This is a genomic window from Catenulispora pinistramenti (assembly GCF_018274385.1).
In the GTDB taxonomy this organism is placed as follows: Bacteria; Actinomycetota; Actinomycetes; order Streptomycetales; family Catenulisporaceae; genus Catenulispora; species Catenulispora pinistramenti.
Genome location: NZ_JAAFYZ010000077.1, coordinates 1 through 40,935, shown reverse-complemented (window position 1 = coordinate 40,935; position 40,935 = coordinate 1). Strand labels below are relative to the sequence as shown.

At 69.9% G+C, this 40,935-nt stretch carries 41 protein-coding genes and 1 pseudogene; 23 read left to right on the top strand and 19 right to left on the bottom strand.

Annotated elements, in window-relative coordinates; genetic code table 11:
• Positions 1 to 127: 127 nt before the first annotated feature.
• The 7 genes and pseudogenes from KGQ19_RS52880 to KGQ19_RS22430 all read left to right on the top strand — a co-directional run.
• Positions 128 to 220: pseudogene (locus KGQ19_RS52880) on the top strand (hypothetical protein); the annotation flags it as partial.
• 277 nt (positions 221 to 497) lie between these two features.
• On the top strand, positions 498 to 875 hold the full coding sequence (locus tag KGQ19_RS22455; RefSeq protein WP_230419164.1) for a hypothetical protein: 378 nt from the start codon (positions 498 to 500) through the stop codon (positions 873 to 875).
• The gene (locus KGQ19_RS22450) at positions 872 to 1,051 is read left to right on the top strand and encodes a hypothetical protein (protein WP_212011187.1); all 180 of its coding nucleotides are present in this window, start codon (positions 872 to 874) and stop codon (positions 1,049 to 1,051) included. Before KGQ19_RS22455 ends, KGQ19_RS22450 begins: the two co-directional genes overlap by 4 nt.
• A 35-nt stretch (positions 1,052 to 1,086) precedes the next feature.
• A complete protein-coding gene (locus KGQ19_RS22445) occupies positions 1,087 to 2,340 on the top strand; it encodes an IS256 family transposase (protein ID WP_212011186.1) in 1,254 nt (417 codons plus the stop codon).
• Positions 2,337 to 2,945 carry a histidine phosphatase family protein gene (locus KGQ19_RS22440; protein ID WP_212011185.1) on the top strand — a complete coding sequence of 203 codons (609 nt, stop codon included), beginning with the start codon at positions 2,337 to 2,339 and terminating at the stop codon, positions 2,943 to 2,945. Before KGQ19_RS22445 ends, KGQ19_RS22440 begins: the two co-directional genes overlap by 4 nt.
• A 50-nt stretch (positions 2,946 to 2,995) precedes the next feature.
• Entirely contained in the window at positions 2,996 to 3,472 is a 477-nt protein-coding gene (locus KGQ19_RS22435; RefSeq protein WP_212011184.1) for a hypothetical protein, read from the top strand.
• Between the two features lie 116 nt (positions 3,473 to 3,588).
• Positions 3,589 to 4,164 carry an SMI1/KNR4 family protein gene (locus tag KGQ19_RS22430; RefSeq protein ID WP_212011183.1) on the top strand — a complete coding sequence of 192 codons (576 nt, stop codon included), beginning with the start codon at positions 3,589 to 3,591 and terminating at the stop codon, positions 4,162 to 4,164.
• Positions 4,165 to 4,513: 349 nt separating this feature from the next.
• Here the strand turns inward: KGQ19_RS22430 and KGQ19_RS22425 are convergent, their stop codons facing one another.
• The gene (locus KGQ19_RS22425; protein WP_212011182.1) at positions 4,514 to 5,458 is read right to left on the bottom strand and encodes a hypothetical protein; all 945 of its coding nucleotides are present in this window, start codon (positions 5,456 to 5,458) and stop codon (positions 4,514 to 4,516) included.
• Positions 5,459 to 5,758: 300 nt separating this feature from the next.
• Here KGQ19_RS22425 and KGQ19_RS22420 point away from each other — a divergent pair, with 300 nt between their 5' ends.
• The 4 genes from KGQ19_RS22420 to KGQ19_RS22405 all read left to right on the top strand — a co-directional run bounded on the left by KGQ19_RS22420 (position 5,759) and on the right by KGQ19_RS22405 (position 12,397).
• Positions 5,759 to 7,162 (top strand): AbiJ-related protein, encoded by a 1,404-nt coding sequence (locus KGQ19_RS22420; protein ID WP_212011181.1) that lies wholly within the window; start codon positions 5,759 to 5,761, stop codon positions 7,160 to 7,162.
• A gap of 418 nt (positions 7,163 to 7,580) precedes the next feature.
• Complete coding sequence (locus KGQ19_RS22415) at positions 7,581 to 9,257, top strand: ISL3 family transposase (protein ID WP_438801873.1); 1,677 nt, start codon at positions 7,581 to 7,583, stop codon at positions 9,255 to 9,257.
• The gene (locus KGQ19_RS22410; RefSeq protein ID WP_268907919.1) at positions 9,254 to 9,961 is read left to right on the top strand and encodes a Shedu anti-phage system protein SduA domain-containing protein; all 708 of its coding nucleotides are present in this window, start codon (positions 9,254 to 9,256) and stop codon (positions 9,959 to 9,961) included. Before KGQ19_RS22415 ends, KGQ19_RS22410 begins: the two co-directional genes overlap by 4 nt.
• A gap of 489 nt (positions 9,962 to 10,450) precedes the next feature.
• A complete protein-coding gene (locus tag KGQ19_RS22405; RefSeq protein WP_212011178.1) occupies positions 10,451 to 12,397 on the top strand; it encodes a zinc-ribbon domain-containing protein in 1,947 nt (648 codons plus the stop codon).
• 107 nt (positions 12,398 to 12,504) lie between these two features.
• Here the strand turns inward: KGQ19_RS22405 and KGQ19_RS22400 are convergent, their stop codons facing one another.
• Both KGQ19_RS22400 and KGQ19_RS22395 read right to left on the bottom strand, forming a co-directional pair.
• Positions 12,505 to 12,888, bottom strand: coding sequence for a hypothetical protein (locus tag KGQ19_RS22400; RefSeq protein ID WP_212011177.1), 384 nt, complete (start codon positions 12,886 to 12,888; stop codon positions 12,505 to 12,507).
• 177 nt (positions 12,889 to 13,065) lie between these two features.
• Complete coding sequence (locus KGQ19_RS22395; protein WP_212011176.1) at positions 13,066 to 13,209, bottom strand: SAM-dependent methyltransferase; 144 nt, start codon at positions 13,207 to 13,209, stop codon at positions 13,066 to 13,068.
• Between the two features lie 183 nt (positions 13,210 to 13,392).
• Between KGQ19_RS22395 and xylB the strand changes: the two genes are divergently transcribed.
• Positions 13,393 to 14,844, top strand: a complete 1,452-nt coding sequence (gene xylB / locus KGQ19_RS22390) for a xylulokinase (protein WP_212011175.1) — start codon at positions 13,393 to 13,395, stop codon at positions 14,842 to 14,844.
• A gap of 48 nt (positions 14,845 to 14,892) precedes the next feature.
• Here xylB and KGQ19_RS22385 read toward each other — a convergent pair whose 3' ends face one another.
• The gene (locus KGQ19_RS22385) at positions 14,893 to 15,300 is read right to left on the bottom strand and encodes a nuclear transport factor 2 family protein (RefSeq protein WP_212011174.1); all 408 of its coding nucleotides are present in this window, start codon (positions 15,298 to 15,300) and stop codon (positions 14,893 to 14,895) included.
• Positions 15,301 to 15,393: 93 nt separating this feature from the next.
• Between KGQ19_RS22385 and KGQ19_RS22380 the strand changes: the two genes are divergently transcribed.
• A complete protein-coding gene (locus tag KGQ19_RS22380; RefSeq protein WP_212011173.1) occupies positions 15,394 to 15,984 on the top strand; it encodes a TetR/AcrR family transcriptional regulator in 591 nt (196 codons plus the stop codon).
• On the opposite strand, the gene KGQ19_RS22375 is transcribed toward KGQ19_RS22380, so the two are convergent.
• A complete protein-coding gene (locus tag KGQ19_RS22375) occupies positions 15,958 to 17,583 on the bottom strand; it encodes an MFS transporter (RefSeq protein WP_212011172.1) in 1,626 nt (541 codons plus the stop codon). The two genes, KGQ19_RS22380 and KGQ19_RS22375, sit on opposite strands and share 27 nt — an antisense overlap.
• Complete coding sequence (locus KGQ19_RS22370; RefSeq protein WP_212011171.1) at positions 17,580 to 18,215, bottom strand: ArsR/SmtB family transcription factor; 636 nt, start codon at positions 18,213 to 18,215, stop codon at positions 17,580 to 17,582. The genes KGQ19_RS22375 and KGQ19_RS22370 overlap by 4 nt, the downstream gene beginning before the upstream one ends.
• Before the next feature lie 113 nt (positions 18,216 to 18,328).
• Here KGQ19_RS22370 and KGQ19_RS22365 point away from each other — a divergent pair, with 113 nt between their 5' ends.
• On the top strand, positions 18,329 to 19,318 hold the full coding sequence (locus KGQ19_RS22365; protein WP_212011170.1) for an NAD-dependent epimerase/dehydratase family protein: 990 nt from the start codon (positions 18,329 to 18,331) through the stop codon (positions 19,316 to 19,318).
• Between the two features lies 1 nt (position 19,319).
• On the opposite strand, the gene KGQ19_RS22360 is transcribed toward KGQ19_RS22365, so the two are convergent.
• A complete protein-coding gene (locus KGQ19_RS22360) occupies positions 19,320 to 19,814 on the bottom strand; it encodes a GNAT family N-acetyltransferase (RefSeq protein ID WP_212011169.1) in 495 nt (164 codons plus the stop codon).
• Positions 19,815 to 20,010: 196 nt separating this feature from the next.
• Between KGQ19_RS22360 and KGQ19_RS51150 the strand changes: the two genes are divergently transcribed.
• Together KGQ19_RS51150 and KGQ19_RS22355 are read left to right on the top strand one after the other, a co-directional pair.
• Positions 20,011 to 20,133 carry a hypothetical protein gene (locus KGQ19_RS51150; protein ID WP_268907918.1) on the top strand — a complete coding sequence of 41 codons (123 nt, stop codon included), beginning with the start codon at positions 20,011 to 20,013 and terminating at the stop codon, positions 20,131 to 20,133.
• Between the two features lie 240 nt (positions 20,134 to 20,373).
• Entirely contained in the window at positions 20,374 to 21,225 is an 852-nt protein-coding gene (locus KGQ19_RS22355) for an alpha/beta hydrolase (RefSeq protein WP_212011168.1), read from the top strand.
• 186 nt (positions 21,226 to 21,411) lie between these two features.
• Here KGQ19_RS22355 and KGQ19_RS22350 read toward each other — a convergent pair whose 3' ends face one another.
• The 7 genes from KGQ19_RS22350 to KGQ19_RS22320 form a co-directional block, all read right to left on the bottom strand.
• Positions 21,412 to 23,721, bottom strand: coding sequence for an ABC transporter permease (locus KGQ19_RS22350; RefSeq protein ID WP_212011167.1), 2,310 nt, complete (start codon positions 23,719 to 23,721; stop codon positions 21,412 to 21,414).
• 8 nt (positions 23,722 to 23,729) lie between these two features.
• The gene (locus tag KGQ19_RS22345) at positions 23,730 to 24,440 is read right to left on the bottom strand and encodes an ABC transporter ATP-binding protein (protein WP_212011166.1); all 711 of its coding nucleotides are present in this window, start codon (positions 24,438 to 24,440) and stop codon (positions 23,730 to 23,732) included.
• 238 nt (positions 24,441 to 24,678) lie between these two features.
• Positions 24,679 to 25,362 (bottom strand): SDR family NAD(P)-dependent oxidoreductase, encoded by a 684-nt coding sequence (locus tag KGQ19_RS22340; RefSeq protein ID WP_212011165.1) that lies wholly within the window; start codon positions 25,360 to 25,362, stop codon positions 24,679 to 24,681.
• 113 nt (positions 25,363 to 25,475) lie between these two features.
• Positions 25,476 to 26,261: a putative protein N(5)-glutamine methyltransferase gene (locus tag KGQ19_RS22335; protein WP_212011164.1), complete on the bottom strand. Its 786-nt coding sequence runs from the start codon at positions 26,259 to 26,261 to the stop codon at positions 25,476 to 25,478.
• Between the two features lie 10 nt (positions 26,262 to 26,271).
• Positions 26,272 to 27,246 (bottom strand): tyrosine-type recombinase/integrase, encoded by a 975-nt coding sequence (locus KGQ19_RS22330; RefSeq protein WP_212011163.1) that lies wholly within the window; start codon positions 27,244 to 27,246, stop codon positions 26,272 to 26,274.
• Positions 27,243 to 27,653, bottom strand: a complete 411-nt coding sequence (locus tag KGQ19_RS22325) for a DnaJ family domain-containing protein (RefSeq protein WP_212011162.1) — start codon at positions 27,651 to 27,653, stop codon at positions 27,243 to 27,245. Before KGQ19_RS22325 ends, KGQ19_RS22330 begins: the two co-directional genes overlap by 4 nt.
• A 28-nt stretch (positions 27,654 to 27,681) precedes the next feature.
• Positions 27,682 to 28,206, bottom strand: a complete 525-nt coding sequence (locus tag KGQ19_RS22320) for a MarR family winged helix-turn-helix transcriptional regulator (protein WP_230419162.1) — start codon at positions 28,204 to 28,206, stop codon at positions 27,682 to 27,684.
• Positions 28,207 to 28,329: 123 nt separating this feature from the next.
• Here KGQ19_RS22320 and KGQ19_RS22315 point away from each other — a divergent pair, with 123 nt between their 5' ends.
• Both KGQ19_RS22315 and KGQ19_RS22310 read left to right on the top strand, forming a co-directional pair.
• Positions 28,330 to 29,253 carry an EamA family transporter gene (locus tag KGQ19_RS22315; protein ID WP_212011161.1) on the top strand — a complete coding sequence of 308 codons (924 nt, stop codon included), beginning with the start codon at positions 28,330 to 28,332 and terminating at the stop codon, positions 29,251 to 29,253.
• A 162-nt stretch (positions 29,254 to 29,415) separates the two neighbouring features.
• Positions 29,416 to 30,645, top strand: coding sequence for a saccharopine dehydrogenase family protein (locus KGQ19_RS22310; protein WP_212011160.1), 1,230 nt, complete (start codon positions 29,416 to 29,418; stop codon positions 30,643 to 30,645).
• A gap of 211 nt (positions 30,646 to 30,856) precedes the next feature.
• On the opposite strand, the gene KGQ19_RS22305 is transcribed toward KGQ19_RS22310, so the two are convergent.
• Positions 30,857 to 31,402, bottom strand: a complete 546-nt coding sequence (locus KGQ19_RS22305) for a YbhB/YbcL family Raf kinase inhibitor-like protein (protein ID WP_212011159.1) — start codon at positions 31,400 to 31,402, stop codon at positions 30,857 to 30,859.
• A gap of 80 nt (positions 31,403 to 31,482) precedes the next feature.
• On the opposite strand from KGQ19_RS22305, the gene KGQ19_RS22300 reads away from it, so the two are divergent.
• The 3 genes from KGQ19_RS22300 to KGQ19_RS22290 all read left to right on the top strand — a co-directional run bounded on the left by KGQ19_RS22300 (position 31,483) and on the right by KGQ19_RS22290 (position 33,965).
• Positions 31,483 to 32,166, top strand: a complete 684-nt coding sequence (locus KGQ19_RS22300; protein ID WP_212011158.1) for a maleylpyruvate isomerase family mycothiol-dependent enzyme — start codon at positions 31,483 to 31,485, stop codon at positions 32,164 to 32,166.
• Positions 32,167 to 32,259: 93 nt separating this feature from the next.
• Complete coding sequence (locus tag KGQ19_RS22295) at positions 32,260 to 33,093, top strand: acyl-CoA thioesterase (RefSeq protein WP_212011157.1); 834 nt, start codon at positions 32,260 to 32,262, stop codon at positions 33,091 to 33,093.
• Positions 33,094 to 33,275: 182 nt separating this feature from the next.
• Positions 33,276 to 33,965: a lysophospholipid acyltransferase family protein gene (locus tag KGQ19_RS22290; RefSeq protein ID WP_212011156.1), complete on the top strand. Its 690-nt coding sequence runs from the start codon at positions 33,276 to 33,278 to the stop codon at positions 33,963 to 33,965.
• Between the two features lie 114 nt (positions 33,966 to 34,079).
• On the opposite strand, the gene KGQ19_RS22285 is transcribed toward KGQ19_RS22290, so the two are convergent.
• Positions 34,080 to 35,228 (bottom strand): SEL1-like repeat protein, encoded by a 1,149-nt coding sequence (locus KGQ19_RS22285; protein WP_212011155.1) that lies wholly within the window; start codon positions 35,226 to 35,228, stop codon positions 34,080 to 34,082.
• Positions 35,229 to 35,748: 520 nt separating this feature from the next.
• Between KGQ19_RS22285 and KGQ19_RS22280 the strand changes: the two genes are divergently transcribed.
• The gene (locus tag KGQ19_RS22280; protein ID WP_212011154.1) at positions 35,749 to 36,555 is read left to right on the top strand and encodes a GNAT family N-acetyltransferase; all 807 of its coding nucleotides are present in this window, start codon (positions 35,749 to 35,751) and stop codon (positions 36,553 to 36,555) included.
• A gap of 75 nt (positions 36,556 to 36,630) precedes the next feature.
• Here KGQ19_RS22280 and KGQ19_RS22275 read toward each other — a convergent pair whose 3' ends face one another.
• From KGQ19_RS22275 to KGQ19_RS22265, 3 genes are all read right to left on the bottom strand, one after another.
• Positions 36,631 to 37,011 (bottom strand): VOC family protein, encoded by a 381-nt coding sequence (locus KGQ19_RS22275; protein ID WP_212011153.1) that lies wholly within the window; start codon positions 37,009 to 37,011, stop codon positions 36,631 to 36,633.
• A 48-nt stretch (positions 37,012 to 37,059) separates the two neighbouring features.
• Positions 37,060 to 37,863, bottom strand: coding sequence for a CPBP family intramembrane glutamic endopeptidase (locus KGQ19_RS22270; protein WP_212011152.1), 804 nt, complete (start codon positions 37,861 to 37,863; stop codon positions 37,060 to 37,062).
• Positions 37,864 to 38,171: 308 nt separating this feature from the next.
• On the bottom strand, positions 38,172 to 39,659 hold the full coding sequence (locus tag KGQ19_RS22265; RefSeq protein ID WP_212011151.1) for a glutamate-cysteine ligase family protein: 1,488 nt from the start codon (positions 39,657 to 39,659) through the stop codon (positions 38,172 to 38,174).
• A gap of 123 nt (positions 39,660 to 39,782) precedes the next feature.
• On the opposite strand from KGQ19_RS22265, the gene KGQ19_RS22260 reads away from it, so the two are divergent.
• Positions 39,783 to 40,935: substrate-binding domain-containing protein (locus KGQ19_RS22260; RefSeq protein WP_212011150.1), on the top strand; the 1,153-nt coding region annotated here is incomplete at its 3' end.

Genomic DNA, 40,935 nt, shown 5'->3' with positions numbered 1-40,935 from the left:
ACGAACCTCGAAGTCGACCGGTGACGGACGATCAAGACCCCAGACAGCCGCGCACGACCAGCACAAGCACCAACGAACCCTGACACACCAGTATCCCGACCAAGCGATTCAGGATGGCAGCCTCTCAGTGATCCAGTACAGGTGGGTCAAGCAGCTACCGCTCCGGCACACCTTCGGCCAGGATCTGCATGATGCCGGCGTCCCGCTGGACACGATCCAGAAGTTGATGGGCCACGACAAGATTGCCAGCACACAGGTCTACTCGAAGCCCACCATGGCCGACCAGTGGGTCGGCCTCAAACATCTGGAACAAGCCCGCTCGGCGCGGATCACCGGCGACGGGAACGTCGTGCTGCTGCCGATTCCGACGACGCTGGCCGATCATCCGAGCCACGATGGACTGCGGCAGCTGCGCAGAGAAGGGCAACGTCGCACGGCACGGACGTGCCTGCCAGTTCGGGAACGAATGCCTGAACTGCTTCTTCTTCCGTGCCACCGTGAGCGATCTGCCGGACCTGCATCGGACCCGCCACCGAAAAGCACGGCTGCTCGCACAACAGCAGGCACGCCTCATGCCCCAAGGCCGACTCGCGAGCGCATCGGCGGTCAAAGTACAGCTAGAAGTCGAACGCCTTGACGACCTGATCGCCACGCTGGAGCAGGAGATCCGCTCCAGCGACCTGATCACCGAGGACGACCGGCAGATGATCTGGGAAACGCTCGACTCCATGGAACGCATCGACCGCGAACTGCTGGAGCCGATGGGCGCGAAGCGAGGGCCCGTACGAGCGCTCGTGGACGAGCGCACCTTCCACCCGCTCGCCGCGGCCGAATTGTCCATCACAAGTGCTGGCCAGGAGCTGATCCCATCATGAGTGGGAAGAAGTCGACCCGCACCGAGATCCTGACCAGCGGACGCATGAAAGCCATCGACCAGAACCGCGCCAGCAGCGGCCAGGCGCAGCGGCGGGTCGAGCAATGCTCAGAACCTGTGGATCGGCTCGGTGGGGGCGTACCCTCCCGAGTGATCGATTCGAAGGTCACTGAGTAGGCCGACGCGCCAACGTCGGCTGGGAGGGCACGCCCATGCTTACGGTAGTCAACGCCGACAGTACGACCGAATCCGGCTCCCTGATCGATGAGATCGTACGCGAGGGCGCCCGGCGGATGCTCGCCGCAGCGCTGGAAGCCGAGGTCAACGCCTATATCGCGGAGCTTGCCGGGCAGCGGGACGAGGCAGGACGGCGCCTGGTGGTGCGCAACGGCTACCACGCTCAGCGCGCGATCACCACGGCGGCCGGGCAGGTGGAGGTCAAGGCGCCGCGGGTGAACGACAAGCGCGTTGACGCCGAGACCGGCGAGCGGAAGCGGTTCTCCTCGGCGATCCTGTCGGCCTGGGCACGCAAGACCCCGAAGATCGCCGAGGTGCTGCCGCTGCTGTATCTGCACGGCATGTCCACCGGCGACTTCGTGCCCGCGTTGGAGCAGTTCCTAGGCTCGACGGCCGGGCTGTCGTCGGCGACCATGACACGCCTGACCGCGACCTGGACCGAGGACCACAAGGCTTTCCAGGCCCGCGACCTGTCGGAGCTGGACTTCGTCTACGTCTGGGCCGACGGCGTCCATCTGAAGGTCCGCCTGGACGAGGCCAAGGCCTGCGTGCTGGTGATGATCGGCGTGCGGATCGATGACAGCAAAGAGCTGATAGCCCTGGCAGAGGGCTATCGGGAATCCGGCGAGTCCTGGGCGAACCTGCTGCGCGACGCCGAACGCCGCGGCATGCGTGCCCCGGTGCTCGCCGTCGGTGACGGGGCGCTGGGATTCTGGAAGGCGCTGCGCGACGTCTTCCCCGACACCCGCGAACAGCGCTGTTGGGTTCACAAAACCGCGAACGTGGTCGACGCCCTGCCGAAGTCGGCGCAGCCCGCGGCCAAGGCGGCCATCGCAGACATCTACAACGCCGAGGACAAGGACCAGGCCAGGAAAGCTATCCGGGCCTTCGAGCGGCAGTACGGCGCGAAGTTCCCGAAGGCCGTCGAGAAGATCACCAAGGACGAGGACGTGCTGCTGGCGTTCTACGACTACCCCGCCGAGCACTGGATCCACCTGCGGACCACCAACCCGATCGAGTCCACCTTCGCTACCGTCCGGCTACGCACCCGGGTCACCCGCGGTGCCGGCTCCCGCACCGCCGCGCTGGCGATGACGTTCAAGCTCATCGAGTCCGCCCAAGCCCGCTGGCGCGCCGTCAACGCACCCCACCTGGTCGCCTTGGTACGCGCCGGAGCCCGCTTCGAGCGCGGCGTCCTGGTCGAGCGCCGGGAAGTTGGCGCGGCATGAACGACCACACCCGCATCTGGTGCCTGCGCCACGCCGAGTCCGAGAATGTCACCGCCGCCGTCGCCGGCACGGTCCCGGCCGCACCGCTGACCGAACGCGGCCACACACAGGCTGCTGCCGCGGCCCGGGCGCTGGCCGACGAGCCGATCAGCGCGATCTACACCAGCACCGCGCTGCGCACACAGCAGACCGCCGCCCCGCTCGCCGCAGCCCGCGGCATCCATGTCCATACCCTGCCTGACCTGGCAGAGGTCGGCATCGGCGGCGCCGAGGGCAGCACCGACCCAGCGATCGGCCGGCAGACCGCCGAGGTGCTGCGCGCCTGGATCCTCAACGAGGACTTGGCACAGCACGTCGCCGACGGCGAGACCGGGCACGACGTCATCGCCCGCATCACCGCCGCCTTCGGCCGCATCGCAGACCGGCACCCCGGCCAAACCGTCGCCGTCGTCGGCCACACCGCCAGCCTGACGGCCGGCCTCGGCCGGCTCTGCAACCTCGGCGGCCGGGTCTGGGGAACACCCCTACCGCACGCCGAGCCCTTCCTCATCGACCTGGACGGCCACACCTGGCACTGCCCGGCCTGGCCCGGGACGAACCAGTGATCCACAGGATTTGACAATTGCTCCGGCGGGTCGAAGCTGTGATCGGTGAGATGGAACGCAGCGGCCGACAACTGTCCAACGCTGCGATTCGCCTCCAAGCCGACGTCCACGAGAACTGGCTCTACGAACATCGCGACGTGAAGGCATACGCAGACCGGGTACGTGCCCAGATCCGACAGGACAAGATCAGTGCCGCAGCAGCCGGACAAACGGAACTGGCCGAGCAGCTGAAATCCGAAAACGCGCAACTGCTCGCGCGGAACAAGGCGCTGGCCGGCCAGCTCCACGTCGTTCAGCAAGCGTTCGCGGAAGCCCGCGCTGACCAGATGGATGGGACCATCGGCTGCGCCGAGCTGGACCGCATCGGAGCTATGCAAGATCGCATCTCTGATCTCGAGGCCGCTCACCGGAAAGTGACAATGGAGCGCGACACGGCAGTCATCGAAGGTCTACGACTCCGGCGTGACCTCTCGGCGACGCACGCCGCCCTGGTCATCGCCGAGCGGCGAAGCGCAGTTTCGGACTGAAGCAAGGGCACTCTGATCTTCGATCGGCTGGTCGTCGAGCACGGCGCGGACGACATACAGGCTTTCATGATCACCCGGCTGCCGAAACATTGCTCCACAACTGGGGCCAGCCTGTCATGCTCGACGACGTGTGGAACCAGGAACAGGTGCGCCGTCGGCTTCGCGAACTGGCCGACGCGGACCCACAACTCCGACAGTTCGGCGCCAGACAGCACCGATACCAGCTGGGTCGGACGACTTCGGCAGAAGACCTCACACGGTTCGAGCGGGACAACGGCATCGCGCTGCCTGATGCCTATCGGAAGTTCATCACCACGGTCGGCGACGGCGGCGCGGGCCCCTACTTAGGGATGTATCGCCACGACGGCACGGACTGGGACAACCCGAACTACCCCTCGGAAGAACGCCGACCCGGTTTCCTGGCCACCGCATTCCCACACACCGAGCGGTTCCAGCCCTACCGGCCAGGACTGAGCGACGAGGACATCCTCTACGATCCGTCCTGGCTATCCGGGTCACTCGTGCTCGCCGCATACGGCTGCGGCGCCTACTTCCGACTCGTGGTCACCGGCGACGCCCGAGGCCAGGTTTGGTTCGATGACTTCGCATCGGACGAAGGGCTGACCCCGGGCCCTGACTTCCACGACTGGTATCAGGCGTGGCTGGATGATCCAGAACTCGGAGCACAGTGACGTCACTTCTCACCGAACTTTCGGCGTCCTCAACCCTCCGAGCGACGCCCAAACTCACCGACACGCGACGTCAGATCCCAGATCTCAAATTCAGAGCCAGGCACTCCGGCCCACCAGTGACTTGGCCGACCATGTAGCTGGTCCGCTCGACCGATCTCCGCAGACAGAGACCACGACTCTGGTCCCACCACCGCAACTAATGCTCAAGGTGCAGTCCCTGGCCGTGGACACGATCCATCGCGCGGGCAGCGCCGGGCATCTGCAGTTCCGGCACCTGCTGACGGGCTGACGGGCTCGTTTCGGCGCCGGCCGCCGCAGGGCGGCCGACGCCGAAACGGTGCCGACGGGATCAGGAGAGAAGGGCGGAACGCACGTTGGTGATCTGCGGACGCAGATTGCTGCCTCGATCCCCGGCCGGGTACCAAGACCGAAGCGCAAGCACGGAGTTCCCCAGGGCGATGTCATAGCCGTTCGACACGTCGCGTGCCTGGCAGCCGGGCACCCCGATAATCGGGTGGGTCAACATCGTCGCGACGTCCTGCACGTAGGGGAACTCCGACCACCGAAGTTCCCACCGGTTGCCGCAGCCGCGAAGGACTCGGCGAAACCCATAGGGACTGGAGGTCTGCGGGGCGCCGGGGCGGTCCAGCGGGTCCCAGAACCAGTACCCCATCGCCCATCCGCCCTGCGGATCACGGGCGTCAAGCCGCACGGCAAGGGCGGCGAGCAGGATCTCGATTGCCGGCGTCATCTCCGGGATCTGCGCGAGCGCCTGCATCTCGGCTTCGGTGAGTGCGAGCATTCCCAGTTCACGAGCGGTCGCGATCCGTGAGCGCTCGTTTTTCACGGCCCCGGGTTTGACGCGGCCGGTGACCCGGTCAGTGATGATCATCTCGGCGCCGGAGACGATGTCGAGGATGTGCAGTGTGTGCTGGCTGCATTCCTTGTCGGGGTTGTAGCGCAGTCCCGGAACGCGGAGTTCCTCGCCGCGGGCGACCATGCGACCGGCTACGTTGCGCGGACAGTCGGTGATGATCACCAGGCTGTCCAGGCGGGGCGAGAAGGTGACGTTGTAGCTGCACACTGCGGGGCAGCACCACGAGTTGTCGGCGTGGTCCTTCTCGTAGTCGTTGAACAGGCCGAGCGCCAGAAGGACGCGGAGCCTTCGCTGGGGGTCGGTACAGGTGTCGAGCCCGGGTGTGCCGTCACGGGCGGTGCCGGCTCGGGCGGCGACGGGTACCTCGCCGGTGAACGCACTGCGCTGCAGCGCGGAAGCACGCCTGTTGGAACGCATGGCGGACAGCCTTTCTGCTGCCCGGCCAGCATCTGTCACACCTGTCGGTGAATTGTGTGCAGCGTTCGATGGATGCGGAGTGGGCGCACCACGCCCCTGTGGCTGGCCAGCGAGTCACGCCGGGTGACTTGTGGCGTCGGCGTTCCAGGCCTCCGCGGCCCGGCATCGTGATCACGGTAGCGGATCCGGCCGCGGTCACATGCTCAGGCCGGATCTGTTCGAGTTGGCGTGTCGTGACGCCACCCGTCGTATGTCGCGGTGTCGGAGACGCTTGTCCGTGCGCTCTGTGAGAATGGCTCTGTGACGGACAGTGTGGACCGGGCGAGGCTCCACGAGTTGGTCAAGGATGTCGTTCTCGGCCTTCATGCCTACTCCCACAAGGCCATGGATGCGATTCGCGATGAACTAGGCCTACTGGAACCAACAGTCGAAGACCCGACGCTGGCCAGGAGGGCACAGGCCATGGCGTCCGCCCTGCAGGACACCGACGTGGTCCCCCTGGCCCGGCGGATCCTGGAGCTCCGGTCCCTCAGCCTGACCCTGGCGACACGCTTCGCCATTCAGGATACGTTCTGGGCCGCCGACGGCTTCCCGGAGATCCCGAAGAAGGCCCGCCACGAACTGGCACGCAGCCTTGATCTATCGGACCTGGTTCGCGACGCGCACCGCTTCATGGCGTTGCTGGACAGCCTGTGGGTTGTCAGCGGCGGCGGCCTGGACATCGTCTCGGCCGCGCTCTTCCCTGGCCTTGCGACGAAAGGACTTCGCGACCAGATCGATCAGCACGTGTTCCGCAATCCCGGTGACTGGACGACCGAGTACCTCTTCGAGCAGCTTGGGGCGTTCGCAGCGGGTGACCGGCGGTTCGCACTGTTCCTCGAGGGCCTGGTCTCCCCGGATCTCGTGCCTGACGAGCCGGTTCAGCGAAGCATCACCGACACCATGAACGAGCATCTGCTCCCGGTTGGCGTCGAGCTCCGTGAGACCGGCAGCGACGGCGGCTACCCCGTCTTCAGCGTGGTGGCGTTGAACTCCCCGCGCGGCCGACCGAAGAACATCATCTTCGCCTCTCCGCGGAAGCCGGACATCCGGTTCCGCGACGCCCTCGACAACGACATCGAGATCGCGAGCAACCCCGACGATGTTCTGATCTACGACCGGCCCATCGGCTCCGACGGCGTCCGATGGCAGGATCTTCAAAACTGGTGGAAGGACACCCGCCAGATCGCGGAGGACGACGAAGCGAAGACGACCCTGTATCAGAGGCTTACCGCCAGCCTCCCGAAGGACTCCCCGCCGCAGTACAACCTGTACCGGCTCTACCACGAGATCCACGGCAACGCGATACTCGGCCTGCCGGCACTACTGCCCGAGGTATGGCTGCACTGGGATCCGAAGACCGTTCAGGAAAGAGGCCCCGAAGCCCTGCTGCGCTTCCGCATGGACTTCCTCCTGCTGCTTCCGCACGGGCCCCGGATCGTCATCGAAGTGGACGGGCAACAGCACTACACGGGCGCCGACGGACGACCCAGCCCCGCCAAGTACGGCGACAACGTACGCAGTGATCGGGACCTGAGGCTCGCCGGGTACGAGGTGTTCCGATTCGGCGGGTCTGAACTGCATCGCCCTGAGCCGGCCCGCGTCCTGCTCCAGCGATTCTTCGCCGACCTCTTTCACCGCTACAACGTCCGGCCTACCGAGTAGATGCGGGCTCGCGGACGTAGTGTGCTGCTGTGACGAACCCGGTGAACCCCGAGACTGCCAGCGCGTTCGCCCATCCGTTCGTCGGCCACCTTCCCGGATACGCCGCCGAGTGCCAGACAGTCGGCACGGCCCCCCTGACGAGGCCACATACAACCGGTACCTGACGAAGCGCTGGCAGGAACTCCTGGACAGCCCCGACTCACAAGACGAGCGGCTGCTGCACACCTTCCTGGAACGACACCCCTCACTCTTGCCGGGCAGCGCCGGCGTCGACGGCGACTCCGGACACTGGTGTCAACGGCCATGAGGAAGTCGGGGTGGGCGGCCGGGTGATGTCGAGGCTGGCGGACATCAGAAATGGTTCTGGCGCTGATCTTGTGACTGGCCGGGTTCGTGATCTTGCCTGGTCTCTGCGAGGATCGCGCGGTGCCTATCACAGTGTTCTTATGAACTCCTGCCGCACCTTGCCGGCGTCATCGTCGAGCAGATCGAGCGCGGCGTCGGGTCGGTAGTGCTGGGCGCTCGCGCCCGTAGCAACTCGGCGGCATGTCCGAACTGCGGCGATGCCGCGGGCCGCGTCCATGGCCGGTACGTGCGCAAGCTGCGGGACGTCGCGATCGGGGGCGTCGGCGTTGTGATCCGTCTGACGGTACGGCGGTTCCGCTGCCAGAACCCGGCTTGCCGGGCTGTCACGTTCGCCGAGCAGATACCGGGGCTGACCAGCCCGCACTCCCGGTTCACGCCGCTGCTGCTCGACGAGTTCGACGCGATCGGCTTGGCGCTGGCCGGCCGGGCTGGAGCGCGGCTGTCTGCGAAGCTCGGTATCGCGGTGAGCAGGCACACCCTGCTGCGGCGGGTCCGCGCGCTGCCCGAGAGCCAGTCGGCGACCGGGCCGCAGGTCCTCGGGATCGACGACTTCGCCCTGCGCAAGGGCCACGTCTACGGCACGGTACTGATCGACATGACCACGCGTCGACCGGTCGAGCTGCTGCCCGAGCGCACCGCGGGCCCGGTCGCGGCGTGGCTACTCGCGCATCCCGGCGTCGAGGTGATCTGCCGCGACCGGGCCGGCGCCTACGCCGAGGCCGCCCGACTCGGCGCCCCCGACGCACTCCAGGTAGCTGATCGCTGGCACTTGTGGAACAACTTGTGCGAGGCCGTGGAGAAGACGGTCGCCCGGCACCGCGGCTGCCTGCGCGAACCGGTCGCGGGGCCCGCCGCACCGGCGACGTTGGACCTGGCAGCGACCGAAGCGACCACCTCGCCTCTGGCTATCCGCACCATCGAACGGCACCGCATGGTCCACGAACTGCTGGATGAGGGCGCGACCCTGACGAAGATCCAGCGCAAGCTCGGCTGGGACGCCAAGACCGTCCGCCGCTACGCCGACGCCGACAACCCGTCCCAGCTCATGGGCGGTGTCACCCGGCCCAGCGTGCTGGACGACTTCAAGCCCTACGTCATCGAGCGCTGGAACGCCGGGATCACCGATGCCGTCGTCATCACCGCCGAGCTGCGCGACCTGGGCTATGAGGCCACCGACCGCACCGTGCGCCGGTTCCTGGCGCCCTACCGCAAACAGGCCGCGAAGATCCCGGCCGTCCCGGTGCCGCCGACGGTCCGGGACGCCACCGGCTGGCTGACCCGCCACCCCGAGGGCCTATCCGCCGACGAGCAACAGCGGCTCAAAGGCATCCTGGCCCGCTGCCCGGAACTGGACGACCTGTCCGGGCTAGTCACAGACTTCGCCAAAATGATGGTCAACCTCGACGGACACCTACTCAACGCCTGGATCACCGAGGTCCGCATCGCCGAGCTGCCCGACCTGATCCCGTTCACCAGGGGCATCGTCCAAGACCACGCCGCCGTCACCGCCGGCCTGACCCTGCCGTTCAGCTCCGGTGCCGTCGAAGGCCACGTCAACCGTATCAAGATGCTGAAACGCCAGATGTATGGCCGCGCGAAGTTCGATCTGCTCCGCAAGCGGGTGATCTACGCCCGAAGATCACGGACGCGGCCGATCACAAGATCAGCGCCAGAACCACTTCTGGTGTCCGCAGAACCAGACTCTGCTGTCCGCCCAACAAGACTTTGACACGTCCGCCGTCACACTGGCCATTCCCACCGGCCGTCATCTCCAAGCCGAAGCTGCCCGGCCTCAGCGACCGTGAACCAGACTTCATGTGGATCGCCACCGACAGCGCCAACCTGTACCCGGTCCTGATCGAGATCGAGACCCCGCACAAACCCTGGTTCTACGGCGACCGCGCGGAGATCCACAGCAGCTTCATCCACGCCCAGGGCCAGCTCGCCGAGTGGCGTGCCTGGTTTAACGAAGGAACCAACCCGCTCGCCTTCCTGGACCACTACGAAGTACCCGACCTCTTGCGACGGCGGCAACTGGCGCCTCGATACGTGCTGATCTACGGCCGGAGAGATGACTACGCAGGGTCACAGCGACGCCTGGAGAAGCGGGCCCAGCTCGCCCGCGAAGACGAGCGACTCATGTCCTTCGACCGGCTCACGCCGGCGAAATACGGCCCGATGCTCGCGTGCGTCGCCAAGCGACAAGACGGGTACCGCGCCGTGTCCGTCCCGCCGTCATGGACGATCGAGAACGACGGCGACGACTACCTTCCGGTACAGGGGTGGGACAGCGCCCTCGACGCGGCCGAGGATATGGCTGAGGTGCGGCGCAGGTACCTGAAAGCCGAGCTCGGCCAGCTGCTGGCCGATCCCCACCGGCACTATCAAACCGGCGATGGAGGAGTTCGGTTCCGTCATATCCGGTGGTTGTAACCTCGCCAGACCCCAGTACGACTGCGAGCGGAGTGGGCCTGCGAAATCTCAATATCCGCACGTCAAAGACAGTTTCGAGGCCGTTTCCTGGCCCATCTCTGGTCCACGCGACATTTCGACAGAAAGATCAGGGCGTTGATGAAGCTGAGGCGAGGCCGGGCTTTCAAGACCCCTGGTCCAACCCTGGGCCATGCTCCTGACGATCCGCTAGAAGCATCAAGATCAAAGAGAAAATCCCAGCTCAGAGTACCTGAACTGGGGGCTTCAATGGGAGCGCCGCCAGGGACTTGAGCCCCGAGCCCGTGGATTCTGGTCGGGACGCGCTTGGTCGGCGAAACGTTGAAGGCGCTGAGCCTCTTCGCGTCGGACGAGGTCGGGGCGCTGGACACGCCTGAGTCGTACAAGCAAGCGATCGCAGGCGCTCGCGGCTTCCCGGTGAGGTGTGCTACTTCTGCGAGGAGTGTCGGTACCGCCTGGCACTCTGGTGTGATGGCCATCACGCATAGGGCGGACGACCTCCCGAGCGCCTTACTCGGCATGTCCCGGGCGGACCGCTACGAACGCCAGAAAGCTCACTGGCAGGAGCGCACACGCGCTTGGCGTGCGGAGATGCTGCCGGTCTTGGCCGAGTTGCGTGCGCAGATCGCCCGGATCGAATCCGGTTCGGCTGCCTTGCGCGAGGAGATCGTCGCCACGGTACGCGGACTGGCCGATCCCCGCGTTGCGAAGGTGGCCGACGTACCGTCGCTGCTTGCACAGTGGGCCGATGCCGAGGACCCGCGTCGAGTCGGCCTGCGCGACGCTAAGGCGCGCGATTGGAAGTGCACTGTCGAGGCGTCACATGGCACTTGGCCGGCACCGCCGAAAGACCGGAGCCGTGCAGATCGCCCGAGTATGTGTCCACGGTGCACGGGAGCGGCCCCGAGCACCGGTGAACTTCCCGCCTACGAGCGGTCGGTGGCTGCAGTCGCGCCGTTGGCCGCCGAGCTCGACCCCTCGTCTGGTACACGGGAATCCATCAGTTACGGCAGCAACGAACTGGTGCGGTGGCGGCACGTCGTGCCGGCGGTCTGCCCCACGACGGGAGTCTGGTACTTCGCCACCCACGTCTGGGAGCAGACTCCTAAGAGCCGCACTGGACTGAGGACCAAGGCCGACGGCACCGTGACCGGTGTCAACGGCTGCCGGATCTGCAACTCTGACGAGGCCGATGCGAGCAACTGTCTGCGCTCGTGGTACCCGGAGCTGGCACAGCAGTGGATCTCGGCGCCGGGAGGCCGTACGCCGGACAACACCCCTGTCGGGTCAAAGATCGACGTCGAGTGGACGTGTCTGGAGCCGGAGCATCCGACCTGGACCGCGCCGCCCAACCGGCGAACGGCCAAGGCTCTGCGCTCCGGATGTCCCCGGTGCAGCAAGAATATCTCCGATAAGCAGGTCGCCCTCTTCCACGAACTTCGAACGCACCTGCCCGCCCTGGAGTTGGAGGCACCGATGCTGGTGCCACCGCTTCCAGGCGAGCGGTACAACGTGGTGCGAGTCGACATGTGGGACGAGACCATTGCCCTGGTCGTGGAGTTCGACGGCTGGAGGACCCACGGGCCAGCGGCCTGGCGCGACCGCAGCGAGTACGACCGCCGCAAGACCCAGCGCCTGACCGCTGCCGGGCAAACCGTCATCCGCGTGCGCGAGGACGCCGACGTCCTCGGCTCGAACGACGTCCGTGTTGGGTCGGGCTGGTCGGCGTGGAAGGTCGCGCTCGCGGTCCTCAAACGTATTCACCAGCTTGGCCTCCACGAACTGCCCGGACTAGCGGAGTACGCAGCGCGCGGTTCGGATGCCGCTGCCGCCGACACGGAGGCGGCTCTGTTAGGGACGCCCTATGTACCCCGGCGTGCCACGAAACCGCCGCGTGCGCCGAAGCCGCGCGAGCTCAAAGTCCTCCCGCCCCATACGGACAGCCTGCTCACCCCGATCGGCCCGCCGTACGAGAACCCGATTCCCCGCCGCGGAGCACTGCGCAACTACGAATGCGGGTGTCCGAACAAGACTCGCGTCATTGGCGCCGTCCAAATCGACGTCCACCGCGGCAACACGAACAGCTGCGGCTGCAAGGCGCAGGCCACAAAACGCCGGAAGCGCAGCGGTCAGGGACGGCCGCCCGCCAAACGCGTCCGTCATTGGGCGGCCAACGTCGGCGTCGATGCCGGGTCCACGGGGGCCGTGAGCGCGCGCGTGGTCGCCTCCTACCGTCTGGACGTCGCCGGGCGGCGCGATCTGCTCGGCGAGGACAACCTGATCCCTGAGTCGGCGGTCTTCCAATGGTTCGACGAAGCGGGGAAGGCGAAGCTCAGCCGTGAACGCATGCCCTCGGACAGTTGGCTGGACTACGCCGAGGCCATGCTCGAGCAGCAGCCTGAACAGCCGGACCTGTAGGGCTGGACACCCGCGTCCGGCTTCGGCACCGGGCGGCCCCCGCGGCAGTGGTGAACGTAGCCGCTGGAGCAGGTTACGCCGACATGCGCCGCGCACCGGGCGAAGGGTCAGGCCGTGTCGAAGCGGGTGCTGCCCTGGATGTCGTGGATCCCGACCATGTACGGGTTCTCCCACGCCGAGATGAACTTCACGGTCGGGCCGGCGTCGGTGACGACGTGGAACAGCGGGTCGCCGGGCAGGATCGCGAGCACGGTGGCCGGGTCCGATACCGGGGTGGACACCGCGACGGGGGCCGTGGCGGAGCGGCGCGTCTTTGTCTTGGTGCCCCGCAGCGTCTCCCCGACGGTCGCGGTCCACAGCGTGCCGTTGTGCAGGTAGGTGATGGAGTAGAACCGCCGCCCCGGCGGCGGGACGGGCGCAGAACACAGCTGGGCCCAGCGCGCAAGCCGATCTTCGAGGTCACTTTCGGGAACGCCGGGGATAGAACCCATCAACCGGACATTCTCTCAGATCCTCCGCGCGTCGCTGCCCGGTCGCCACGGCGCGAGGCCGAGGGCACCTGGGCGAAGCACACCGGCCAGCCTGTAGTTGACGTGACCACGAGCGCTACCCTGAGCGGTGACCCAAATGCATACGGTTGACAATATAGCTTGACTGGGCTGCGCGTTTCACGGTAAGCACTGTGTATTACGGAAGTACCCGCCGAGCAGGTAGTCATAGATCCGCGCGGGATGGGCCTTGCCGCGGTCGATCGCCGGCGGCGTCCACTCCGGCAGCCGCGAACCGTCGTCGCCGATCGACTCGTCGGTCATCTTCGACCCCTCCCGGTGAGGAAATTCGTGGTGGGCGTCCCACGTGTCGATCAGGCTAGCCGAAGATCGTCGAGCCCTGATACCTCGTGCGGCGCCGGACCGACAGTGCGGCACCGGGCCGAAGCCGATGCGCTAGGTTCACTTGTCGAATGATTCGCCGCAGCCCGCCGGGAGTGCCAGGAAATGATCGGTAACGCCCTGGTCGCGGGCATCGACTCGGCGACCCGGTGGTGCCAGGTCGTGATCCGCGACGCCGCCACCGGGGAACGGCTGCGGGCCGGCGCCGCACCGCATCCCGACGGCACCGAGGTGCACCCCTCGGCCTGGTGGGAGGCGCTGGGCCAGGCGGTCGCCGCGGCCGGCGGGCTGGAGGACGTCGCCGCGGTCTCGATCGCCGGGCAGCAGCACGGCATGGTCTGCCTGGACGACGAGGGCGCGGTGGTGCGCCCGGCCCTGCTGTGGAACGACACCCGCTCGGCCCGGGCCGCCGCCGACCTCGTCGCCGAACTCGGGGGACCCGCGGCGTGGGCGGACGCGGTCGGCACCGTGCCGGTCGCGGCCCTGACCGTCGCCAAACTGCGCTGGCTGGCCGGGAACGAACCGGCGCGCGCCCGGGCCACCGCCGCGGTCTGCCTGCCGCACGACTGGCTGACCTGGAAACTCGGCGGCGGCCGCGATATCAGGATGCTGACCACCGACCGCAGCGACGCCTCCGGCACCGGCTACTACTCCCCCGCCGCCGACGCCTACCGGCCCGATCTGGTCCAGCTGGCCCTCGGCCGCCAGCCGCTGCTGCCGAAGGTGCTCGGCCCGGCCGAGACGGCCCGGATCCTGGAGCCGTCGGCCGGATTCGCCCCGGCGGACTCCCCGCGCATCCGGCTCGGCGCGGCCGAGCTGAACCCGCTGCTGGTCGCCGCCGGATCCGGCGACAACGCCGCCGCCGCACTCGGCCTGGGCGCGGGCCCGGGCGACGTGGTGGTGTCGATAGGCACCTCCGGCACGGTGTTCGCCTGCTACGACGCCCCCACCGCCGACCCGACCGGCGCGGTGGCCGGCTTCGCCGACGCCACCGGAGGCCACCTGCCGCTGGTCTGCACGCTCAACGCCGCACGGGTCCTGGACGCGGCCGCGGCACTGCTCGGCGTCAGCCTCGGCGAGCTGTCCCGGCTGGCACTGTCCGCCCCGGCCGGCGCCGACGGCCTGACGCTGATCCCGTATCTGGAAGGCGAGCGCACCCCGAACCGCCCGGACGCCACCGGCACCCTGCACGGCCTGCGCCTGACCAACTCCACCCCGGCCCACCTGGCGCGCGCCTACATCGAGGGCATGCTGTGCGGACTGGCCGACGGCCTGGACGCGCTGAGCGCGGTCGGCGTGCCGGTGGAGCGGATCCTGCTGGTCGGCGGCGCGGCCCGCTCCGAGGCGGTGCGCACGATCGCACCGGCGGTCCTCGGCCGCCCGGTGCTGGTGCCGCGCGCCGGGGACTACGTCGCCGACGGCGCGGCGAAGCAGGCGGCGTGGGCCTTGAACGGGTCGGCGGCGCCGCCGGCGTGGGACGTCTGCCAGGCGGAGAAGGCCGAGGCCGAGCCGGTGCCGTGGCTGCGGGAGCGCTACCACGGGCTCCGGGACGCTTAGCGGCCGAGCCGCCACACGCCGTGCGGCCGGGTTCCGCGGGAGGCGGCGCTAGCTGCGCAGCTGCGCCGCGAGGCGGGGGTCGCCGTAGGCGCGGAACAGCGCGATGCGGCCGTCGCGGATCCGCAGGATCTGCACCGACATCACACTGAACGGCTTGCCGGTGGTGGTGATGGAGCCCTTGGTGTTCACCTCCACCACGATCACCTCAGGGTCCTGAGTCTGGTGGACCGCGGTCACGTCGAAGTCGTCGATGCGCAGCGGCGAGGCCGCCATGCGGCGCGCGTATTCGCCGATGGCCTCTCGGCCGGCCAGGCGCAGGGGCGCTTCCGGCGTCCCCTCGAACGGCATCTCGATCACGGCGTCGGGGGCGAACAGGGCGGCGAAGCCGTCGGCGTCGCCGTCGAGGATGACTTGGCGGCGGCGGTCCAGGAGGTCGGCGGGCGTGGCGAAGGACATGAGGCGCTCCTTGGGGCTCGTTCATTCAACGCTTGTTCAATGAACGAGCCTAGGCGGCATCGCGGGTTCGGTCAACGCTCGTAGAATGAACTGATGACGCCCGAATCCGCACCCGTACCCGCGCCCGAACCCGGCTCCCGCGCGCAGCAGCGCAGCCGCACCGAGGCCCGCATCCTGGAAGCCGCGACCCGCTCGTTCTTCGACGTCGGCTACGAGCGCACCACGATCCGGGCCGTGGCCACGGCTGCGAATGTGGACGCCGGCCTGGTCATGCACTACTTCGGGTCCAAGCAGGCGCTGTTCCAACGCGTGGTCGACGCCGCCCCCCTGCCCGAGATCGACGCCGCCCCGGGCCAGGCCGGCGAGCACATCCTGGCCGGACTCGCCGACCGCCTGGCCAACGAGCCGGTCGCGTCCCTGAGCATCCTGCGCTCGATGCTGACCACCCCCGAGGCCGCCGACGCCGTCGGCACCGCCGCGATCCGCTACCAGGCGCAGATCGCGCAGGCGATCCCGGCGCCGGACGCGGACCTGCGGGCGGCGATCATCAGTGCCGTGCTGCTCGGGATCACGGTGTCGCGGCATCTGATGAAAGCCGACGCGCTCGCCGACGCCGAACCGCAGGAAGTCATCCGGCTGCTGCGCCCGGCGATCCAGTCATTGGCTGACGGCCGCGATCTGTGACGCCGGAGCCGGAGCCGGAGCCTCGTCCAACGCAGGATCCTCCTCCAGCGAACGTATCCGCAGCACCGGCCCGGCGAACAGCCAGAACACCGACATCGCCCCGCCGACCGCCGCGACCACCAGCGTCGGACGCAGCCCGATCGTGCCGGCCAGCGCCCCGCCGGCCAGGGCGCCGAGCGGGCGGATGCCGTAGTTGACCGTGCTGTAGGCACCTGCGACCCGGCTGCGGACGCCTTCTTCGACGATGGCGGCCTGAAGGGAGTTCAGGGGGATGTCGAACAGCATCACGCCCACCCCGCACAAGAACTCCGCCGCCCCCAGTGCCATCGCGCACCACCACACCGAGCCGCCCGCGACGGCGGCGATGGCGATCGGCGCCGGGAACAGCACGGCACCGATCGCGACACAGCGACCGACCCCGACCAGACGCGCGATCCGCGGCGCGAGCACCGCGCCCAGCACCGCGCCGCTCGCGCCGAGACCCAGGGCCAGGCCGATGGCGCCGGCGGACAGGTGCAGCATCCGGGTCGCGAACAGGATCAGCAGGCTGGAGTTGGCGATGAAGGTGAAGAAGTTGATCGTGGTGGCGCAGGCCAGGGTGGCCCGCAGGACCGGCTGGCGGGCGATATAGGCGATGCCCTCCTTAGCCCGGCGCGCCACCGACAATTCAGCCGCCTCCGGTTCCGGCTCCACCACCTGCACCCGGCCGATCATGAACGCCGAGAACAGGAACGACACCGCGTCGGCGGCGACGGCGAACGCCGCGGAGGTCGCCGCGATCAACGCGCCGCCGAGCGCCGGGCCGACCATGAAGGACGCGGAGCGGCTGCTGGAGAGCTTGCTGTTGGCCGCCACATACTGCGAACGCGGCACCAGGCGCACGAAGAAGGACGAGTACGAGGTGTTGAACAGCACCGCCGCGACGCCGCACAGCAACGCGATCAGATAGAGCTGACCGAGCGTCACGGTATGGAAAGCAGCGGCGATCGGCAGACTCAGCAGGATCGCGGCGCGCGCCAGATCGGCGCCGATCATCAGGCGGCGCTTGCGCCGCTGCCGATCCACCCAGGCGCCCATGAACACCCCGATCAGGTTCGGGGTCCAGGTCACGGCGGCCAGCACGGAGGCCTCAGCGGTGGAGGCTTTGAGGATCTTGGCGGCGATGTAGGGCAGGGCCAGCTCGGTGATGCGGTCGCCCAGCTGGGAGACGCTGTCGCCGATCCAGAAGCGGCGGAAGCGGGGATCGGGGTCGGGATGCGGTGGTTCAGGGGGCTGCGAATCAGCTGCCGGCGAGTCACCTGCCTGCGGCGAGTCACCTGCCTGCGAGTCAGCTACCGGTGAATCAGTTGCCAGCGAGTCAGAAGCCTGTGATGTGCCGGCCCGCGGATCGGATGCCGGTGATTCAGTTGCCAGCGAGTCAGATGCCTGTGATGTGCTGGCCCACGGGTCGGAAGCCGGTGATCCGGTGCCGGGTATCGGTTCCTCGCCGGCATCGCTTGGCGAACCGGCACGGGCATCGGCTTCGGTATCGACATGGGCATTGGCGCTGGCCTCGGCCTCGGCCTCGGCGTCGGCGTTGGCGTTGGCGTTGGCGGTCATGCTCCACCGCCCGCGCTGTCCGGCTCGGCATCGATATCCCGCGCCTCGGGCAACGCGTAGCGCAGCAGCCGCACGCTCCGGCTCCCCGGCGGCCGCTCCCCGGGATCGCGGTTCACATACGGCGCCAGCACCTCCTCGATCCCGTCCAGGATCGCCGCCAGCTCCGCGGTGTCCACCACGACCCGGGTGTTCGACACCCCGACGGCCTGCTCCCACTCGCCTTCCAGGCCGGGCTCGACGTCGGTCAGCCACTGCGCCAGCCGCGCCTGACCGTGCACCATCATCTCCCGGGCCAGGGCTCGGGCCGCACTGCGCCGCTCGGGGTCGGCGCCGTCGGCGGGGAGGTCGAAGCGGAAGCCGCGCACCGCCGACTCCCAGCGCCGGGCCCGGCCGTCGGGGTGCGGCGCGCCGTCGCGGACCAGGCCGAAGCCGGCCAGGTGCCGCAGGTGCCAGCTGGCCGCGGACGGGCTGATCCCCACCCGCGGCGCCAGTTCCGTCGCGCTGGACGGGCCTTCCCGCCGCAGGATGTCCATGATCGCCAGCCGGGCCGGATGGGCCAGGGCCCGCATCATCCGGGGATCGGTGACGACCAGATCGCCGAGTCGGTTGCGCTGCTCGCGCTCCTGAGCCATGGATGTGAAAGTATTGCTTCACATATCCGGGCGTCAACACCCGGCGCGGGACGGTCATCGGGCAGCCGGTAAACCAGGTGGCCCGCGACCGGCCCCGCACTAGGCTGGCCAGAATGCGCATTCTGATGTTGGGCGGCACCGGCTTCGTCGGCCGGGCCGTGGTCGAGGACGCCCTGTCCCGCGGCCATCACGTGACCGTCTTCACCCGCGGCCGCTCCGGCGCCGCCTTGTTCCCGCAGGTTCCGCGCCTCGTCGGCGACCGGGACACCGATGACTACTCCGCGTTGGCGACCGGCACCTGGGACGCGGTCGTGGACTCCTCCGCCTACGTGCCCCGACACGTCAACAAGGCGATGGACGCCCTCGGCGAGCGCGTCGGCCGCTACGTGTTCGTCTCCAGCCACGCCGTCTACGAGCGCAGCGGCGTCGGGCCCGGCTCGACCGAGGACACGCCGCGGCGCCCGCCGGTCCGTGACACCGAGGAGTTGTTCGAGGAGACCTACGGCCGGCTGAAGGTCGCGTGCGAGGACGACGTCCAGGCCCGCTTCGGCGAGCGCGCCGGCATCGTGCGCCTGGGCAAGGTCGCCGGCCCCCACGACCCGCAGAACGGCCTGACCTACTACGTGCGCCGCGCCACCCGCGGCGGCCGACTGGCCCTGCCGGGCCGCCCCGAGCAGCCGGTCCAGGTCGTCGACTCCCGCGACGCCGCCCGGCTGATGGTGCGCCTGATCGAGGACGGGCGCGGCGGCGCGTTCAACGCGGTCGGCCCCGGCACGCCGGTGACCCTAGCCGAGGTGATCCAGATTTGCGCGCGGGCCGCCGGGACCGAGGTGGAGATCGTGCCGGTGCCGGAGCAGAACGCGCAGGGCACCTTCTTCCCGCTGATCCGCGACGAGGACGAATGGAACCGCATGCAGCGGGATCCGGCGCGCGCCGTGGCGGCGGGGATGCCGCAGACGCCGTTCGAGACCACGGTCGCCGATGTGCTGGCGTGGGATCGGGAGCGCGGGCTGCCGCCGCTGAAGTTCGGGTTCACCGAGGAGGAAGAGGCGAAGGCGCTGGCTGAGGCCGGGGCCGGGGCCGGGTCGGCAGAAAGTAAGTAGCTCAAGCTTCGAGGATGTAGCCGAGCACAGCCCCGTCCCTCTCAAGCCCGTCCCGCCGGAACCCGCACTTCTCCAGCACCCGCGCCGAGGCGGCGTTGTGTCCGGCGACGTAGGCGTGCACCGGCCTGATGGTCAGCTCGCACAGGAACAGCGCCAGCGCGGTGGTGGCGACGCCGCGGCCCCAGTGGTCGCGGCCGAACCAGTAGCCGACCTGGCGCTGTTCCCATTGCGGCCAGCAGGTGATGGATCCGGCCACGGCGCCGTCGACGACGACCGTGCGGGCCAGGGTCGCCGGGTCGGTCCGGATGTCGTGCCACAGCTGCTCGTGGTCCCGGCGGGCGGCCGGGGCGGTCCCGGCCAGCCGGGCCGCGAGCGGGTCGCGCTGGTACTCGAAGAACAGCGGGACGTCGGCCGGGCCGACCGGCCGCAGACGGATGTCCGGGGCCGGTCCGCCGACCCGCGCGTTGTCCCCCGCTTCGGCCGCTGGACCACTCATCTTGGTCGACCTTTCGCCCGGTTTCCCACCGTTGTTCCCACCGCCGTCGCGCCGCCGTCACCGGAGTGTCACGCCAGAACAGTATCCGCAGGTGCGCAACCCATTTTCGCCTTTAATCGATTGGACTCCGAGGCCGGGCTCCCTTACAATCAAAGGCATACAGCCGATGCGATCAAAAGGATCCAAGGAGTCAACGATGAACTTCGCCTCGACCTACGAACTCGCCGCCGCCAACGCCCGTCTGGCCGAGCTCCACAAGCAGGCCGCCGACGCCCGCCTGGCGCGCCTGGCCAAGAAGGGCCGCCGCAAGGGCGCCTGAGCCCAGCCGACAACGACATCCGAACGACATCCAGTGGGGCCGCCCGTGATGGGCGGCCCCACTGGCGTACAGAACCCGCAAAACCCTTAGGCCCGTTCTCGGCCCGCGCCTAGGAGCGTTCTGAAAATCTTGAAAACGCGCCCCACTTGCTCCGGTTTGCCCAGATCGGCTTTTCGGGGTAAAAGGTGGCGAAACCGGCGCGCCGAGCAAGATCTTCAGCAGTCTCCTAGGGTGCACGCCATGACTGCTGAGGTCCCCTTCCGCCCACTGCCCCTCGACGTCCCGGTCAGCTACGCGCACGGCCCGGATTCGGTGCGGCGGCCGGAAGTGCCGCCGGGCAGCACGGTCGAGTTCCAGTGGCGCGAGAGCGCGGTCTATCCGGGGACGTCGCGCAAGTTCTGGGTCCACGTGCCGGCCGGATACGATCCCGCACACCCGCGGCCGGCGAACCTGATGGTGTTCCTGGACGGCTGGTGGTACCTCGACCCGGCCGGGGAGGTGCGTGGCGGCATCGTGCTGGACAACCTGGTCCACGCCGGCGACATCCCGATGACCGTCGGGGTGTTCGTGGATCCCGGCGTCTTCGAGGGCTCGGCGCGGCCGAAGAACCGCAACGTCGAGTACGACGCCTTCGACGAGCGCCTGGTGACGTTCCTGACCACCGAGATCGTCCCGCGGGTCGCGGCGCGCTATCGGATCGCCGACGATCCCGAGCGCTGGGGCATCTGCGGCGGCAGCGCGGGCGGCGACGGGGCGTTCACGGCCGCGTGGCTGCGTCCGGACCGGTTCCGTCGGGTGATCTGCTACCTGGCCAGCTTCGTGCAGATGCCGGGCGGCAATCCCTATCCGGCGCTGATCCCGGTGACCGAACGCAAGCCGCTGCGGATCTTCATGCAGGCCGGGCACCGCGATCTCAACTGGGATCAGCCGACCCGCAACTGGCTGGCGGAGAATCTGCGGACCGCCGCGGCGCTGGCCGAGGCGGGCTACGACTTCCGGCTGGTGCTCGGCGACGGCGCCCACAGCCCGAATCACGGCGGGGTGCTGCTGCCGGACGCGCTGCGGTGGGTGTGGCGGCCGGACGGGGATTGACCGTCCCGCGGTCGCCGCCGTGCCGAGCACGGCGCCGAAACCACGCCGAGGTGAAGCCGAGCATGCGTGCGACGGTGCCGGGGTCTGCTGGACGAGTTGCCGCAGGGCGGCTGTCCGGCCGGTGAGGATGGGGATGTCGGCCGCAACGTGAACGTGCCGTCGGCGGCCCGATGCCTGACTCCCGGATCACTCGCTCCGCAGCACTTCCGCGACCGTGAGGCGGGCCGCGGCGCGTGCCGGGATGAATGCGCCGAGCACTGCGATCAGGACGCCCGCGAGCGCTAGCACGCTGAGCATTGGCGCGTGCCAGACGTGCATCATGGATGCTGGCATGTCGATGCCCGCTGCGCGGGCGCTGGCCGGCACGATCAGGCGGTGCGCGATGATGCCGACGGGGAGCCCGAGCAGCCCGCCGATCACGCCCAGCGGCACCATGGACGTGATCATCATGAAGGTCACCTGGCGCGGCGTCATCCCGATGGATTTGAGCATGCCCAGGTTCCTTCGGCGTTCCCTGGTGTTGAGGACCACGGTGTTGAAGACGCCCATGGCCGCGATCAGGCCCAGCATCAGGGTGAAGATCGATGCGAAGCTGGTGATGACCACGGTGCCGACGCTTGTCTGGTTCGTGTCCGCGGTCGCGTTGAGTCCGGTGCCGGCAGCTTTTGTGAAGGCGGCGATATAGGCATCGGTGTTGGTGCCGGGGGCGAGTTGGATCTCGTAGTCGGTGGCCTGCTGGTCTGGTGCCAGTTCCGTCAGCGTCGCCCAGTCGCAGAATACAGAGAAGCCGCCGGCCAGGAACTCGCCGACGATTCTCACCTGTGTCCGCTTTCCGCCCAGGTCCAGGGTGGTCTGGTCGCCGACGGCCAGGCCGCGCTGGTGCAGGAAGTCGGATCGGGCGACGATCTGGCCTGCTCCGTTCATCCAGTGTCCCTTGACCATCAGGTAGCCCAAGGTCGAGGAATCGCCGCGGAGGAATTCGGCGTCCGTGGTCTGCGAGGATCCGAGGTAGATGTCGGCGTAGCTTCCTGCGGTCACATGGACGGCGCCGGGCAGCGAACGCAGCAGTCCTTCCGTTTCGCTGTCGCCGAGCCGCCGTGCGGTCTGGCCGTCGCCGGGGTCGGCTGCTCGCACGGTGACTTGGACGGCTCCGTTGGCCTCCTGGGCCTTCCCGTAGGCGACCATCGTGTTGGTCAGGCCGGTCGCGAAGGTCACTGTGATCACGCCGAGAACGATGGCCGCCATCGTCAGGGCCACTCGCGCGGGGCGGACTATCGGCAGTCCCAGGCCGAGGCTGATCGGGCGGGGCAGCCGTGTCCCGGCCAGCCAGCGCTGAGCCCGGAGTGCGCGACCGGCACGCGGTGTGCTGCCCGCGCTGATCGCCTCGACCGCCGACAGTCCGCGCGCCCGCAATGCGGGGCCGAGTGCGGCGACGGCGACTAGAACCGGCACCCCGAGCAGGCAGGTGACGTCCACTGCGCGGCCGACGCCGGCGTTGGGCACGTCGAGTCCCTGAAATGCGCCGCTCAGCAGCGGTTTCGCCAGGATGTTGCCGAGCACGACCCCCAGCGCGCACCCGGCGATCGCGGGGACCGAGATCATCGTCAGGTAGACCGCGGCCACTTGGTTCGGTGTGAATCCCAGGGCTTTGAGGACCCCGATGTGCCGGAACCCGGTGACGACCGCGCCGCTGACGACGTTGGCGACGATGAGGACGGCCACGACGATCCCGAGAACGCCGAAGACCATCAGGAACGGGACATACGCTCCGGGTCCGGCGGCGAAGGCTCGCTTCAGGACCAGGTAGGACTGCGACTCGACCAGCGCGCCCGGCGGCAGGCCGGCCGTGACGGAGGCCAGTCCGCTGCGGATCTCGGCGTCGGTCGAGGAGTCCTTGAACCGGTAGAGCATCTGTTGCTCACTCGGGTGCAAAGCGCCGATCTGCCCCGGCGATACCCAGGCGCCGGCAGACTGGCTCACGCTGTCGGCGAAACCGACGATGGTGAGCAGCGGGCCCCCGGGAACTTGGAACGTGTCGCCCAGAGCCCGCGGCACCAGGCCCTGGCCCGACGGCCGGTTCATGACGATCTCGCCAGGACCGGTGGCCCAACGGCCCGCCCACAGGTCGAGCCGGTCCACGGGGCCTGCCGGATCGGCCCGGCCCACCACCGTCAATGGTCCGAACGGGAAGCCCGCCTTGTTCTCGGTGATGGTGAGGACCGCTTTGCCAAAGGGCCCGGCGACAGCTTCCACGCCGGGTTGTTCCGCCGCCCGGGCCAGCTGCGCCCCGGAGACGGCGGTCATGTCGAAGTCCGCGACGACGTGTGCGCCGTGCCCCCTGGCATAGGCATTGGTGAAGGGTGCTGAAGAGGCCGCCAGCAGTCCCAACGCGACGACGAACGTCGCCGTGGAGAACAGAACGACGAGGCCGATGACCACGCTTTGGAGTCTGCGGCGCTTCACCGCGGCCCGCGATGCCAGCCATACCGCGCCCATACCGCGGCTCATTGCGTCGGCTTCAAACGGCGTTCGCCGACCACCCGGCCGTCGGCGACTTCGATGAGCCTGTTCGCATGCCGCGACGCGAGATCCCGATCGTGCGTCACCAGCACCACCGTCTGGCCGGCCCGGTGCAGGTCCATCAGGATCCCCATGACCTGCTCGCCGGCCTTGCTGTCCAAGGCGCCGGTCGGCTCGTCGGCGAGCAGCAGCACGGGATGGTTCATCAGGGCCCTGGCCACACCGACCCGTTGTCGCTCACCGCCGGAGAGCAGCGCCGGATACCGGCTCTGCCGATCGGCGATGCCCAATTCGTCGAGCAACTCCACGGCACGCCTGCGCGCCTGTGCGGCCGGCACACCGATCAGCCGTGCGGCCAGCGCGACGTTGTCCAGCACCGACAAATCGTCCAGAAGGTTGAAGAACTGGAAGATCATCCTGATCCGCCGGCGCCGAAGCCGCGCGAGCGCCTTCTCGTCGTGCCGCCCCAACTCCTCGCCGTCGACGACGACCGTCCCCGATGTCGGACGGTCCAGGCCCGCGATCATGTTGAGCAGCGTTGACTTGCCGCAACCGGACGGCCCCATCACCGCGACCGCCTCACCGGAACGGATCTCCAGCGACACCCCGTCCAACGCGATGGTGGCGCCGTATTCTTTGCGCACCGCGTCCAAGCGCACGACGGTCCGCCCGGCGGTGTCGTCTTCAGTACTCATACAGCGCAGCATGGTGCTCCAGGCGCACGCGGAACATCAGTCCCCGGGTGGAGCCTCCCGACCGTCTCATCCCGGGGATGTATGCCCTCGGATCCGGCGATTGCCGACGCGGCTGCAGGTACACGCTGGTGACCGTCGCATCCGAGTGCCGCAGAATCCTGCTGACCTCCGGCAGGGTCAGATGTTCGTCGGCCGACATCAGTACCGCGGCGATGTGCCCCTGGACCGGCCGGTCGCGCTACCAGTCGATGGCCTGGCCGTCCCGGAAGAAGCCCCCGGTCGGCCCGTTGTCGGGCAGCAGGGCGGCCCAGACGATGCCGGCGGCGCCGTCGTGGACCGGCCGGCCGCCGGGGCCGCCCATGTCGGTGGCGACCCAGCCGGGGCAGACCGCGTTGACCAGGATCCCCTCGGGCCGCAGGTCCGCGGCGAGCATGCGGGTCAGGGCGTTGAGCGCGGCTTTGGTGAGGCTGTAGGCGGGGGTGGAGCCGCTGGTCATCTCGGTGAGCGAGCCGGCGCCGCTGGAGACGTTGACGATCCGCTGGTGGCTGCCGGCCCGCAGCAGCGGCAGCAGGGCCTGGATGAGCTGCCATGGTCCGAAGACGTTGGTCTCGGCGGCCTCGCGGACCACCGCCAGGTCGGCGCCGACCGCGTGCTGCCAGGTGTCGTAGTGGATGGCGGCGTTGTTGACCAGCACGTCCAGGTGCCCGAACCGGTCGCGCAGCTGCTCGGCGGCGGCCGCGATGTCCTGGGCGCTGGTGACGTCCAGCCGCACCGGAACGGCGCCCGGCCCGAGTGCGGCGGCGGTGTCGCGGGCGGCGTCCTCGGAGCGGGCGGCGATGACGACGGTGTGGCCGGCGGCGAGCAGCTGGCGCGCGGTCTCGCGGCCGAGGCCCCGGTTGGCACCGGTGACGAGGGCGATCATGGTTCTCATCTTCGCAGCTCTTGTCGGCCCTTCTCGGGTCTACGCAGTTCTTCTCGGGTCTACGCAGTTCCCCTGAGCTCGTCGCAGCCCTTCTCAGCCCTTCTCAGCCCTTCTCAGTCCGCTGATCCCGGCTGCCGCCCGACCACCACCGTCGCCTCAAGCTCCTGGTCCTGCGCTATCCACGCCTTCAGCCCGGCCTGCCCGAACGCCGCCAGCATCGTCTCGGCCTGCACCTCAGTGGTCTCGATCAGCAGATGCCCGCGCGGGGCCAGCCACTGCGGCGCCCCTTCCGCGATCCGCCGGTGCACCGCCAGCCCGTCGGCGCCGCCGTCCAGGCTCTCCAGCGGCTCGAAGTCCCGGGCCTCGGCGGGCAGTGTCGCGATGGCGTCGGTCGGCACATACGGCGCGTTCACCACCAGCAGGTCCACGCTCCCCCGCAGCCGCTGCGGCAGCGCCTCATACAGGTCGCCTTCATGGATGTGGCCGCGGCCGGCGAGGTTCTGCCGCGCGTAGGCCAGCTGCGCGGCGTCCAGGTCGGCGGCGTGCACCTCGACGTTCGCCAGCCGCGAGGCCAGCACCGTCGCGAACGGCGCCGACCCGCAGCACAGGTCGACGGCCACCCGGGCGGCGCGGCCGAGTTCCAGGGCGAGCTCCACCAGATACTCCGAGCGCCGCCGGGGCACGAACACCCCGGGGCCGACGGCGATCCGCAGCCCGCAGAACTCGGCCCAGCCGACCACGTGCTCCAGCGGCTCCCCGGCGCAGCGCCGCCGCACCAGCGTCTCCAGCAGCCGCGAAGGCTCGGTGGCGTCCTTCACGGCCAACGCCAGCAGTTCCGCCTCGTCCTCGGCGAACACACAGCCGGCGGCCCGCAGCCGGGTGACGACATCTTCGTTCATGATCACGTTCTCAGTGGGGGGTGAACACCCCGGACAGCGCGTACGCGGGCGACTTGTCAAGATGTTGACGCCCGAGGTCGTAGCGCTCCGTGGTGGCGGAGTTGGCATGTCCCATATACACCTGGATGTCGCGCAGCGGCACCCCGGCGTCCAGCAACAGCGTCGTACACGCGTGCCGCAGCGAGTGCGGGCTGATCTTCTTGTCGATCCCGGCGGCCCGGGCACAGCTCTCCACGATCCACTCGACCTGGTAGCGGGTCAGGCGCGCGCCGTCGGGCCCGACGAACACCGGCCCGTCGGCCCCGCCGCCGCGTTCGGCCAGCCACGTGTCCAGGCACCCGGCGGCCGGCGGCGCGATCGCCTGGTCCTGTTCCTCCCCGCCCTTGCGCCGCAGCCGCACCACGCGGTGGCCGCGCTGGGTGGACAGGTCCGCCACGTCGATCCCGCACAGCTCCGAGACCCGCAGCCCCTGGTAGAGCAGGACCGCGACGACCGCCTCGTCCCGGGCTCCGCGCGCGGCGGCGGCCGTGAGCAGCGCCTGCGACTCGTCCCGGTCCGGGCCCAGGGTCTGCGATTTGCGCGAGACCTTCGGCAGGTGCAGCGCCTTGTCCTTGGCCGGGACCGGGCTGTGGCCGGTGTAGCCGGAGTCCAGGGCGTAGAGGTAGAAGTTCCGCACGGCGCTGATCTTGCGCGCCAGGGTGGCCGGGCGTGCGCCGGCGTCGTTGGCCAGGTGCACGGTCCAGGCGTCGACGTGTGCGCGGATCGCGTCGAAGGGGTCGACGTCGAACAGCGCGCACCAGCCGAACCACTGCTTCAGGTCGACGGCGTAGGCCGAGGCCGTCGTGGGTTTGTAGGTGAGCAGGAACAGCGACGCGACTTGTTCCGCGGTGGGGCCGGGGCCCTCGGGCCCGGCGGCGGCCAGCGCGCCGGGCACCACGGAGACGACGACGGCCGTACCGGGCTCGGGGCGGTCCGGATCGCTCACTTCGCTTCGCGCGCCTGCCGCCAGGCCGCGACGGCCTGGTCCGCGTCGACCCGCGGGATCACGACCGACGGCCCGGACTGCGGGGTGCGCCGGGCGGCGTCGGAGCGTTCGTCGTAGTCCGTGATCGCGGCCCGCAGCGCGGCCTCGGAGGCGGCCGGCCGCTCGCCGACCAGGCCCTTGCGAAGGTCCTGGGCTTCGCGCCGCAGCGCCAGCGGCACCGGCAGCCCGTGGACGCCGACGCGTTCGGCCGCGACCTTCTGCGTGATCCACCAGTCTTCGCGGTAAGGCTGGCCGTCTCCGGGCAGCGGCTTGCCGACCAGGGGGTTGTCTTCGAAGGCTCCGGTCTTCTCGGCGTAGTTGACCTGCTTGTCGATGCCGGAGGCGAATCGCTCTTGCCAGGTGCTCATACCCCATTATCGCAAAAGGGTTACGGGCTCATCGCAGGGAGGTGTCGCCGAGTCCGGCGGCCAGGGTGCGCAGCAGGTCGGTCAGGGTGCCCTGGGCGTCGGCGTCCAGTGCGGCCAGCAGCCGCCGCTCGTTGGCGACGTGCTTGGGCATCAGCTCCTCGATCAGCTCCAGCCCGGCCGGGGTGAGCCGGATCCGCACGCCCCGCCGGTCGCCGGGATCGCGCAGCCGCCGCACCAGTCCCTTGGCCTCCATACGGTCCGCGCGGTTGGTGATGGCGCCGGAGGTCACCATCGCGGTCTTCAGCAGCGCGCCGGGCGAGAGCTCGTAGGGCGCGCCGGAGCGGCGCAGCGTGGCCAGCACGTCGAATTCCCAGAACTCCAGGCCGTGGCCGGCGAAGAAGTCCTTGAGCTCGCGGTCCAGCAGCCGTGACAGCCGGCTGATGCGGCCGACGATGCCCATCGGCGCGGCGTCGAGCTCCGGGCGTTCCCGGGCCCACATCGCGATGATCGCGTCCACCGCGTCGGTGTCGGCCATCGCGCCGGTCTCGGCCATCGGGCTCGCTCCTTTTGCGGGGATGACGAAGATCGTGCCGGGAGGGAATGTGCTAGCTTCCTCTCAGCGTTGACAGTCTCAACATTAAGAGAAGTCGGCGGGGAAAACCAGGGGAGAGTTCCGATGACCGCCAGCACGACCGCCTCGCCCGTCGCGCCAAGCGCCGCGCACGCCCACACCCACCCCACCGGCACCGCCCGCGACCTGCTGCTGTCGGTCATCGCCCCGGCCAGTTGGGGCACCACCTACGTCGTCACCTCCGAACTGCTCCCCGACCACCGGCCGATGCTCGCCGCGACGATGCGGGCACTGCCGGCCGGGCTGATCCTGCTGGCGTTCGTCCGGCGGCTCCCGAAGGGCAGCTGGTGGTGGAAGACCGCGGTACTGGGCACCTTGAACTTCGGGGCCTTCTTCCCGCTGCTGTTCTTCGCCGCCTACCGCCTGCCCGGCGGCCTGGCCTCCACCCTCGGCTCGGTGCAGCCGCTGCTGGTCGCCGGCTTCAGCATCCTGATCCTGCGGCAGCGGCCACACAGCGCCGTGCTGGGCGCGGCGGCCGTGGGCACCGTCGGCGTGGCGCTGATGACGCTGACCGGCAAGGCCCGCCTGGACCCGCTCGGCGTGCTGGCGATGCTGGTGGCCACCGCGCTGATGGCGCTGGCGGTGGTACTGGGCCGCAAGTGGGGCCGCCCGGAAGGCGCCACGCCGATGGTGCTGGCGACCTGGCAGCTGGTATTCGGCGGCCTGCTCCTGCTGCCGATGACGCTGGCCTCCGAAGGCCTGCCGGACACACTGAGCGCCAAGAACGTCGCCGGCTTCGCCTATATCGGCATCGTCGGCACCGCCGTCGCCTACACCCTGTGGTTCCGCGGCATCGAACGGCTGGCGCCGACCTCCCTGTCGCTGCTGAGCCTGGCCAACCCGATGGTGGCCACGGTCGCCGGGTTCGTGGTGCTGCACCAGTCGCTGACGGCCCCGCAGGCCGCGGGGTTCGCGGTGGCGCTGGGGGCGCTGGTCAGCGGGCAGGTGCTGGCCTCGCGCAGGCGCTGAGGGGTGCGGCCGGTACGGCCGGAGGGCCCCGGAGCGAGGTCGCCGAACAGCCGGAGCCGGAGCCGGGATCAAATCGTCGGCCACGCCGCTCTGGCTGCGCGGCCGACGGCGTCCTAGGGTGGAGCCCACATAGTTACCGACCGGTAGTAAGGAAGGCGTGCGATGCCCGACCCGACCGCTGGCAAGCCCCTCGACCTGGTGCTGTTCGGCGCCACCGGCTTCACCGGAGCCCTGGTCGCCGACTACCTCGCCGACCACGCCCCGGCCGGCACCCGCTGGGCGCTGGCCGGGCGGTCGGCGACGAAACTGCGGGCCGTACGGGACCGGCTGGCCGCGGACCGGCCGGAGCTGAAGGACCTGCCGCTGCTGATCGCCGATGCCGGGGACCGCGTCTCACTGCGCGAGCTCGCCGAGCGGACCCGCGTCGTGATCAGCACCGTCGGGCCCTACCTGCACTACGGCGAGCCGCTGGTGGCCGCATGCGCCGAGGCCGGCTGCGACTACGTGGACCTGACCGGCGAGCCGGAGTTCGTCGACGCCATGTACCTCAAGCACCACGCCCGGGCCGTCGAGACCGGCGCGCGCCTGGTGCACTGCTGCGGCTTCGACAGCATCCCGAGCGACCTCGGCGTCCTCTACACGATGCGCGAGCTCGGCGCGCAGAGCGGGCCGGTGCGGGTGTCAGGGTTCGTCCGGGCCCGGGGCACGTTCTCCGGCGGGACGCTGGCCTCGGCGATGATGGCGATGTCCCGGCCCAAGGCGATGGCCCGTACCGCCAAGGCCCGACGCGCCGCCGAACCGAAGCAGCCGGGCCGGCGCTTCGGGGTGCTGGCCGGGCCGCCGCGGCACGACAAGACCGCGCACGCCTGGGTGACGCCGCTGCCGGTGATCGACAACCAGGTGGTGCTGCGCAGTGCCGCCGCGCTGCCGGAGTACGGGCCCGACTTCCGCTACGGGCACTTCGCCGCGGCACGCCGGCTGCCGATCGCACTCGGGGGGCTGGCCGCGATGGCCGCCTTGGCGGTCGCCGCACAGGCCAAGCCGCTGCGGCAGGCGGTCGGCAAGGCGGTCAAGCCGGGTCAGGGCCCGGATGCGGCCCGGCGCGCCGGGAGCTGGTTCACGCTGCGGCTGCGCGCCGAGGCCGGTGGACGCACCCTGATCACCGAGGTCTCCGGCGGCGACCCCGGCTACGGCGAGACCGCGAAGATGCTGTCGGAATCGGCGCTGTGCCTGGCCTTCGACGACCTGCCGAAGACCTCCGGGCAGCTGACCACGGCCGCCGCGATGGGGGACGCGCTGATCGAGCGGCTGAAGCGGGCCGGGATCAGCTTCCGGACGCTGACGGCGCCGCCGAGCGGTTCGCCCGGGCCGGTGACGGGGCCGCGGCGCTGAGCGCAGGCAAGGCATAGCTGTGGCGCCGAGCGGAAGCCTGGCTGCGGCGCCGGGCACCGGCATGGCCGCAGCGCTGCCGACCCTCAAGCAAGCCTCGGCCGGGGCACCCGCGCCCCGGCCAGCCGCCGCCGAACTCGCCGATCTCGCCGATCTCGCCGATCTCGCCGAACTCGTCTATCGCGCCGATCGCGCCACCAGAGCCGTCCAGCCCTTACTCGTCAGCGCTGGCCCAGCCCTGCAGCACACCCCGACCCAGCTCGTGCCCGCGCATCATGAAGTGCAGCACCGCGGGGGTGGTGTCGGGGGTGACGCCGAGGTCCCGGACCGACTCCACGTCGAGTGCGTGGACCGCGAAGAAGTAGCGGTGCCGGCCGGTGCCGGGCGGCGGGCCGAAGCCCACGTACTGGTGCATCCCGATCTCGTTCGGGACGTGGAACGCCGAGCCGGGCAGCGCGTCGTCGCCGACGCCGACGCCGGCCGGCAGCTCGGTGGTGTCGGCCGGCAGGTCGGCCAGGCCCCAGTGCCAGAACCCGGACGGGATCGGGGCGTCGGGGTCGAACATCGTCACCGCGATGCTCTTCGTGCCCTCCGGCACCGGACCCCAGGACAGCTGCGGGGAGATCTCCCGGCCGCCGGGGACCTCGAAGATCGCCGAGCCGTGTTCGGGCGCCAGGCGTTCCCCGGCCTTGAATTCCGAGGAGGCCACCGCGAATGACGGCACCTTCTCTGAGGTGTCATAGGGGGACGACACGCGCACCACTCCCGTCCAACCACATCGTCGACTATTGATGGATCGTGCGACCCTCCCCAACCCTACAGAAAGGGCGGCCCGCTGCCATGACCACCGCCGGAGTGCACTACCGCGTCATCCGCTCCCAGCTCACCGAACTGGCCGAAGGCCTCACCGCCGAACAGGCCGGCACCGCCGTGCCCGCGCTTCCGGGCTGGAGCGTGAAGGACACCTACGCCCACCTGGCCGGGATCAGCTACAACTTCGTCACCGGCGCCATGGCCTACCCGGACGACCCGGCCTGGACCGCCGAACACGTCGCCGCCCGCCGGAACCGCTCCCTGGCCGAGATCTGCGCCGAATGGACCGCCAACAGCGCCACCGCCGAGGCCGTCCTGGACGACCCGGCCGGCCGGCGCACCGTGTTCGCCGTGTTCGACGCCTTCCACCACGGCCACGACATCCGCGGCGCGCTCGGCCGGCGCGAGGCCCGCGACACGCCCGAGACCGCGTTCGTCGCGACCCTGATGACCAAGTTCAAGCGCGGCGGCTGGGCCCAGGGCGGGCACCCGCCGGTGCAGCTGGCCTGCGCCGCCGGCAGCTGGCGGCTCGGCCCGGCCGACGGCGAGCCGGTCGCGGCACTGACCACCTCCGACTTCGAACTCTCCCGGATCATCGTCGGCCGCCGCTCCCGGGCGCAGATGCTCGCCGCCGGCTGGAGCGGCGACCCGGAGCCGATCGTGGACCTGCTGCCGGTGTTCGGGCCGCCAGTGACCGACCTCACCGAGTAGCCACGCCGACGCCGCACCGCCGCGGTGCCTAAAATCGAGCCACACGCCGCGCCCGGCCTGGCACCGCCCCGCCCCCGCACCAGGAGTCGCCCCTTGGCCACCTTCGAGTCCCTGATGGACCTGCTCGAACTGGAGAGGATCGAGGACGACCTGTTCCGCGGCGCCTCCCCCGACACCGACGTGCAGCGCGTCTTCGGCGGCCAGGTCCTGGGCCAGGCCCTGTCCGCGGCCACCGCCACCGTCGAGCCGGACCGCAGCGTGCACTCCCTGCACGGCTACTTCCTGCTGCCCGGCGACCCCGCCGCGCCGATCGTCTACGAGGTCGACCGCTCCCGCACCGGACGCTCGTTCTCCACCCGCCGGGTCGTGGCCCGCCAGCACGGCCGCAACATCTTCGTCATGTCGGCCTCCTACCAGATCCCCGAGCCCGGCCTGGACCACGCCGACCCGCGCCCGGACGCCCCGGACCCCGAGACGCTGCCGGCGATCCCGCCCAGCCCCGCCGACGACGGCGAGGACGCGCTGTGGAACATCCTCTACCGGCGCTGGACCGCCTTCGACATCCGCCGGGTCCCGGACACCGGCCCGGAACGGCGCCAGGTGTGGCTGCGCACCTCCGCGCCGCTGCCGGACGACCCGCACCTGCACACCGCGGTCCTGGCCTACGTCTCGGACCTCACCTTGCTGTCCACCACCTTGATCCGGCACAAGCTGCTGCCGCACAAGGAGGTGCAGATCGCCTCGCTGGACCACGCGATCTGGTTCCACCGCCCGGCCCGCGCCGACGAGTGGCTGCTCTACGACCAGGCCTCCCCCTCGGCCTCCGGCGCCCGCGGCCTGGCCACCGGGCGGCTGTTCACGCGCGAGGGGGCGCTGATCGCGACCGTCGTGCAGGAAGGGCTGCTCCGGGTCCACCCCGCCCCCTGAGCCGACTGGAGCCGGCCGCGGACCGGCCCTGAACCGGCCCGCATCGACCACCGCCGCCCCCGTGCGGCCGCGCGCCACCGGACCGCACCGCCGGCCGGCACGTTACCCCTAAGGTGATCCGCTAGTCTCGACGGCGTCCTCCCCCGACCCGCCGCCCGAAGAAGAATGAGGTCAGCGCGCAGATGTCCGTGTACCAGGCGGCGAAATTCATCGTCGAACCCCTCGTGAAGCTGGTCTACCGGCCCCGGGTCGAGGGCCTGGAGAACATCCCCGCGACCGGCGGCGCCATTCTGGCGGCCAACCACCTGTCGTTCTCAGACTCCTTCTTCATCCCGGTCGTGGTGCCCCGGCACGTCACGTTCATCGCCAAGGCGGAGTACTTCAACACCACCGGCCTGAAGGGCATGTGGAACAAGTACTTCTACGCCCGGTTCGCCGGTGCGGTGCCGGTGGACCGTTCCGGCACCCGCAACGCCACGCAGGCGGCGTTGGAGGGGGCGGTGGCGGTGGTGGAGGCCGGGGGGCTGTTCGGCATCTACCCGGAGGGCACCCGCTCCCCTGATGGCAGGCTGTATCGGGGGCGTACCGGCATCGCGGAGATCGCGTTGCGTTCGGGGGCGCCGATCATCCCGATCGGGATCATCGGGACCGACCGGGTGCAGCCGCCGGGCAAGAAGCTGCCGCGGCTGAGCCGGGTGACGCTGCGGATCGGGGCGCCGCTGGACCTGGCCGAGGCCAAGGCGCTGGGCAAGCCGGCGCTGGTGCGGCGGGCGATCACCGACGAGGTGATCGAGGAGATCCAGAAGCTGTCGGGGCAGGAGTACCGGCACGTCTATGCCTCGGATGTGAAGGAAGGCAAGGCCGCCGCTTAGGCTCCGGTACAGGCCTGAAGGGCCGGCATGAGCCGAAGGGCCGGTGCGCGCGGGTTCGCGCGCACCGGCCCTTGCAGTGTGTTGACCACACCGTGGCCGGCTAAGCCGCCTGACTCAGGCGGTGGCCACGCCGCCGGCGTCGCCGCCGGGCTGCACCGAGATCGCCCCGGACAGCACGGCCTGCGCCTCGGGGTGCCCGGCGGCCGCGGCGGCCTCGAACCACGGCAGTGCCTCCTCGGGCTTGCCGCTCTGCTGGAGCAGCACCGCCGAGTTCCACATCGCCGGCACGTGTCCGGCGTTGGCGGCGGCCAGGAACAGCCGCTCGGCGTCGATCAGGGCGCCGGTCTGGGCGGCGACCACGCCCAGGGCGTAGGCGCCGGAGGGGTCCCCGGCGCTCATCGCGCGCTGGAACGCCTCGGCGGCGCCCTGCTGGTCGCCGGTGGCCAGCAGCACCTGGCCGTAGACGACCTCGGCGCCGGGGGCGTCGGATTCGCGGCCGCGCTCGGCGGCGGCCAGCGCCTCCTCGACCTCGCCGCGGGCCAGGGACAGCAGGGCGAAGTTGACCTGTGCGTGCCCGTCGCCGTCCTCGGCGCCGAGCCGGAAGCACTCCATGGCCTCCTCGACCTCGCCCTGCATCAGCAGCACGTTGCCCAGGTTGTTGACCGCGCGGACCTCGCCGGCCTGGACCGCCTTGCGGTACCACTCGGCGGCCTGGGCCAGGTCGCCGCGGCGCTGGGCCAGCACGCCGATGTTCGCCATCGCCGAGCCGACCTCGGCCTCGGCGCCGCGCCGGTACCAGAACTCGGCCTCGGCCGGGTTGTCCCAGTGGTTCATCCGGCCCAGGTTCACCGCGGCCTCCGAGGAACCCAGCGCGACCGCCTGGCTGAGCCAGGCCACCGCCGCGTCGTTCTCGCCGCGCACCGCCAGCAACGTGCCCAGGTTGTTCGCCGCCTCGGCCTCGCCGAGCTCGGCCGCCGCCGCGTACCAGCGCACCGCCTGGTCGAAGTCGTCACGGGCCTGATACACCAGGCCCAGTCCGAACATCGCCGCCCGGCCGCCGCCGGCCGCGGCCGGGGCGAAGACCCGCTCGGCCGCCGCCAGGTCCCCGGCCTCGAACGCCACGAACCCCGCGGCCACCACGGGGTCGGCGTCGAACGCCGCCGCCGGTGCCTGCGTCTCCAGCTCCGTCACCGCATCGGCGCCACCGACCTGGAGCCCGTCGGCCTCATCCGCCCCGCCGATCTGCTGCTCTACCTCGGCCACGCTTGCCTCTCCCAATTTCGAGCCCGTTCCGAGCCATGTCCCCACCCGGCGACCCTCGCCGAGGACCCACCAAAGAAAATCACACCGGCCGACAACCGGCACGACAACGGGAGTATCCGGCACTACCCCCGCCGCACGCCAGTCACCACACCGGATCATCTCCGGACCGAGTCCCGCGCGAGACCTGTGAAACCGGCCCGCGGCCCTTCGGCGGGGCCGTTTTGGGGCGTTTTCCGCGGCGCGCTCTCCGAACGCGTTCCCGGCGGCGTCCAAGCGGCTCGCGCGCGGCTCCCGGGCCGCCGGGCACCGGTGAGTCACACCTCGGACATCGGCCGGACCCGTAGGGGAAACCCCGATGTCACGCACCGGCGCCGGCCGGTGCCCGCCCAGGCGCGCCGAACCTCTGCGCGCCCCCTCCAAGGCGCCCCGAACCAGCGTCCTGACCTGCGTCATTACCCCGCAAGAGTGCCAACTTGTCGTGTCGCGCGCCGAGGGCCGTCGGGTCGTGGATGATATGCGCATGCGTTCCCCCGTCATGCTCCGAGGCCGCCTGTGCCGCCTGGAGCCCATGCGACCGGACCACATCGAAGGCCTGCTGTTCGCGGCCACCGCCGACCGGTCCACTTACGACTTCACCTACGTGCCGCGCGACCACGACGCAGTCGTGCGGTATGTGACGCTGGCGGCCTCGGATCTCGCCGCCGGGGTCGCCGTCCCGTTCACCACCTTCGCGATCGACCCGCTGACCGGCCAGGAACGCATCGTGGGCACCTCGCGCCTACGAGAACTCGAATACTGGCGGGCCGGGGTGTGGCCGCCGCGGCACGGGCACGTCAACCCCGACGGCCGCCCGGACGCCGCCGAGATCGGCTCCACCTGGCTGCACCCGTCGGCCCAGCGCACCGGGATCAACACCGAGGCCAAGCTGATGATGCTCACCTACGCCTTCGAGACCTGGGACGTGCACCGGGTCAGCCTGAAGACCGACGTGCGCAACACCCGCAGCCGGGCCGCGATCAGCGCCCTGGGCGCGCAGTTCGAGGGCATCAAGCGCGCGCACTTCCCGGCCGCCGACGGCGGCGTGCGCGACAGCGCCCTGTTCTCGATCGTCCGCGCCGAGTGGCCGGCGGCCAAGGCCAACCTGGAGGCCCGGCTGCAGCGCTACCTGGACCGCGCCGCCACCGCGGCCCTGGAGCCGGTGCTGGAGACCCCGCCGCCGGCCGTGGTGACCGTGGAGCCGCACCTGGTGAAGCCGCTGCCGGACAGCGGCGTCGAGACCGCCCCGGCGGTGCAGGTAGTACAAGCGCCAGCCTTCCCGGCGGCTTAGAGCTCGACGCACCAGCGACACCACCGGCGAGCCTCACAGAGGCCGGTACCCGACTCACAGAGCCCGGTGCCGGCCTCACACAGGCTGGTACACGACCACCGACCACCCATCCGGCCCGGTCACCGAGAACCGCACCTCATGCGGACCGGCGACCGGGCCGGCGACGTCATAGCCGGCCGCGCCCAGCCGCTCGGCGGTGGCCGCGGCGTCGGCGACCTTCACCATCACCCGCGCCGCGCCCGAGGACTCGGCGCCGGAGGCCAGCGCCAGCCGCGCGCCGCCCAGGTCGAACTGGGCCCAGCGCTCGCCGTCCACGAATGTCGGCTCGATCCCCAGCACCGCGGCCAGGAACTGCACGCCGTCGGCCAGCCGGGCCGCCGGGAACACCGAGGCCAAGCTCAAAGCCTTCTCGCCCGCCGTCTCATCTGCCTTCTTGCCGGCCGTCTCGTCCGCCACCGGACACCCTCCCTCTTCTGACGGTGCGTCAGATTAGCCGCACCGGCCTCACTTCGGTAGCCACGAAATGTGCGGCGCCACGTAGATCCAGCCCACGAACGTCACGCTGTCGATCAGCCCGTGCGCCACCACCAGCGGCATCACCCGGCCCCAGCGCCGGTAGGCCCGGCAGAAGATCAGGCCCATGACGAAGTTCCCGACGAACCCGCCGAAACCCTGATAAAGGTGATACGACCCACGCACCAACGAGGACATGATCTCCGAACGGGTCCGGGAGAACCCCAGCTGCTCGAACCGGCGCAGCAGGTAACCCAGGACCACGACCTCCTCGGTGACCCCGTTACGGAACGCGTCCAGCACCAGGATCGGCACCCGCCACCACACGTCCGGCAGCGTGGTCGGGATCACGGTCGCGTTGAGGTTCATCGCGTGCGCGACCACATACAACGCCAGCCCGGCCCCGCCGATCCCGGCCGCGACCACCGCCCCGCGGGCCCAGTCCCGCCAGCGGCCGGCGAAGTCGAACCCGAGCGTGCGCAGCGAGGCGTTCTCCCGCATCAGCAGATACGCCACCAGCGCCACGATCACCACGCTGAACCCCAGATCCAGCACCTGATACGTGAAGTCCAGCCACGGCCGCGGCGACTCCGAGGCGTTCAGCCCGGCCGCCTGCTTGTTCAGCGCCTGCTTCGCGGTCAGCTTGGCGATGATCGACACGAACGAGTACACCGCGGACTGGCCGAACGACAGGGCCAGCACCACCAGCACCTCGAACCGCAGCAGCGTCCGCCACCGCGCCTCCGGCACCGGACCGCCCCCCATGGGCACCACACCCTCGTCCACCACCGCCACGCCGGCTCCTCACCCTCGTCCACCGCCCGGACACCGTTCGCCGCCCGGCACTGCCGTAACGCATCATCGCAGCCGAAGCGCTGAACGGGTCGGCACCGGTCGGCACGCCGGACCCTCGATCACCTTCCGGTAACGAAGTGGGAGCGGACGCCAGGTAAACCCGGGTTTTCTCTTGTCCACCCGTTCACACCAGAACTACTGTTCCGCAGCAGCGGGACATAAGCGTCGGACACACCCCTTGACCACAGGAAACGGCGAAAGGCGGACGTCGGATGAACCGGCGGCGGAACACGGACGGGAACGCGGGCTCAGCCCAGCGCCCACGTGTGCGCCGGCGCGCCGCCGAGCATCAGATCCGAATACTCGATCGTCAACCGCTCCAGCGCCGACGCCCGATCCAGACCCTCGTCATCCACCAGCCGATGGAACTCCCCCGACAACCACGTCGCCCCGTTACGACCGGTCCGGCAACGACCCTCGATGATCCCCAAGAACTCGTCCCGGTCATGCCGATCGATACCGAGCGCGTCCAGACCACGACGCGCCGTCGGCAACAACTCCGACAACACCAGCTCCGGCACCGAAACCGGACCGCTATAGCGATCCCGGCGCCACTCCAACTCCGCGGCCAGACCGAAACGCGCCGCATCGTGCAGATTCCGCGCGGCATCAGCGAAGGCCAGATGACCCCACACCGGATCGGGATCGTCCATCATCGCCTTCACACACCCATAGAAGAACGCGGCGTTCGCCAACACATCGACCACCGTCGGCCCGGCCGGCAACACCCGGTTCTCCACCCGCAGATGCGGCTTGCCCCGCGCCACGTCATACACCGGCCGGTTCCACCGATACACAGTGCCGTTGTGCAACCGCAGCTCCGGCAGATGCGGAATCCCGCCCTCAGCCAACACCTTCTCCGGATCCTCGTCAGAACACACCGGCAACAAAGCCGTGAAATACCGCAGATTCTCCTCGAACAAATCCAGCGGCGAGGAAATCCAGCGCTCCCCGAACCACACCCGCGGCCGCACCCCCTGCGCCGCCAACTCCTCCACCCGGAAATCAGTCGCCTGCTCGAACAACGGGATCCGGGTCTCCGCCCACAACTCCCGACCGAACAAGAACGGCGAGTTCGCCCCCAACGCCACCTGCACCCCGGCGATCGCCTGCGCCGCGTTCCACGCCCCGGCGAACGTCTCCGGCGACACCTGCAGATGAAACTGCACCGAGGTATTACACGCCTCCGGCATGATCGACGCGAACGTGGTGCGCAACCGCTCCACCCCATCGATCTGCACCAGGAAATCCTCGCCCCGCACCTGCACGATCTCGTCGTTCAACAAGAAATAGCGATCCTCGTCCGAGAAGTTCTCGACGATCATGTGCGCCTCGTCCAGCGTCGGCAGAATCCCGATCATCAGGATCCGGGCACCGGCGGCGCGCGCCTGCCGGTCGGCGTAGGCCAGCGACGTCCGCAACTCCTCGGCCAGCTCGGAGAACACCGTCCCCACCAGCTTGTGCGGGGCGATGTTCACCTCCAGATTGAACTGACCCAGCTCGGTCTGGAAATCGCGGCTGGCGATCCGCGAGAGCACGTCCTGGTTCACCATCACCGGCCGGCCGGTCGGACCGACCAGGTCCAGCTCCAGCTCCACACCCATCAGGGTGCGGCCGCGTTCGAACCGGTCCTCGGCCAGCATGCGGCGGAACACCTCGAAGCCCGCACGCAGCCGCTCCCGGAACCGCGTCCGATCGGCCCCGGTGAACTCGGTCGCGACCACACGCTCGCCCACAGGCGCGCCCCTTTGCCATCTCCGCCCGCGGCACCTACGCGGGACGCCCACCACACCATCCGGCCGACACTCCAACTCAGATTACTGTCGGACATTCAGCGACGAAAGGGATCGTGACCACCCGTGGCAGGCAGGCATCGGTCCTATGAAGGCCCCGACAACACCCCCCGCGGCCGGGGCGGCGGCTCCGGCGGATCGTCGTTCCCGACCGGGCTCGTCGCCCTGGGAGCGGCGATCGTGCTCGCGGCCGGCGGCGGATACGTGCTCTACACCAAGAAGCACACCTCCAGCACCGGCAGCACGAGCGTCCACACCGCACAGGCCTCCGGCCCGTCCTGCAAGACGCCGACCACGCTGAACGTCGACGCCAACCCCGACGTCTCCACCGCGGTCAAGGCCGTCGCCGACGCCATGACCGACCCCTGCCTGCACGTCAACGTCACCAGCGCCGAAGCCTCCGCGGTCGAGGCGTTCCTGACCGGCACCGCCAAGGGCGGCGACGTCACCAGCGCCCCGGACGTGTGGATCCCGGACAGCGGCATGTGGCTCGATCTGGCCCGCACCGCTGGCGTGAAGTCGTTGGCCGCCGATCCCGCGCCGATCGCCACCAGCCCGCTGGTGATCGGGATGCCCAAGCCGGTCGCCGCCGCCGACGGCTGGCCCGCCAAGCCGTTCGGCTGGACGGACCTGCTCGCCAACTTCAAGAGCACCAAACTCCAGACCGCCGTGCCCGACCCGACCACCTCAGGACCCGGTCTCGCCGCGATCACCATGCTGCGCTCGGCCGTGCTCGCCCCGGCCGGCACCGACAAAACCCAGCAGCAGCAAGCCCTGCAGAACCTCACCCAGGTCTACCGCGTCATGAGCACCACAGTCTCCAGCTCCATGACCTCCCTGCTCGCCGACCTGCCGACCAAGGGCGCCACCGCCGCCGGCTCCGGCGGCATCGCCGCCTTCCCCGCCACCGAACAGAAGATCGCCGCCTACAACGCCGCCGGCCCGGCCACCCCGCTGGTCGCGCTCTACCCGTCCGACCCCGGCATGGGCACGATGATGATGGACTACCCCTACACCATCAGCTCCAGCCTCGACGCCGCCCACGCCAAGGCCGCGGCCGACTTCCAGACCCTGCTGCACAGCGCCTCCGGCATCAGCACCCTGCAAAAAGCCGGATTCCGCGACCCGAAGGGCGCCGCCGCGGGCCCGCTCACCGCCGCCAACGGCGTCAACCCCGCCGTCCCGGCCCTGGCCCCCGCCTGTCGCTTATACACATCTG

What these genes read in the sequence shown, in the direction of transcription:
- KGQ19_RS22450 (WP_212011187.1), top strand. Translation starts at nt 872, where the DNA reads ATGAGTGGGAAGAAGTCGACCCGCACCGAGATCCTGACCAGCGGACGC.
- KGQ19_RS22445 (WP_212011186.1), top strand. Translation starts at nt 1,087, where the DNA reads ATGCTTACGGTAGTCAACGCCGACAGTACGACCGAATCCGGCTCCCTG.
- KGQ19_RS22440 (WP_212011185.1), top strand. Translation starts at nt 2,337, where the DNA reads ATGAACGACCACACCCGCATCTGGTGCCTGCGCCACGCCGAGTCCGAG.
- KGQ19_RS22435 (WP_212011184.1), top strand. Translation starts at nt 2,996, where the DNA reads ATGGAACGCAGCGGCCGACAACTGTCCAACGCTGCGATTCGCCTCCAA.
- KGQ19_RS22430 (WP_212011183.1), top strand. Translation starts at nt 3,589, where the DNA reads ATGCTCGACGACGTGTGGAACCAGGAACAGGTGCGCCGTCGGCTTCGC.
- KGQ19_RS22425 (WP_212011182.1), bottom strand. Translation starts at nt 5,458, where the DNA reads ATGCGTTCCAACAGGCGTGCTTCCGCGCTGCAGCGCAGTGCGTTCACC.
- KGQ19_RS22405 (WP_212011178.1), top strand. Translation starts at nt 10,451, where the DNA reads ATGGCCATCACGCATAGGGCGGACGACCTCCCGAGCGCCTTACTCGGC.
- KGQ19_RS22400 (WP_212011177.1), bottom strand. Translation starts at nt 12,888, where the DNA reads ATGGGTTCTATCCCCGGCGTTCCCGAAAGTGACCTCGAAGATCGGCTT.
- KGQ19_RS22395 (WP_212011176.1), bottom strand. Translation starts at nt 13,209, where the DNA reads ATGACCGACGAGTCGATCGGCGACGACGGTTCGCGGCTGCCGGAGTGG.
- xylB (WP_212011175.1), top strand. Translation starts at nt 13,393, where the DNA reads ATGATCGGTAACGCCCTGGTCGCGGGCATCGACTCGGCGACCCGGTGG.
- KGQ19_RS22385 (WP_212011174.1), bottom strand. Translation starts at nt 15,300, where the DNA reads ATGTCCTTCGCCACGCCCGCCGACCTCCTGGACCGCCGCCGCCAAGTC.
- KGQ19_RS22380 (WP_212011173.1), top strand. Translation starts at nt 15,394, where the DNA reads ATGACGCCCGAATCCGCACCCGTACCCGCGCCCGAACCCGGCTCCCGC.
- KGQ19_RS22375 (WP_212011172.1), bottom strand. Translation starts at nt 17,583, where the DNA reads ATGACCGCCAACGCCAACGCCAACGCCGACGCCGAGGCCGAGGCCGAG.
- KGQ19_RS22370 (WP_212011171.1), bottom strand. Translation starts at nt 18,215, where the DNA reads ATGGCTCAGGAGCGCGAGCAGCGCAACCGACTCGGCGATCTGGTCGTC.
- KGQ19_RS22365 (WP_212011170.1), top strand. Translation starts at nt 18,329, where the DNA reads ATGCGCATTCTGATGTTGGGCGGCACCGGCTTCGTCGGCCGGGCCGTG.
- KGQ19_RS22360 (WP_212011169.1), bottom strand. Translation starts at nt 19,814, where the DNA reads ATGAGTGGTCCAGCGGCCGAAGCGGGGGACAACGCGCGGGTCGGCGGA.
- KGQ19_RS51150 (WP_268907918.1), top strand. Translation starts at nt 20,011, where the DNA reads ATGAACTTCGCCTCGACCTACGAACTCGCCGCCGCCAACGCCCGTCTG.
- KGQ19_RS22355 (WP_212011168.1), top strand. Translation starts at nt 20,374, where the DNA reads ATGACTGCTGAGGTCCCCTTCCGCCCACTGCCCCTCGACGTCCCGGTC.
- KGQ19_RS22350 (WP_212011167.1), bottom strand. Translation starts at nt 23,721, where the DNA reads ATGGGCGCGGTATGGCTGGCATCGCGGGCCGCGGTGAAGCGCCGCAGA.
- KGQ19_RS22345 (WP_212011166.1), bottom strand. Translation starts at nt 24,440, where the DNA reads ATGAGTACTGAAGACGACACCGCCGGGCGGACCGTCGTGCGCTTGGAC.
- KGQ19_RS22340 (WP_212011165.1), bottom strand. Translation starts at nt 25,362, where the DNA reads ATGATCGCCCTCGTCACCGGTGCCAACCGGGGCCTCGGCCGCGAGACC.
- KGQ19_RS22335 (WP_212011164.1), bottom strand. Translation starts at nt 26,261, where the DNA reads ATGAACGAAGATGTCGTCACCCGGCTGCGGGCCGCCGGCTGTGTGTTC.
- KGQ19_RS22325 (WP_212011162.1), bottom strand. Translation starts at nt 27,653, where the DNA reads ATGAGCACCTGGCAAGAGCGATTCGCCTCCGGCATCGACAAGCAGGTC.
- KGQ19_RS22320 (WP_230419162.1), bottom strand. Translation starts at nt 28,206, where the DNA reads ATGGCCGAGACCGGCGCGATGGCCGACACCGACGCGGTGGACGCGATC.
- KGQ19_RS22315 (WP_212011161.1), top strand. Translation starts at nt 28,330, where the DNA reads ATGACCGCCAGCACGACCGCCTCGCCCGTCGCGCCAAGCGCCGCGCAC.
- KGQ19_RS22310 (WP_212011160.1), top strand. Translation starts at nt 29,416, where the DNA reads ATGCCCGACCCGACCGCTGGCAAGCCCCTCGACCTGGTGCTGTTCGGC.
- KGQ19_RS22300 (WP_212011158.1), top strand. Translation starts at nt 31,483, where the DNA reads ATGACCACCGCCGGAGTGCACTACCGCGTCATCCGCTCCCAGCTCACC.
- KGQ19_RS22290 (WP_212011156.1), top strand. Translation starts at nt 33,276, where the DNA reads ATGTCCGTGTACCAGGCGGCGAAATTCATCGTCGAACCCCTCGTGAAG.
- KGQ19_RS22280 (WP_212011154.1), top strand. Translation starts at nt 35,749, where the DNA reads ATGCGTTCCCCCGTCATGCTCCGAGGCCGCCTGTGCCGCCTGGAGCCC.